This is a genomic window from Pedobacter glucosidilyticus DSM 23534, from assembly GCF_000425145.1.
GTDB classification, from domain to species: Bacteria; Bacteroidota; Bacteroidia; order Sphingobacteriales; family Sphingobacteriaceae; genus Pseudopedobacter; species Pseudopedobacter glucosidilyticus.
In genome coordinates, this window is record NZ_KE384315.1 from 21466 (window position 1) to 79136 (window position 57671).

A 57671-nucleotide genomic window follows, 5' to 3' on the forward strand; every position below is an offset into this window, starting at 1 on the left:
GGAGCAAAAGGTGACAAGGGCGATAAAGGCGACCAAGGTGAAGCAGGCCCGAAAGGAGATACTGGAGCCCAAGGTCCAATAGGTTTAACAGGAGCGACCGGTCCACAAGGTGAAGCAGGTCCAATCGGTTTAACTGGTTCAAAGGGCGATAAAGGCGACCAAGGTGAAGCGGGTCCGAAAGGAGATACTGGAGCCCAAGGTCCAATAGGACTCACTGGAGCAACTGGTCCACAAGGTATTCAAGGAGCAAAAGGCGAGAAGGGAGATAAAGGCGAAGCAGGAGCACAAGGTATAGCTGGTTTAAAGGGCGATAAAGGCGATCAAGGCGAAGCAGGTCCACAAGGTCCGCAAGGATTAACCGGAGCAAAAGGTGACAAGGGCGATAAAGGTGACCAAGGAGAAAAGGGAGACAAAGGAGAAACAGGAGCTCAAGGTCCGATAGGTTTAACCGGATTAAAAGGAGATAAAGGTGACAAAGGAGAAACAGGAGCTCAAGGTCCAATAGGATTAACCGGAGCAACCGGACCACAAGGCTTAAAGGGAGACAAAGGCGATATCGGTCTTACCGGAGCAAAGGGAGATGTAGGCGCAACCGGTCCTCAAGGTCCGATAGGTTTAACCGGATTAAAAGGAGATAAAGGTGACAAGGGTGAAACAGGGGCTCAAGGTCCAATCGGTTTAACCGGAGCAACGGGTCCACAAGGTCCAATTGGTTTAGCTGGTGCAAAAGGAGATAAAGGTGACAAGGGCGATATCGGTCTTACCGGAGCAAAAGGAGATGCAGGTGTAGCCGGTCCTCAAGGTCCGATAGGTTTAACCGGATTAAAAGGAGATAAAGGTGACAAGGGTGAAACAGGGGCTCAAGGTCCAATCGGTTTAACCGGCACAACTGGTCCACAAGGTCCAATCGGTTTAACTGGAGCAACTGGTCCAAGAGGCTTAAAAGGAGACAAGGGTGATACAGGTGCAACTGGGGCACAAGGTCCAATCGGTTTAACTGGAGCAACCGGACCACAAGGATTAAAAGGAGACAAAGGTGATATAGGTCTTACCGGAGCAAAAGGAGATAAAGGCGACAAAGGTGATACTGGAGCTGTAGGACCACAAGGTCCAGCAGGGGCAGGTGCCAATTATACAGCAGGTAATATGATTTCAATATCTTCTAATGCTATTGCGGTTGATATTTATGCAAATATAGGTGCCGGAGGTGGAGATATTCAGGGTTCTTTAAACCAGATGCAGATAAAAAGTGGTACAGTTCAAGGGTATCAGGTGGCTGATGGGGCTATACAAACAGCTAAGCTTTCAAATGCTGCTGTTACAGCCGATAAAATTCAGGATGGGGTAATTTCTGCATCTAAATTAGCAAGTGCTTCTGTTACAGATAATGCTATTGGCTATGCAACCATAAATCCTAATAAATTAGCTCAAGCTGGGGCAAGTTTAAATCAAGTCTTAAGTTGGAATGGTGGTGGATGGGTACCGGCAACACCAAGTACTTCTGGAGCTGATGCAAGTACAACAACAAAAGGAATTATTCAGTTAGCTGGTGATTTAGCAGGAACCGCAGCTGCGCCAAGTATAGCAAATAATGCTATAACATCAGCTAAAATTGTTGATGCTACTATAGCAACTGCAGATCTTGCAAATAATGCCATAACATCAGCTAAAATTGCTGATGGTACTGTAGCTACTGCCGATTTAGCCGATGGTGCTATTACATCTGCAAAACTTAACACCATGTCAGCTACAAATGGCCAGATACTTAAATTTAATGGTACCAATTGGGCTCCTGCAACCGAAGCTGCAACAAGTAATTGGTTGGTAAACGGAAATACAAATGCTACAACAGCAAGTTTCTTAGGTACAACAAATGATGTAGCCATGAGAATCAGATCTAATAATATTCCAATGCTAGAATTTGGAAGAAGACAAACATTAGGTTTAACACAATCTTATGCTGATTATACCAATGATGACCAACCTTTGGTACACTTAAATGGTAATGGAACAACTTCGGCTTTACAATTTGCAGCATCAGCAGCAAACTTTTATAAGCCTATGTTTTTTACTACTGCAGATGGTAATTTCAGATTAAAGGGTAGTGCTGCAGGTACAGATTTCTTTGAGATAGGAAGTTCCGGAACAGGTAATGCCGGTAGGTTAGATTTTATAGTAGGTGATGATGGTGATGAGCCTATTGTTTTTTCTAAGTTTAATTATAATACATCTTCCTCTGTAGAGATGATGAGAATGCAAGGAACTGGTTTAGATAATACCGTTAGAGTAGGTGTAAATACCAACGGTAATATTGCTAATTCCACGATGCAGGTAAATGGTTCTGTTTCTTATGCTATTACTAACGTTAGCTCAAGCATCACACTAAATGATACTCATTATACTGTGATATTAGGAAATGGTAATTTAACCATAACCTTACCTTCTGCGAGTACTTGTACAGGTAGAGTCTATGTTGTTAAAAATCCATCCAATCAAGATAAAAACGTTACCGGTTTCAAAGATTCTGCAGGTGATAATGCTAGTATAATACCTAAGAAAGCAGTTACCATATTGCAATCTGATGGTACAAATTGGCAACAAATAAATTAACATTTAAAAACTTCTAATAATATGAACGCTTACCAAAATCTGGTAAGCGTTTTTTTTGTGTAATATATTTCTCGTTTTTACACTAAATGTAGATTTATATGCTCTTTATTGTGGGTTATGAAATTTATGTTTAAAATCAGTGATTTTTGATTTTGTTTTGAGAGGATAATATGTCTTCTGCTGTTTTTCTGGGGAAAGCAAATATTGTTAATTGGGTAATTATTTCTACTTTTTTATTATTGTGTAGAAATAATTCTATTTATTTTATGTTGAGCGCATTTAAAAACTCATGACTTAAACTTTCCATATTCAAAATCTATACAATTTATAATAACTTAAAATATGGGTTTAAACCTATTTAAATGCATATTTTATCCTAATAATGCTTCATTAAGATCCTAATTAGATGTTTAAACATCTCTATTCTATAAAATTTTTGGTGCATGGCTTCTAAGTTGTATATGTCTTTGCATGAAAAGATTAATATTCGCTTTAGTAATTACTTTAATAAGTTTAACAAACGCTAAAGCTCAGCATGTAGATAGATTTGTTTTTTCTTCAGGAAATGGTTCAGCATCTAATGCTTATGGAGAATCTGTTCAATTTACTATCGGACAGGCATTCTTTACAGAAACACTTTCTAACAATAAGGCTGAAATTATAACTCAAGGTTTTGAGCAACCTACAGTATTTGAAAATTTACTTATCGCTTCTGCGTCTTTTAAAGATTTAAGTTTATTGAAGCTTGATGTTTATCCTAACCCAGCGGTAGATTATACAGAGCTAGAGTTGAATTTAATCGATCATGACGGTGCTAAAGTAATGTTAATTGATACTTGGGGTCAGATTGTTAAAACTGAAGATTTTCAGGTACCAGCAGGTAATCAAAAATTACATTTTAATTTAGGAACTTTAGCTGATGGTGTTTATACCATCAGTGTAAAAGCTAATAAAAGAAACTATGCAAAGAAATTAATCGTTAGCAACACAAGATCAAGAAGTGTAGGTAATTTCTAAGCATATTTCATACATACTTTTTAAGGTTAATTCAAATCATCCTCATGCTTTTAGCTGAGGATTTTTTTATTTATTACTTTTGGAGTTTTATCAGGCATAAAAAAAGCTCGTAGTTATCAACCACGAGCTTTTAAAATCCATAATTTTATTTTAATATTCTCTGTATTTGAAGTTATATACAAATCCAAAGCTAAAGAAATCGGCTTTACCTAAGTTTCTGCCTCCAATGGTTGTTCCGCCTCCAGCATTGATACCGAAGTTACCATCTAAAGGTGCATAAACATTAGCTCCTATTCTAGTATAATTTACTTGGGTTGCAGGGAAAAATCCGTTAAACCCGGGTCTTAAAATATCAACACCACCAGTAGATGTTTGGTTAGCTAGATAAGCATCCGCATAAAAGCGTTTTTTTGCCCATCCTAATTTTAACTGACTTAAAACTGCATCAGGTACTTCTGTGCTTCTTAAGCTATACCCAGCTTGTCCGGTTACGAAAAAGCCACTAGAAAGTTTATAATGGGCCAATGCAACGGCATTAAAAGTTGTAGCTCTGTTACCAATAGCTATGATAGATTGTAAACCTTCATTTACATTATAGTCGCTTACAGGAGTTGTAACGCCTAAAGAACCTTGTAAAGATAAATTACCTTTTTTTGCAAGCTCATATTTCAAGAAAGCAGAAATGTCTTGAGCACCTTCTCTTGAATTTTGAAATCCTAAGTCGTTAAGCACCTCTTGATTTCCTGAACCTACCGTTCTTACAAATGGTAAATTTACAATTAGATCTAATTTATCCGTAAAACCATAAGAACCATAAATATTAAAGCTATTTACAGAAACGCCGTTAAATACAGGTACTCCATCTATTTTTTCGGGTACTAAATAAACTTCACTGTAATTTTCATGATTTAATGAGAAAGATAAGTTTCCACCCTTCTTACCTTGCATAAAACCACTTAATGGTGTTTGGGCACAAACACTAGCGCTTATACCTAATACTGCAAGTAAAGTTAATATTTTTGATTTGTCTAATATTTTCATTTTCAAGTCTTTTAATTGTTAATAAATGAGTTAAATTGCTTATCGGATATTTAAAATGATGAAATTTAATTACACATTTGCATGAAATACGTAAGTTTATAGCGATCTGGATTTTTAATAATTTAAATTATTTTTTCAAATTGTAAATCTATTAAAAACTTTTGCTCGTATGTACGTAAAATGATTGCTTATCGGAAATAAATCAATCGTTAATTAAATTAAAACCCAAAGAAATGAAAATAAATAGATTTATAAATTCAAAGTTAGCTTTCGGACTGATAGCTTTAGCAGCAGCTACAGGCTTTTCTTCTTGCAATAAAGAAAATGATGCTAAACCAACAGTGGCACAAGTTGCTGTATCTATGCCTGGTTTCACGCAATTAGAAGCTGCAGCAATAAGAGGTGGTGTTGCTATTGCTTTATCAAATAAAAATCCTAATGATCCATCAGGAAATTATACCGTATTTGCACCAACTAATGATGCTTTTGCCAGATTAGGTTTAGTAAATCCCCAAGATTTAAATGTTTTACAAAAACCATTTTTAACTAATGTTCTCCTTTATCATGTAAGTAGTGGTTCTTTAAATCAAACCCAAGTGATGTCTGCTGGTAATATTCCATCACTAATCACTGGTGTAACAAAAAAAGTTATCGTTAGAAACAATGAATACTATATCAATGGATCAAAAATTTTAGCAACAGATGTACAAGCAGATAATGGTATCGTACATGTAATAGATAAAGTTTTATTAGCAACAGGTGCAGATATAGTGGGTTCTGCTGTAACATTAAAAAATGCCCAAGGCTTTATCACTCCAGAATTAAGCTTTCTTGTAGAAGCAGTTTTGTATGCAGACCTAGCAGGAGCATTAACTAAAGGTCCCGGTACGCCAAGTTTCACAGTTTTTGCGCCAACAGATCAAGCATTTAAAGATTTAGGTGTAATTCTGGGAGTTCCATTAAATGTACCAGCAGATATAAGAAAACTTCCAAAAGATGTGGTTACCAATGTACTCTTAAACCACGTAATTGCTGATGGTGGTAAATTTACATCAGAATTATTTCAAGGTACATTAAATCCATTATTAACTACTTCATCCCTTACATTAGGAGCTTATAACAATGGTGTATTACCTGTTTCTGGTAGAGGAAATGCACAGCCTGCTAATATGGTAATTCCTGATATCCAAACAACAAACGGAGTAGTACACATTATTGATAGAGTACTTCTTCCATAAGAATTTTTTAGTGTTGATGAAGAGAGTCTGGTAATTTATCAGGCTCTTTTTTTTATTTGAATTTTAAACAATAAAGGATTAGTAAAACTAAAATAAGTGCATTTTATGGTAACCAATAGACTTTTTTTGCGTATTAGCTAATCAGGGATTAAAATGACTAATGTTTTTCATATAGTTATAAAGGGTTATCAACGCAAGTGTATAAATAAAATCTGTGCTTATAAAAGTAAAATCTAACAGAGCCAACCTGATGGGTAAACATCGGAATTTAAAAGGTTTCATTGTAAAATGTTTATCTATTTTATTGTTGTTAGTACTAAGTATTTTTGATGTTTCGTATGCCGAAGGAAGTAAAGATTTAATCACAACCGGTGGAGGTGTTGGGCATAGGGCTTTTTTATTAAGTACTACTACCGTTTCTAATAATAATCCTTTTCCAACTCTAGGTACCGTTAAGGTGTATGTTAGGGCAGGAGAATCTTTATACTTGGGTTCAAGCGCACAACAAATTGGTAATGGTAGAATAAATGTAAGAGCGCCTGGTGGGGCAACCTATAATTCTGCTGCTTTAGCTGCTGGGGTAGGCTTAATTACTAATAAAAATCAAGAAAATGCAGGACCATTACCTAATGCCGGAGGATATACACCTTGGATTTTACCTGTTGGCTTGGGGCAAGAGGGTGTATGGGAAATTGATTTCATATCGCCAGATGTAACAGCCGACCAGCAAGCAGGTATAACTAAAACTAATGCAAATGCAGCATGGACTCAATCCAATAATGGTCCAGGAATATCTGCTTTTGATGTATCTGTAAGAAATAGCGCTAATACAGCATTTATAACAGGTAGGGCTTTCATGAATATTTTTGTTGGCTCGCTAGGTGCGTTTGATGCGAATTTTACCGGAAAATTTAAAATTCTTACCAAAGATGGTTACCAGTATGACGTAGATAATAATGGGCAATCTGGTTATGTATTTAGCTTTTTCGCAAATAATAAAGGATTTAAAGATAACGCAGGCAATCCTATTTATAGAAGTATTAATACTTTATCTGGCACTATACCCGTACAAGACCCAAGAGTTGCGGATACCGGTACAGATATCACACATAAAATATTTTTTAACACACCAGATGCTAGTATGCCAGCTACTACGGCAACACCGGCTGGTACTACTTGGTTGTATACCACACCTACTAGCCCGCAAGCGGCTAATTTTTTATTTGAAGGTGTAGAAGGGACACAAAACCAAGCGGGTACAGCACCTTTAGGGGCTAATTTATCTTTTGAGACCAACCAAATAGGAAGTTATATTATTGATATTGATATCAACAAAAATGGTGTATTTAATGATGCCGTTGATAGGAGACTAACGGGTGTAGCGGGGTCTGGAAGCAATACCATTTACTGGGATGGCTTAAATGGTTTAGGTGCTAAAGTACAGGGTAATTTTACTTTTAGCCCTAGTAATTTAAATCTAAGTTTGGTAGGTGGTGAAGTTCATTTTCCGTTCTTAGATGTAGAAAATAATATTAATGGTATTATCATCAGGCGTGTAAATGGTGTTAACGCTCCTGATGATATTGTGTATTGGAATGATACTGATATTTCCTCAAATACCAACCCTTCTAATCCTAGAGATGCATCTATTAATGGTGTTAGTAGTGCAACAAATGGTCATAAATGGGGTAGTAATTCTTATAGCGGTACTGCCTTCGGTAATGAGGTGGGTTTAGATACTTGGACGTATGTTATCAGTAATACAGTGCTTCCGTTCATGAACGTAACACTTAAAGAGGCAGATTTAGAAGTCATCAGCATTACACCAAGCAAAACGTCTTATTGTGTTGGGGAAGACATAAGTTATGTTGTGAGGGTTAGAAACAATGGACCGGATGCTGTTTCTGGGGCAAAATTTGCCTTTAATTTTCCTACACAATTTGTGATTAGCAGTACTTCATCAACAGTAACTACAGGTACAGCAACTATAACAGGTACCGCAACTACTCCAGGTCAATACGCGGCAACCTTAGATATGTCTAATACGGCCGTTATAGCGTTTACCATTAATGGTACCTTAAATAACTACCCAGGCGGAACTTTAAATACCAGTGCATCTATTTTAAGACCTATTGATGTTACAGACCCAGACGCTACCAATGAAGACGCTTTACCACCAACGAATCCTTTAATAGAATGTGATGCGGGTACTGTGGGCTGTAATAATATCAAAGAAAATGCATCGGTTAGTATTAATGTTAGAACTGTAAGTGTAGCTAGTGCAACCGTTGCAGAGGGTACAGGGGGCACTAGAAATCTTAGCTTTCCGGTTAGTTTATCTGCGGTTTCTGCTTGTGACATTTCTGTAGATTACTCCATCGTAAACGGTACTACACAAGCATCTGATTTTGCAGGACTAACGAATGGTACCATAACTATTCCTGCCGGAAGTACAACGGCAAATATTCTTATCCCCATAGCAACAGATAATATTATTGAGGCTAATGAAACTTTTACTTTAACATTAGCTAACCCAACCGGAGGCAATACCATTTTTATGGGAACCGCAACGGGAACAATTAATAATGATGATAATGCACAAATTACCATTACTAAAATAGATGGAAATGAAGAAAATGCCATCCAAGCGAGGTTTATTTTTAGTTTTCCTCCGGGAGTTTTCGCCGATGCTGATACCGAAGTTAAATACGAACTTAGTGGAACCTCAACAGGTAATGGACCAGATTATCCAGAAGCTTTAACCGGTTCTATCATCATCCCGGCAGGGCAACAAAGCGCAACTTTAACATTAAATACCATTAATGATGATATGGTAGAAGGTACCGAAACTGTTGTGATAGATATTGTAGAGATAAATAGCCCCTATAGTTTACCTTTAGGAACAAATATTATGCTTAATCCAACTGTACCTACATTAAGTATTTTTGATAACGATGTTGCAACCCTAACCCTAAGTAACCCTGTTATTTTAGCAGAAGGTAATAGCAGTACAACTGCTTTTAACTATACGGTAACTTTAAATAAGGCCACCAGTAGCAGCTTTACGGTAAATTATAACACTTCAAATAATACTGCTACCATAGCAGATAATGATTATGCAACTAGTAGCGGAACTTTAAATTTTAATGGTGTTTTAAATGAGGTGCAAAATATTACAGTTTTAGTAAATGGCGACCAAAAACTAGAAGCAAATGAAAGTTTTAACTTATCGCTAACCACGTTAAACAATAATTTTAGTGGTCGTTTAACTATTCCAAGTCCTAATACAAGCGGAACCATTGTAAATGATGATGTAGCTAATATTACCATTACTAAAGCAGATGGTGCAGAGGGGGGGCAGAATGCAAGGTTTATTTTTACTTTAGATAATGGTAAAACGGCTGACCAAAATTTAGTTATCCCTTATGCACTTACCGGTACTGCTTTACCTAATGTAGATTTTAATGGTGCAGCCGTTGGAAATATTGTTTTATCAGCAGGGCAAAATTCTGTATCATTAATTCTTAATGTTATCGATGATAATTTGGTTGAGGGTAACGAAGATTTAACCCTAACAACAGGGGCTATTGCTAACCCTTACGGCATTACTGTTAATAACTCGCCACAAACAATAACTATTACTGATAACGATAATGCCAACATTTCTATTTCTAATGTAACAGAAACAGAAGGGGATAGTGGTGACAAGACTTTCAGCTTTAACGTAACACTTAACAATGCGGTTAAAGAATCTTTTTCGGTAAATTATTTTACCACAAATGGTACCGCCTTAGCAGGTGAAGATTATCAGGCTGTAACCAATGAAACTTTAGATTTTTCTGGTACAGCTGGCGAGGTAAGAACCGCTACCATAACAGTTACTGGTGATACTAAAATAGAGGCGAACGAACTATTTGCAGTTACGCTTCAAAACCTATCTAAAAATTTTAATAACCATTTAACCATAGGCAATGCAAGTGCAACAGGTACTATTATAAATGATGATGCTTCTACCATTCAAATCACTTCTACTAACGGAAATGAGACTGGGCAAATTCCGGGTACTTTTACTTTTGGTTTTGCTACAGGTGTTACGGTTGATAGTCCAACAGAAATTAGCTATACCTTAGCAGGCTCGGCAACAGCTACACCTGATTATAGTGGAGTAACCTCTGGCACCATCATCATCCCGGCAGGGCAAAATAATGTTACGCTTACCTTACCTGTAATTGATGATAATACCATAGAAGGAATAGAAACCATCATTTTAAGCAGTAGTTTAGTTAATAGTCCTTATGCTATCAGCGTAAGCAACTCGCCACAAACTTTAAATATTTTAGATAATGATGCTGGAACTTTAACCTTAATTGGTCCCGCAGATGTAACAGAAGGAGCAGATGGTACCAGCAAAACCGTACAATTTCAAATTCAATTAAATAGGGCAACTGAACGCCCCTTTGCTATAGATTATGATACTAATAATATAACTGCTTTATCTGGAGAAGATTATATCACAGAGAATAGTAGCTTAAGTTTTTCTGGGACTTTAGATGAGATTAGAACAGTAAGTGTAACCATCAACGGAGATGCTAAAATAGAAGCCGATGAATTATTTAGTTTAGTGTTAAGCAATTTAAGCGAAAATTTTGGAGGCCTTTTAACGCTTGCAAATACATCGGCAACAGCCAAAATATTAAATGATGATAGTGGAAATATTACCATTACCAGCACAAACGGGGCGGAAGGTGGTGCAGCAGCCGTTTTTACTTTTAGTTTACCAGCAGGTGTTGTTGCAGACCAGCCTATAACTTTCAACTATACTTTAGGTGGTTCTGCTATAGGAAATGACTCAGACTATACAGGCGCACTTACCGGAACCATCACCATACCAGCAGGCAGTAATAGTGCGAGCTTAAATTTACCTGTTATAGATGATGCTATTGTAGAAGGTACAGAGACCATCTCTATCACTACGGGAGCGGTAACTAGTCCTTATAATATCCTAATTGCTAATTCGCCACAAACTTTAAACATTACCGATAACGATTTTGCTACCCTCAGTATTGCTGATGCCAGCATAACAGAAGGAGATAATGGTACCAAGATTTTAAGTTTTGATGTTACCCTAAATCAACCAACAAAAGAGAGCTTTAATGTAACTTATTCAACAGCAAACGGTACGGCTACAGCCGGAGAAGACTATCTGGCAGCAGTAAATAACACTGTAACTTTTAATGGTACAGCAGGTGAGTTAAGAACCATCAACATCACCCTTAACAGCGATACAAAAATTGAAGCCGATGAAACTTTTACCCTAAATTTGAGTGCTATCAGTAATAATTTTGGTGGTCATTTAGCTTTCGCTGATGCCCTTGCAACAGGAACTATTTTAAATGATGACCAAGCCCAGTTAAGTATCACGGCTAGCAACGGGAATGAACAAGGTTTAGTTCCTGCAACTTTCACCTTTGCCTTACCAACAGGAATAACGGTAGACAAAAACACCAGTATTACTTATACTATAAGTGGTTCTGCAAGTAACGGAACGGATTATACCGGAGCTATCACCAACACCGTTGTTTTATTTGCCAACACAGGGAGTATTACGGTAACGCTGCCTGTAATTGATGATAATTTGGTAGAAAATACCGAAACACTTATCCTTACCATTAACAATCTCGTTAGCGATTATAACCTAACGGCTGTAAGTTCAACAGCTAATGCCAATATTTTAGATAATGATGCTGCAATACTACAATTAACAGGGCCGCCAAGTATTACAGAGGGTGCTAGTGCAACTACACAAAATGTTGCCTTTACGGTAGTTTTAAGTAAAGCTACGCAAAGACCTTTTACTGTTAATTATACCACAGTAAACGGTACGGCTAGCGCTACCGACCAAGACTTTGTTCTGCAGAGTAGCCAATTAAGTTTTACCGGGGCTACTGCCGGAGAAACCATAACAGTTAATATTGTTGTAAACGGAGATGCTAAAATAGAAGCTGATGAGCTTTTTAACTTTACCATAAGTGGCTTAAGTGATGATTTTGGAGGCTTGTTAACCATCCCACAAAGTACTGCATCGGCTACTATTTTAAATGATGATGCCGGTGATATAACCATTACCGCAGCAGATGGTGCTGAGGGTGGTGCCAATGGTTATTTTAGGTTTAGCTTTCCAACCAATGTAACTTCAGACCAAGCAACAGTTATCAATTATGTTTTATCTGGAACTGCTACTAATACAGATTATTTGGCGGATCCATCACCAGTAACTATCACCATTCCTGCAGGGCAAAATAGTGCTCAGCTAAATATCAATGTAGTTGATGATGCCATTGTAGAAGGACAAGAAACACTAGAATTAAATGTAGTGGCTGTAAATAGTGCTTATGGTATAAATTTAACTAATAGTACTGCATCACTAAACATACAGGATAACGATGTTGCAGAAATGTTAGTTACTGCCCCACCTGCTGCACCAGAAGGAAATGTAGGCACCAGTACACAAACTTTTACCTTTAGGTTAACTGCTGCAACAGCACAGCCGTTTTCTATACCTTACCAAACTGTTAATGGAAGCGCTATAGCAGGAGAAGATTTTGTATTGAAAACGGGTAATTTAAACTTTAATGGGCAAGCAAACGAGCAGCAGACGGTAGAAATAGTAATTAATGGCGATACCAAAGTAGAACCCAATGAGGTATTGAATCTTTTATTGGGTAACCTTTCTAACAATTTCCAAAACAGGTTAAGTATTCCTGTACTTTCTAGTGCTGCAACCATCCAAAATGATGATTCTGGTGTTATCAGAATGGTGGTAAGCAACGGTTCTGAGGATGGTGTTAATGGAAAAATAAGATTCGAATTTTTAAACGGAGCAACCGCCGCACAGCCTATTGTTTTAAGTTATAGCTTGGCGGGTTCAGCCCTATCATCAGGTTTAGATGCAGATTATACTGCTGATTTTCCATCAAGCATAACCATCCCGGCGGGTGCTTCTTTTGCAGAAATCACACTCAACGTTATTAATGATGCCCGTATAGAAGATATAGAAACAGTAGAAGTTATAGGTTTGGCGCTTGATGTTGCCTACCCTGGCATTAGCTTAGATCCAGCCAGACCAATTTTAAACATTAGCGATAATGACCAAGCAGAACTGGTTTTGGCTGGTCCGCCAAGTGTTTTAGAAGGAAATACTGGTTTTACAACTTTAAGCTATACCGTAAAGCTAACCAAAGCAACCGGAGCAGGTTTTAATATCAATTACAGTACACAAGATCAAACCGCTACAACTGGCAATTCAGATTATGTGGCATCATCAGGGACTTTAAATTTTACTGGTTTAGCCAATGAAACCAAAACCATTAACGTTTTAGTAAATGGGGATATTGATATTGAACCAAATGAAACCTTTACCCTACAACTTTCTGGTTTAGATAATAATTTCAATAACAGACTGGTGGTGCAAGGTTCGCCTTTGGCGGTTAATATTTTAAATGATGATAACGATAATATCAACATTACTAAACTAAATGGTGAGGAAGGAGCAAATAACGGAAGCTTTACTTTTAGCCTACCGGTGGGCGTAGTAGCTAGCGAGAATTTAACCATAGATTATGTGATAGATGGTACAGCTTTATCAGGAACAGACCATGCCGCAACATCAGGTACTTTGGTATTAGCAGCGGGTAGTAATGCTATAAATTTACCAATTATTATTAACGATGATTTAATTGTAGAAGGTACAGAAACGGTAAGGATAACAGCTTTGGTTAGAACAAATAGCTTAAATATCGGTATCAATAATCCGCAAGAAACCATTACCATTACCGATAATGATGAGGCTACTTTAACCATTGCAGCAGTTAACCAGCCCGAGCTTAATTCCAGTGTCAGCAATATGTTGTTTACAGTTACTTTAGACAAGCAAACCGCTTTACCTTTTTCTTTGGCTTACGCTTCCGCTGATGTTACTGCAACCGCTGGCGAAGATTATCAAGCTGTGCCAGCAGCAGCTTTATTAAGTTTTAATGGTGCAGCTAACGAAACAGAAACCATTAGTATTGCTATTACTGGCGATACCAAAATAGAAGCTAACGAGGTGTTTAATATCATCCTTGGCACTTTATCTAATAATTTTGAAGGCCGTTTAATCATCCCGGCAAACACGGTAAATGGCACTATAGAAAATGACGATGCTGCGGTTATTACCATTACCAAAGAAGATGCTGCCGAGAGTGGAAACAATGGACAATTTATTTTTAGTTTCCCTACGGGCTTCACATCAGATAAAGAAACCCTAATTAACTTTAGTTTAGGTGGCACCGCAAACGGAGCTGGGGTAGATTATACGGCAGATCCATTGGCAACAACTATTACTATTCCCGCAAATGCACCATCAGCAACTTTAACTTTAAATATCAATGATGATGACTTGGTAGAATTTACCGAAAATGTAAGTCTTACTGCGGTTACAATAAATAGCGTTTATAGTGGCATCACCCTTAACCCGGTTTTGCCTGTGGTAAATATCACAGATAATGATGTTGCTCAGCTTACTTTAACAGGTATTACAGCCGTAAATGAAGGCAACAGCGGCTCAACAGAAGTTACCTATACCGTAACATTAAACAATGCAACAGTTTCACCCTTCAGGGTAGATTATGCTGCAACAGGTATCACGGCCAGTACAGCAGATCAAGATTATTTAGATTTAGCAGGTTTTATAGATTTTTTCGGTCAAGCCGGAGAAAGCAAAACTTTTAAATTATTTATCCGTGGCGATCAAAAAATTGAAGCTGATGAAACTTTAGCTATCAATTTAAGTGCGCCAAGCATCAATTTTGATAACCGCTTAACGGTACAAGGCTCGCCGCTACAACTTAGCATCTTAAATGATGATACAGGTACCATCACCATCAATAGCGAAAATGGCGAAGAAGGTATTAAAGATGGTTTATTTAGGTTTAGCTTGCCAGCAGGTATAACGGCAGACCAAGACATCAACATCAATTACTTGCTATCAGGTTCTGCAACTACAGGGTTAGATTTTACTAATTTACCGGGTAGTATCACCATCAATGCCGGAGCAAATAGTGTGGTTTTACCAGTTCAAATTAATGATGATGCTTTGGTAGAAGGTACAGAAACACTAAGCCTAAGTGCTACTTTACCTTTAAGTGTTTACGGTATTACTTTAGCAAACACAGCTCAAAGTTTAGATATTTTGGATAATGATAGGGCTAAAATTGCTATCAACAATGTTAGTGTTCAAGAAGGCAATAGCAGCACACAAACCTTAAACTTTACCGTAAGTTTAGATAAAGCTACAAAGTTACCTTTCAACCTCATTTACAGCACTCAAAATGTTACGGCTACTGCCGGAGAAGATTATGTAGCTCGTATCAATAATGTGCTAAACTTTAATGGCGATGCCAATGAAACACAGAATATTGCCATTACCTATAACGGAGATTTAAAAATAGAGCAAGACGAGGTCTTTAACCTGCTTTTAGGCGCCATTTCTAATACTTTTGAAAACAGATTGGCTTTAGATAACGCAGCCTCAGTTGGTAAAGCAACCTTACTAAATGATGATGCAGGAACCATCCGAGTAACAGCATTAAACGGAACCGAAGATGGTGCAAAAGGAATTTTTAGATTTAGTTTTATTAACGGAGCAACATCTGATGCGCCAACTGTAATTAATTATACTTTAGGAGGTATAGCATTAGCTCCGGAAGATTATACTTCTCTAAATTTAAATAGCATTACCATCCCGGCGGGTACTTCTTCTATAGATGCCGAGTTAAATATTATTGATGATGCCATTGTGGAAGGCAATGAAATTGTAAGTATTTCTGGCGTAAATGTAAGCGCTCCTTATCCGCTAACGATTGAAAACACTTTGCCAACCCTTCAAATTATAGATAATGATCTAGCTCAAATCAGTCTGAATGCACCATTTTCTATTACAGAAGGTAATTTAGGCGATGTTTCTTTTGCAGATTTCGTCATTACCCTAAACAATAAAACCGCCACACCATTTAATATAGATTTTGCTAGCGCAGATGATCAAGCTAAAGCAAGCGACCAAGATTATATTCCGCTTGCAGGCATTTTAAATTTCAACGGTACTGCTGGCGAAGCTAAAACAGTAAGAATTTCTATCAACGGAGATAAAAAAATAGAAGCCAACGAGGCTTTTAATTTCTTGATTAGTAATCTCAGCACCAACTTTAGTAATAGATTAAGCTTTGCACAAACGCAAACATCAGCCACGATTTTAAATGATGATAACAGCAATATCACCATCACCAAAGAAGATGGTGAAGAAAGAGCCGATGGTACAAAACCAGCTATCTTCAAATTTAATTTTGATACCGATGTTACTGTAGACCAAAATATCATCATACCTTATACTTTAAGCGGAACGGCAATTGGCCAAGGGACAGATTATAATGGCGATATCAATGGGAATATTACCATTCCGGCCAATAGTAATGAGTTTATTTTAAACCTTCCAGTGAGAGACGACCAAGAAGTAGAACTTACAGAAAATGTAATTATAACAACAGGCTTAGTGGCAAGTTCTTATCCAATTTTGGTTAATAACTCGGGCATTTCTTTAGCTATTTTAGATAATGACGATGCTACCTTAACCTTAACTGGTCCGGCTCCTATGAATGAGGGTAATGTAGGTACATCGCCTTTTACCTTTACAGTAAGTTTAAATAAAAAAGTTTCAGCTCCGTTTACTGTAAAATATAAAACCATTGATGGTACAGCTACAACTTCCGATCAAGATTATACCCCAACCAGTGGAAATTTAAGCTTTAATGGTAATGCAGGTGAAACCATCAATTTTACTGTTGATGTTAAAGGCGACCGTAAAATAGAAGCCAACGAGGTTTTCAGTATGTTGTTAGATTCGCTATCAGAAAACTTTAATAACCGTTTAACGCTTGTTAGTCCTATTGTAAATGCAACCATTGGTAACGATGATTTAGGAGATATCACGATATCATCCCTAAACGGTAAAGAAACCGGAGCGCAAAAAGGACAATTTATTTTTAGTTTACCAGCAGGTATCACGGTAGATAAACCTATACAAATCAATTATGTATTATCAGGTACTGCTTCTGCAGGGTTAGATTATAACAACCCAGCATCTGGCAGCATCACCATACCAGCCAATAGAAACAGCGCTATTTTAGACATTAATGTTATAGATGATACGCTGCTTGAGGAAACAGAAACAGTTGTACTAAGCGTAAATAATGTCATAAGCGATTATAATGTTCAGATGCGAAGCAGTATAGATACTTTAAGTATAGAAGATAATGATATTTCTATCTTAAGTATTAATGGTCCTTTAAGTATTACTGAGGGAAATACCGGTACCCAAACCCTAACTTTTGAAGTTAAGTTAGACAAAGCTGTAGCTTCTAATTTCAAGGTTTACTATCGTACACAAGATGCAACGGCTACTTCTACCACTAACGATTACCAGAGTACCAACGGAACTTTAGCTTTTGCAGGGTTAGCCAATGAAACTAAAACTATTACCGTTACCATAAATGGCGATACCAGAGTAGAGGGAACCGAGTTTTTTGAGCTATTGCTAGAAAACCTAAGTCTTTCTTACGACGGTAGATTAAGAATTTCTGGCTCGCCTAGCCGAGGAATTATTTTAGATGATGATAATAATCCACTTAATAAATCTTTAACCATTACTAAAATTGATGGGGAGGAAGGTGCAAATAATGCTTCTTTTAGCATAGCTTTTCTAAGCGGAGTAACTTTAGATACCGATACTGAAATATTCTACACTTTGGGCGGTACGGCAGCTATCAATCAAGATTTTCAAACAGCAACCACAGGTAGTTTAACCATCCCGGCAGGGCAAAATAGTGTCACTTTAAATCTTATCGTTACAGATGATGCCATTGTGGAAGATACCGAAACCGTTTCTCTGATAACAGGTAATATCAATAACAGCAATTATCAAGATATAGTAGTTTTAAACTCGCCATTAACGCTTCAAATTGCCGATAATGATGTGGCCAGTTTAAGCATACAAGCTTCCCAAATACAAGAAGGTGATAATGGAGTGTCTCAAATGAGTTTTGAATTGCTTTTAGATAAACAAACCTCCACTGGTTTTGATGTGAGTTTCCGTACCGCTGATGCTACAGCTACGGTTGTAGACCAAGATTATATTGCCAAAGCAGAAACTATTACCTTTACAGGTGATGCTAACGAGCGAAAAACCATCACCATCACCATCAATGGAGATATTAATATAGAGCGAGATGAGCAATTTAATCTTATTCTAGAGCCTCTGGCAGATAATTTTAATAACCGTTTAAGCATTCCGATCAATACAGTTACAGGCACTATTCTAAACGACGATGATGCACAGATAACCATCACCAAAACTGATGGCGCAGAAGGCGGCGTCCCAGCAAGTTTTATTTTTAGCTTACCGCCAAATGTGCTTACAGATGAACCTATCCAAATAGATTATCAACTTGCAGGTACTGCTTTAGCTGCTAGCGTAGATTATGTTGGCGCAAATACAGGTAGTATTACCATAGCACCTTACCAAAACAGTGCTACACTTTCTTTACCTGTTGTAGATGATAGCTTGATAGAAGAAGATGAAACCATAAGCATTAATATAAGCGCTTTAAACACGCTTTATACAGGAGCTATTATTCTAAATCCACTTATTCCAACGGCTATTATCAGAGATAATGACGAAGCTGCATTACGCATAAGTGGCCCTATCAGCGTAAGCGAAGGAAATACAGGTACAACAGCTTTAACTTTTACAGTTAGTTTAGACAAAAATACAGGTAGAAGTTTTAGTATTAATTATGCCACTGCTGATGGTAGTGCTACCGTTGCCGGAAACGATTATATTCCACGTAATGGGACTTTGAATTTTGCCGGTAATGCATCAGAAAGTTACCCTATTACCATATTGGTAAACGGGGATAGAAATATAGAGCAAACAGAAGACTTCTTCGTAAATTTATTAGGCTTAACCGATACCTTTAATAACAGACTCAGTGTAATTGGCGCACCAGCCCGCGGTATCATATTAGATGATGATAATATTGCAGCTAATAAAAACATCATGATTACTGCTTTAAACGGTTCAGAAGATGGTACAGATGTTAGGTTTAGATTTAGTTTCCCACCACAGGTAGTTAGTGATGTTGCTACAAGTATCCCTTATGCTTTAACAGGTACGGCAACCAATAATGACTATACAGGCGCTTTAACGGGTACAGTAACTATCCCGGCAGGGCAAAATAATGTGGTGTTAAGCTTACCTGTGGTTAATGATGAAATTATTGAGGGCAAAGAAACTTTAATATTAACTACAGGGGCGGTTATAAACAACAGTTTTAATGGTATTACGGTAGTAAACTCGCCAGCCCAAGCAGAAATTGAAGATAACGATAGCGGTGTTTTAAGTATTCAAAATATAGAAGTTAACGAAGGAAATTTGGGTATAAGCGAAGCCGTATTTACGATTAATTTAAACAAACAAACCAGCTTACCCTTTACCCTAAGCTATGCTACTGCAGATGCTACGGCTACCCTAGCAGACGCTGATTATATAGATGCAAACTCGCAAATAAGTTTTACTGGTAACGCAAATGAAAATAGAATAGTCAAAATTGTCATCAACGGAGATAGAAAACTAGAAGCTGATGAGACGTTAAGATTACTTTTAGGAACGCTATCTCGTACTTTTGAAGGAAGATTAACGGTTCAAAATTCATCTGCAGCAGCTACCATAAAAAATGATGACAATGCTGTAATTACCGTAACTGGCCTTAATGGTGCAGAGGCAGGCGGGCAAGCAGCCAGATTTATTTTTAGTTTTCCTACAGGTATTGTGGCTGATATTCCTACGGTTATCAATTATACTTTAGGGGGTACGGCTACAGCCGGAGATACAGATTATAGAGGTGCTGTAAATGGCATTATCGCTATCCCAGCCGGCCAAGAGCGTGTAATATTAGAATTACCAGTTATAGATGATGAAATCGTAGAGGATGATGAAACCATCAGCATCACGATAAATTCTATCAATAGCAATTATATCAATGCTATCAGTCTAAATCCAATACTTCCTGTGGTTAAAATTATTGATAATGATGTTACTACATTACGTATAAGTGATGCCATCAGGATAAATGAAGGCAATAATGGCACTACTCAATTTAATTTCTCTGTTACACTTGAAAAAGCAACTGGTGATAACTTTACTATAAATTATACAACACAGGATGGTACTACAACCATAATTGATAATGACTATAATGAAACATCAGGAGTTTTAAGTTTTGCTGGAACTGCCGGAGAAACCCGTACCGTTACCGTTTTTGTAAACGGCGATTTAAAACTTGAAGGAAATGAAGATTTTAATTTTATCATTTCTGGTTTAAGCAACAATTTTAATAACCGTTTAACAATACCTATAAATACCAGTAGGGGTACTATTTTAAATGATGACGATGGTATTGTTACCATTTCTAAAATAGATGGAACAGAAGGTTTACAAAATGCCCAGTTTATTTTTAGTTTGCCTCCTGGTGTAACATCAGATCAACCTATCAATATCTCTTATCGTTTAGCAGGTACTGCGGGCGGTAGTGATTATGTTGCAAATCCGGCTACTGGTATCCTTACCATCCCTGTAGGACAAAATAATGTAGCTCTTTCCATAAACGTTACAGATGATTTAGTCCTAGAAGAAACCGAAACGGTAGCTATCAACAGCATACAAATATCAAATGTATACAATAATGTAAGTTTAGCACAGCCAGTACCTGTTATCAATATTTTTGATAATGATGTTGCTAACCTCACTATAGCTGGTCCAACACCAGATTTAGAAGGAAATATAGGGCAGAAAACCTTTAATTTTAGCATTACATTAGATAAAGCTACGGATCGCTCTTTCACCTTAGACTATAATACGTATGATATTTCTGCAACAACTGCCAACAGAGATTACGAAAGTCGAACAGGAAGACTGTCATTTGCTGGTTTTGCTGGCGAAACTAAAACCATTGCCGTACCTGTAATTGGCGATATCGAATTAGAAAATAATGAAACCTTTGGTTTCCGGATTTTTGGTTTATCAACCAATTTTGCAGGAAAAATGATTTTAGGTAACGATGCCAATGCAACCATCTTAAATGATGATATTGGTCCTGTAGCTAATGATGATAGGGTGAGCACTTTAGAAGATACTCCTCTAACTTTCTCTGTTACGAATAATGATTTCCATGCTGATGGCATCAATACAAGTAGTGTAAATGTGGTTACCAATCCACAAAAGGGAAGGGTGCAAATGATGCAAAACGGCAATGCGATTTATACGCCAAGCTTAAATGAATTTGGTTTTGATAGTTTTACATATACCGTAAAAGATGCTTTAGGTAGATTGTCTAACATAGCTACCGTAAATATTACAATTGTTGCAGTTAACGATGCGCCTATAGCTGTGGATGATGAATTTTATGTAAAAAAAGATAGTACCATAAGAGCAAATGTTGCTTTAAATGATAGCGACCCAGACCAAGACCCTCTACGCTTTAGAGTAATAGAAAGTACTACCAAAGGTAGTTTAGCTCAGTTTGATGAATCCGATGGCTCGTTTATTTACATCCCTAACCGTAATTTTAAAGGTATGGATAGTTTTAAATATATCATTACTGATCCTTCTGGTTTGAGAGATACTGCATTGGTAACCCTGTTTACACAACCAGTAGTTACAGTGAGTCTTACACCAGCGGCCTCTATATTACTAGAGGGAGATACCTTAACCGTTACTGCAAAACTTAGTGAATCTTTGTTTCAGGATGTGAATTTTGTTTTAAATTTTACAGGGACGGCACAACAAAATATAGATTATACATTAAGTGGTAATTTTGATACGATGATGATTCCTGCAGGAGACACTATCACCGTACAAAAATTTAGCTTACATGCTTTAAAGGATTTTTTAAGAGAAGGACAAGAAACGGTAGAAATAGCAATTACAGCACCAGACCCTGCCGCTTTCGTGAATATTGGAACAGGTACCAGTGTGGTTATAACCGATTTTTATCCAGAAGATAAACCCATTGGACCGGAAGAAAATGGCGAAATAAACCCAGATCCTTACATGTCTCCTAACGGTGATGGATTAGGAAATGAGAAATTTATCATCTATAATATAGAACGTTTTCCAGATAACGAGGTTATTATTTACAACCGTTGGGGTAATGAAGTATATAAAACAAAAGGTTACAATAATAAAGACAACGCTTTTTCTGGATTTTCTAATGTAGGTATTTTAGCAAATAGCCAAACTCCAGTTATAGATGGTGTTTACTTCTTTCTGATTTATACCAAAACAGCAAATCAGGAACAAAAAATGAATAAAGGCTACGTGATAATAAGAAGATAATTTGATTAGAAGTAAAATAATTATTAAGGGTAACACCACCAAGGTTTTTGCCGTAAAAAACCACTTAGAGGGCATTTATTTGATTTAAAATTTCAAATGTTTGATGGTTCCTCTCTTGCTTTGGTATGAGGGTATTACTGCTTATTGTATTTTTTATTTTACTGATAATGGGCGTACAAGCACAGCAACAGGCTATGTATACCCAATATATGTTTAATACACTAGCCATCAATCCGGCTTATCCTACCTTAGACGAATCTTTATCAGTAACAGCTTTATCAAGACATCAGTGGGTGGGCTTTAAAGGGGCACCCAATACACAAACAATCTCTATACACTCGCCCATTGGTACTAGTGAGACTTTTATTGGTGGCTTACTGATTAATGACCAGATAGGGGAAGTAATTAAAGAAACAGGCGGTTATATTACTTTAGCACAAAGAGTGCAAGTTGGCTATGAATCTTATTTATCTGTTGGGGTTAATGGAGGATTAAGCAGCTTTAGAGGTAATTTCTCTGAAAATTACCCTTTTAGTCCAGAGTCTTTTAATGATCCTGTTTTTCAAAATGTAAGTAATCTTAGAGGGAATTTTGGAATAGGAGTGATGTTATTTTCTAGTAAATACTATGTAGGTTTATCATCTCCTCATTTTTATAACAGAGATTTGTCAGACTTAGGGCAACCCAATATTGCAGGACGTTACAAACCTCATTATCTGTTGCAAGCAGGTTATCTTATCAATTTAAACGATATTTTAAAGTTAAAGCCCAATATTTTAGCTAAATATGTCCACGGTTCTCCTTTACAATTTGATATTAATGCCAATATGTTGGTTAGCGACCGTCTTTGGTTAGGTGTTTCGTACCGTACTTTAGACTCTTTTGATGCCATGGCATCTTTCTTCGTTAATCCGGATTTTCAAGTTGGCTATTCTTATGATTTTACCAACACAGCTTTAGCTACCGTACAAAAAGGTTCCCACGAAATTATGGTAAAGTTTAGGATGCCTGTTTTTGGTAGAGACCATACGGCTTGTTATTTTTAGCAATCAAAATTATATTTGTCACATTGAGCGGAGTCGAAATGTTCTCTGATATGCTCAGAAAGGCTTCGACTCCGCTCAGCCTGACACAAAATTGTGATTTGAAACTGCCTTTATTGAGTTTCTAAAGAAGTGTTATTTTAAAAAATTGCTTCTGCAATTTCCTTGGTTTGTTCTGGCCTGCCCATGGTATAGAAATGTAAAACCGGAGCACCAAAATCCATCAATTCTTTACACTGTTTAATCATAAACTCGGTACCAACCTGCTTTACATCTTTAGGGTTTTTACAGCTTTGTACAGCTTCGCATAAATCTTCTGGTAAATCTATATGGAAAATTTTTGGCAAGTTAACCAGCTGACTTAAGGCACTTATAGGTTTTAAACCCGGTATAATAGGTACGTTAATGTCGTTTTCGCGGCATTTCTTTACAAAATCAAAATACTTTTGATTATCAAAAAACATTTGGGTAACGATGAAATCAGCACCCATTTCTACTTTCTTTTTCAAATATTTAAAATCTGTAGCTAGGTTTGGCGCTTCAAAATGTTTCTCGGGATAACCCGCTACACCAATACAAAAATCACTTTTATATTCGCTCTCCACATCCTCATGTAAAAACTTACCTGCATTATGGTTTTTAACTTGGGCTAACAAATCTGTAGCATAAGCATGTCCGCCTGGGGTAGGTATAAAAGAAGCATCTGCTTTGCGGGCATCGCCTCTTAAAACCAAAACATTATCAATACCTAAAAACTGTAAATCTAATAAGGCATTTTCTGTTTCTTCTTTGGTAAAACCTCCGCATATTAAGTGAGGTACGGCATCAATCTTATATTTGTTTAGGATAGCGGCACAAATAGCAATGGTACCTGGCCTTCTTCTGTAAGATAATTTTTCTAACAGACCGTTTTCTTTTTGTTTGTAGATATAATCTTCACGTAAAGAAGTTACATCAATAAAAGGAGGCTTAAACTCTAGAAGAGGTTCTATGGCATCGTAAATCCACTGAATACTTTGCCCTTTAACAGGAGGTAAAAGCTCAAAAGAGAAAAGTGTTTTACCTTTTGCGTTTTTTATATGATCTGTAATTTTCATGTTTGCTGCTCAAAATTATCTATTTGTTTCAGGATTTACCTGTTCAATTTCTTTTTTTTGATGACTGGTTAAAAATACACCAATAATAACCAAAATAGAACCTAAAAACTCCTGCAAAGTAAAGGCTTCATTTAAGATTAACCAACCTAAAAATATAGTTGATACGGGCCCCACTGTTGCTACTATAGCGCCTTTATTTGCTCCAAGAATTCTTATCCCTTCCATCACTAAAAATGTAGGTATTACAGTACTAATGATAGCTAGTGCAAATCCGTAAGCATAAATGGTCCAAGAGTAGCTTAATAAAGAACCATTTCCTAAGATTAAATAATGTGCTATAACGTATAAGCAAGAAATCATCATGGCAAGGCTATTAAAATTTACCGAACCATATTTTTGGATATACTTACTCCCAAAAACTAAATATAGCGCATAAGTGATAGCGCTGATAAAAATATAAATAGCACCTTTTATACTATTTGCTGTACTAAAAATATCGTTATTATACACAATAACCAATAATCCTAAATAGGTGATGATAAGCGCTTGCGCAATCTGTAAAGTGATTTTTTTCCTAAGAAACAGATAAGAAAAAATAACCACAAAAGTAGGGTAGCTGAAAAGTATAATACGCTCTAATCCGGCAGTTACGTAAGCTAGCCCCATAAAATCAAATAAACTAGCGATGTAATAACCTAAAAGTGCTAGGCCACAAATAATAGCAATATCTTTCGCAGATATTTGTTTAATGCTATTGTTTGGATTTTTACGATGATTTAAAAAAGCAATCAACATAAAAAAGGGTAAAGAAATAGCGAAACGTAAGGTTAATAAAGTTAAAGCATCAACCGGAGCCTCTTGATAAGCCAGCTTAATCATAATCGCTTTCGCCGAAAAGCATATCGCCCCTACAGCAATCAAGAGAATACCTTTTGTTGAATTAATTTGATTTGGCATTTTAGGGTTTTTAAGTAGAAAGTACAAAGTATCAAGTAGAAAGACTTCTTAAAAAGCCGGTTAACATTCTTTGGATTTCCTTGATTTGTGTTTCTAAAATTTCATATTGTTCTTCATTTATTAAGTCAACCTCTCTGGCTATAACTATTTGCGTTTCTAATTCAAAAGCGGATCCTATACTGATACTTATAAATTGTTTTAATTCATTATCTGATTTTCGTCCACAACCTTCAGCTATATTTGATGGAATAGAGACCGCAGATCGAAACATTTGATTAGCAATTCCAAATTTATGTTCAGTTGGAAAAGCCTTAATAGTTGTAAAAATAAGTTTAGAGAACTGAATACTTATTTTCCAAACCTTCAATTCTCTAAAATTATGCATAACGAGTTTTAATATGTTTCACTAAGTGCTTTTTAACCTCTATTTTTCTCTAGTATAGGTCTTTCTACTTTCTACTCACTACTTTTTACTTCATTAATACCCCAAATTCGGGCTCAGCCACTTCTCAGCAGTTTCTAGGTCTAAAGCTTTTCTTTTAGCATAGTCCTCTACTTGGTCTTTACCTATCTTGCCTAAACCAAAGTATCTGGATTGAGGGTGTGCAAAATAAAATCCACTTACCGCCGCTGTAGGGTACATAGCTAAACTTTCTGTTAGCTTAATGCCGGTTGTTTGTGTAGCATCCAAAAGATTAAATAAAGTGGCTTTCTCTGTATGATCTGGACAGGCAGGGTAACCCGGTGCTGGCCTAATACCCTGATATTTTTCTTTTATCAGTTCTTCATGGTCCAATTTTTCTGTTTTAGCATAAGCCCAATAGTCTTTACGAACCATTTCATGCAGCTTTTCTGCAAAAGCTTCTGCCAATCTATCGGCCAAAGCCTTGGTCATGATGCTGTTATAGTCATCAAAATCGGCTTCAAATTTTGCTACCAGCTCATCGCAACCTAAACCTGTTGTAACTGCAAAACCTCCAAAATAATCTTGCAAACCTGTTTCTTTAGGTGCTATAAAATCTGCCAAAGCATAATAAGGTTCGCCTTTTGGTTTCTCTGCTTGCTGACGTAAAGTGTGTATTTTAATGATTTTCTGGGCTGTTTGATTTTGCTCTTTTAATACACAGCCTTCTTCCGTAAGCTGATATTGTAAATTTGGTAATTGCTGATTTTCAATGGTTAATTCAATATCATCATCGCCAACAGTAGCTGCAGGCCAGAAACCAAATACAGCTTTTGCTTTTAGTAATTTCTCATCTACTATACGTTTTAAAAGAACTTGGGCATCATCAAATAACTTTTTAGCCTCTACACCTACATATTTATCATCAAAAATTTTAGGATAAGAACCTCTTAGCTCCCAGGTATGGAAAAAAGGAGACCAATCTATATAAGGAACAAGCTCTTCTAGCGGGTAATCCTCTATTACTTTAGTTCCTGTAAAAGTAGGTGCACTGGCAATAGGCTGAGACCAATCTATCTTAAATTTCTCTTTACGAGCTTGTTCAATAGAAACTAAACTTTTATCAACCTTCTTTTTGTTGTAATTATCGCGGGTTGTTTGGTAGTCTTCTTTAAGTTTTTGTTTGTACGATGCCTTTGTTTCAGGGTTTAATAAATCGCTACAAACGGTTACACTTCTAGAAGCATCTAAAACATGTACAGTAGCACCTTTATAATGTGGGTCTACTTTTACAGCAGTATGTATTCTTGATGTAGTTGCACCACCAATTAATAAAGGAATATCAAAACCTTCGCGTTCCATTTCTTTAGCAAAATGAACCATTTCATCTAAAGAAGGAGTGATGAGGCCGCTTAAGCCAATAATATCTACTTGATGTTTTTTAGCTTCTTCGATGATTTTAGCGGCAGGAACCATCACCCCTAAATCAATAATTTCGAAGTTGTTACAAGCCAATACAACACCCACGATATTTTTTCCAATATCATGAACATCGCCTTTTACGGTTGCTAATAATACTTTTCCGGCAGAACTGCTTTCGCCTTCAACTTTTCCTGCTTCTATGTAAGGCATGAGTATGGCAACAGCTTTTTTCATTACCCTGGCAGATTTTACTACCTGCGGTAAGAACATTTTTCCTTCGCCAAATAAATCACCTACAATGCCCATTCCGTCCATTAAAGGGCCTTCAATAACATCTAAAGGTTTGGCATATTTTAAACGAGCTTCTTCAACATCTGTATCTAAATAATCTATAATACCTTTTATTAAAGAATGAGATAGCCTTTCTTCTACAGTTCCTTTACGCCATTCTTCATCTTTAACCAGTACTTTGCCTTTGTTTTTAACGGTTTCTGCGTATTCTACAAGAATTTCGGTAGCATCTGGTCGGCGGTTTAAGAGAACATCCTCAACTTTTATTAAAAGTTCTGGTTCAATTTCTTCATATACTTCCAGCATCCCAGCGTTAACAATACCCATATCTAAACCCGCTTTAATAGCATGGTATAAAAATGCCGAGTGCATAGCCTCACGTACCGGGTTATTTCCGCGGAAAGAGAAAGATATGTTTGACACACCACCGCTTACTTTAGCGTGAGGAAGGTTTTGTTTAATCCAACGGGTAGCCTCAATAAAATCAACAGCATAATTATTATGCTCCTCTAAACCTGTAGCTACGGTTAAAATATTAGGGTCGAAAATGATGTCTTGCGGAGGAAAATTTACCTCGTTAACCAAAATATCATAAGAACGTTTACAAATCTCTTTTCTACGTTCCAGATTATCGGCTTGACCATTTTCATCAAAAGCCATGACTACGGCGGCAGCACCATATTGCTTTATTTTATGCGCATATTCTTTAAACTTTTCTTCACCTTCTTTAAGAGAGATAGAGTTTACGATGCCTTTTCCTTGTAAACATTTTAAGCCGGCTTCTATAACCGTCCATTTAGAAGAGTCTACCATGATAGGTAGCTTACTGATATCGGGCTCGGCACCAATAAGGTTTAAAAACTTGGTCATGGCAGCTTCAGAATCAAGCATACCTTCATCCATGTTTACATCTATGACTTGCGCACCACCTTCTACCTGCTGACGAGCAACGGATAATGCACCTTCAAAATCTCCGCTTAAAATAAGCTTAGCAAATTTTGGTGAACCTGTTACGTTGGTACGCTCTCCAACGTTTACAAAATTGGTTTGAGCGGTAATATTAAAAGCTTCTAAACCTGATAATCTTAAATAAGGAGCTTGTTGCTGAGGGACTCTTGCTGGATGTTGTGCAGCAAAATTTGCCATTTTCTGAATATGGTCTGGCGTAGTACCACAACAGCCACCAATAATATTGATAAAGCCTGAGGCTAAGAAATCATTCACTAATGCAGCAGTTTCATCAGGTGTTTCGTCATAAGCCCCAAACTCGTTAGGTAAGCCAGCGTTTGGATAAGCAGAAACAAAAACATCAGCAATTTCTGAAAGCTCTTGTACGTAAGGACGCATTTCTTTAGCGCCCAAAGCACAGTTTAAGCCTATAGATAAAATATCAGCATGCCGAACAGAATTCCAGAATGCTTCTACGGTTTGACCAGATAATGTTCTTCCGGAAGCATCTGTAATGGTCCCAGAAATCATGATTTCGAGCTTTATTTGTGGAGCATTAGCACTAGGGTTTTCTGCTTTTATTTTTTCGTTTAATTCTTTCTCATATCGTTTGATAGCGAAAATTGCAGCTTTAGCATTTAAAGTATCAAAAATAGTTTCTATCAATAATACATCTGCGCCACCATCAACTAAACCTCTTACCTGCTCGTAATAGCATTCTTCTAGATAATCAAAAGTGATGGCTCTAAAGCCAGGGTCGTTAACATCCGGAGAGATAGATAAAGTTCGGTTTGTTGGGCCAATAGCACCAGCCACAAAACGGGGGCGGGCAGGGTTTTTGGCAGTAAACTCTGTTGCTGCTTCTTTAGCTATTCTGGCACCTTCATAACTTAGCTCATAAGAAAGATCTTCCATCTGATAATCAGCCATAGAAATACGCTGAGTGCTAAAAGTATTGGTTTCAATAATATCAGCTCCAGCTTCTAAATAAGCCGCATGAATAGCTTTGATAACATCAGGACGGGTAATATTAAGCAAATCGTTATTTCCCTTAACATCACAAGGATGGTTTTTAAATCTTTCGCTTCTAAAATCTTCCTCTGTTAGGTTATAACGCTGAATCATGGTACCCATAGCACCATCTATCACTAAAATTCTCTTTTTTAATTCTTCTCTGATATTCATTTTATCGTATTGCGTAGAGCGTATTGTGAAGGGCGAATACACGTAATTGAATGGTACTCAATACGCAATACTCACATCTCAATACTCATTAGCTTATTTAGAAAAGTCAGGATTTTTGGCGTTTAGACTTTTACTTATCTTTCCTAGAGCTTGTACTCTAAGTAGAATTTAGCACCTTGTAAGCACAGGTTGCTAAGACTTCGCAGGGTCTAATCCCTCCGTCTTTCTCTATAAGCGCTGCAAAAATGATGATATTTTTGCTCAAAAGCAAATATTATACTTAAGGTAAATGCTTAAAAGACATTAGAAAGATAATTGCATTTATAATGATAAAAAGGAGTTATCTCTTTGAGGGCAAGTACATAAGTTAAGCTATCAATACAGCCTTTTTGTCAATTGTTCCTCAACACGTTTAAAAAACTGTAGAGGTTTTAATTGTCGCCAGCTTAAATCGTCTAACTCGCCACCAAAGTTGATATAATAATCAATGTTATTGGTTTTAAATTCATCAATCACATGGGGTCTAAAATTAATGCCTGCAATCCATCCGTCTTCTACATCCTGAAACCATTCTTCATAATAACAATCATCAGAAGAATGGAAATTTAAAACGTTTTCTCCTACCAGAATAAACTTGTTAATACCTTCATCCATAATGCTTTCTAGAATTTCTCTCTTTAAAAGCATGATGTCATTATTGATGGCATCATTCCACTCGCCAATAAATTCTATAATGGCGTATTGGCGGTCATAATCAACAAATAAAACTTTTAGATACAGGGTGTTAGACCCAAAAGTATCCCACTGCGGGTGAAGTAAATAATTATAGATTTGTTTATCGTAATAAAACTCGTTGTATTGGGTTTCATAAAAGGGAGACCTTTCATCCTCTGCTGCTATATAATCATCCCTCCACTTAAAATAAGGCTCTATTTCATGCATAACTATTGTAAAGATGTTAAAAAAGCTTCGACAGCTTTTCTAACGTTTCCATATTTTTTTAATAAGTAAGCTGCTTCCTGTTCGTTTAAACTAGTTTCTTCCATCACCATGCGTGTACCTCTATCAACAAGTTTATTATTGGTTAACTGCATATCAACCATTTTGTTGCCTTTTACTTTACCTAATTTTATCATCAATGAAGTACTCAGCATATTTAAAACCAGTTTTTGTGCAGTACCTGCTTTCATACGGGTAGAGCCTGTTAAAAACTCTGGTCCAACAATTACTTCAATAGGGTATTGGGCTTCTTTAGCAATACTGCTGTTATTGTTGCAAACAATACAACCAGTTAAAATGCCATGTTGGTTTGCTGCTTTTAATCCACCTAGTACATAGGGGGTTTCTCCAGAAGCGGCAATTCCTACCAAGGTATCTAATGCGTTAATTTTATAGTCTTTTAAGTCTTCCCAAGCTTGCTCGGTATGGTCTTCGGCAAATTCAACAGCTTTTCTGATAGCGCTATCGCCACCTGCAATAATACCGATAACGGTTTCGAAATCTACCCCAAAGGTTGGCGGGCATTCAGAAGCATCAACAACACCTAATCTGCCACTGGTGCCGGCTCCAATGTAAAATAAGCGACCACCTTTTTTCATCTTATCTAACGCAGCGTTAACCAAATTTTCTATTTGGGGTAATGCTTTTTTAACTGCAAAAGGAACTGTTTGGTCTTCTTTATTGATGTTTTGTAGAATGTCTTTAACAGACATCTGATCTAAATCATGATATAAAGAGGTTGATTCGGTGGTTTTACTCATAACGCATTAAGGTGGGCGTAAATGTCGGTAAATAATCAGTTTTATCGAAAAAAATGTTTGCTTTTATAGATAAATGGTTAACAGGAGGTTGTGGTAGTTGAGGATAGTCTCTTGAAATGTTAAAATTAAGATGCTATTGAATTAATTATCCGAGTTTATAAATCGAAGAGTGAATTTTTGGATGGTCTGTAAAATGGGGGAACTTAGAAAATTGGGAACAGTATTTTTTCTATTATAGGATATTATTTAAGTCTTGTCTACCAACAATTGCCATTATTTCAACCATATCATTACTTATCCTAAAGTAAATGCTATCTGATCCGCAAACACATCGCCTGTAACCTGTCTTAATGTAATCAACCGTTTCAAAAGAAAATGGTCTTTGGGCAATTATTTCAAAGTATTCAAAAAATATATTAAAATATTTGTCAGCTTGAGAAAGTCCGAATTTTTCAACACCATAATGATGAATACGAATCAAATCTTCTTTAGCTTCAATACTTAATCTATACTTGACCATTAAGTAAAGATTTTGATTGACTTAAAATCTCTTCTTTTGTATCTTCGGTGAAACCACTTTTCTCTGATTGATTAAGTTTCGCTCTAATCCAATCAATTTGCACTTGTTGTTTTCTGGCTTGTCTAATTAAATCATTGATGAGCTCACTTTTACTAGAATATTCCTGATTTTCTAATTGAGTTTTCAACCACTCATCATTTGGTTTTGTAAAAGATATGCTTTGCCTCGCCATATTTTTTTATTTTGATGTAAATTTACATCAAATATGAATCAGACACAAATTTTTTAACTATTGGCGTTGAGTGTTGGGGATGGCATTGCTTAAGATGTTGTATCTGGAAAGTTCCGAAGCATTATCTTAACAACAACTATTAATTTAAAACTACTAGTAAAAAGAGGTTATGTATCTATGCTTTTTAATTTGCCACAGACTGCGTGTTGTGCTCAGTTATTTATATTTAATCTCCCTAGTATTTATTTTATGTTTCCAAATCCAAGTTACGGAATAACTTTTTGTCCAATTACCTTGCTTATCATATTTATAATCAATTCGGTATATATCATGTTTATCTGATGACCATGTTCTAACACCACCTAAGAAAGTCTCCGGATTATTATAATCAATTATTTTACTAATCAGATTCCCCTTTTTATTATACTTTAAAATAATAGTCTCAGAACTGATATTCCTGTTGTCATTTTTTTTAATTAAAACCTGATTGTTATCATTAGTATATTCGAGCATATATGTTTCTATTACTGTTGTATCCCTCTGGTTTAATAGTATCCTGTCATATTTGATGATTTGGTTATTATTATAAGTGATATTAGTTTCAATTATCATTGGGTATATTGAATCTTTAGATGAATACAACTCAAACTTTTTAAGCCGTTTATTTGAATCGTAATATGATTTATGAATAAATTTATTTCCGTTTATGGCCTCTTTTGCAATAAAAATTGAATCCAAATCAAGATAAGTCCATTTTACTATTTCCAATAAATTATTATCACGATAGCTTTTCTTTTCACTTAACCTAAAAGATTGATCGAAAAAAAAGTCTCGCCAATCATTTTTGTATGCATTTGACTTCTCTCTAACACTTTCAATTTTGCCCTTAAAATCAGGATCTCCAAGATTTAAAATCTGGCTATTGGCTGATAAATTAATCAGAAAAATAAATATTACTAACCAATATCTCATTATGTTCGTTCTTCTTAACGTTTGGTAGGTTTAAGAATTTTTGATTTTTCTTAAAGAATCTCTGTCAGTTTGCATAAACTTAATTAATTTGTAGAAAGTTACTTTAAGCAGTTCAGCCATCTTTGTACAAACTTGTGGGTATGTGTTTGTGTACTTTTTTATGAATGTTGCTTTTTACGTTTATTAGCCTTTTTTTTCGATTCTGTTTGCTTTTTATTGGCCTTATAATCTGCTATAAACTGGCTGATTTCTTTTTTTTCTTTTTCAGTTAAAGGTTCACTTTGTATGATAAAGTCAATGCCTTTTGGTTCTCTAATAAATCCCATAATCTTAAGTTTTAAAATATTTTTCAACTAATATTTTTGCAGATTCTGTTGGTAAAATCATTCTGTGCCCGCCAAAATGATAAGCACCTAAAGATTCTTCATAATGGTGTATTGACTTCGTTTTTGCGGTAAAAGCAACAAACCCGTCAAAACCATATTGAAAGGAGAGAGCTTACAAGCAAATGCAACTAAATTTCCAGCTACACCTTCATAGAGTTTATTTCGTCCGATATTGAAGGGTGCATTTTCTAGAAGGTTCATAAAAACATAATCTGTTTCTTTAGTTATGCTCAATAAACCCTGAACAATGTCCGAATTATTGATAATCGTTAGTTTGTAAACTTCTTTAGCATAATCTTTTAGTTCGGCTTTCCAGTTGAAATTCCAACCATTTTTAACTGTAATATGTTTACTGTCTTTCAGCGTGAACCTTGCAACTTCAGTTTGAAAACTGTCGCCAGAAATAGTGTTTTGGATAGAATTGGTCAGCTTATCAACCACAAAATCCAAATGTATTTCTTGCTTTTTTTTCATTCTGTTAATTTACGAAAATATTTTAGATGAAAGATGTATCTGTGTACAACAACATACGATATCAGCTTTAAATAACGCAAATTTGTTTCATAAAATCCTTGCTTAAGAGCTATTTGGAGGGTTGTGCAACAGTTACCGATGTTGGCGGTAGTTTTTCTATTCTTCAAGTCTAAAGTGTTATATTTTTTACCAGCAAAAACAATTAAAAATTAGCATTGCTCATATCAGCTTTAAATGACTCAATTTATCTGAGGAAAACTTACTGGAAAGGTATTTAGAGGCTAGTGCATCAGTTATGCGTGTTATGTGTCGCTAGGTTAATCATTTAATCTGCTTTCAATGTCCATTTGCTGATGCAGAATTCTGATTATTTCTATTTCGTTTTCTTTCAAATTTATTCGATAGAAAATAAAATGTGATTTTACTTTTGTGTGGTAATACCCTTTTCTGATATGATTAAAATCTTTCCCACTAGTTGGATGTTGAGTTAAATACTCGATTTCATTAAGGATTAAGTTGAAATATCTGTCTGCTTGTTCAAGAGACCAAGTTTCGAAAGTGTAAAGCCAAATGTTTTCAATGTCGATTTGAGCTTCATTACTGATTTTATAAGTCATTATTTTGATGAAGATTATCTAAAAATGTATCTCTGCTAAAGTTTTTTACAAATCCAGATTTTTCACCTTTTACAAGTTCTTTAATAAGCGCAGTTTTTTTTGTTTCCTCGTGTTCAAACATTCTTAAAGCTGCTCGTACAACCTCACTTGCAGAAGAAAATTTTCCAGTCTGAACTTGTTCGTTAATGAACTTTTCGAAATAGTCGCCGAGTAGTATTGATGTGTTTTTTGCCATAATGTTAAACTTTACTATAAAGGTACCAATAATTGGTATAAGGAACAATTTTTCTAATCTTAATGTTGTAGAATGTTTATGGGGTTCGGTTAAATATAATAGCAGTCTGTCTAAAAACCTTAAATAGGTTAAAGTCGAGCTTATCAGTATTATATTTTTTACCAGCAAAAACAATTAAAAATTAGCATCGCTTGTATCAGCTTTAAATGACTCAGCTTATTTAATTAACTCTATATTATCTTGGGGTTTGTGCAACAGTTACCCTTGTTAGTTGTCAGACATTCTTCAATGCATTTTGTATTCTATCAATTTGTTTTAAATGTCTAATAATATGATTTATTAAAAATTGAAAAGTGTCGCCCAATTTTAACTTGATTAAACTCGAAATTGAAGTCTGAATTTTAACTTTGTTTAAACTCACATTTCTTGATTGATTTAGCAAGTCTAAAAGTTTGATTTGTTGGTTTATAAATTTGTTGATTACCGTTTTGTCAAGATTTGCATTTAATGGATTTTTATCTTTAAATGTTTCCATTTTATTCAACTTTTCTTTTGGCAACATACTTTTTGCAAAGTAATTTCCTAAAATTCCACTTTTAAATACAATATCAGCTTTAGTGGTTGAATTTTCTATTTTACTTTCTATTTGCGGTAAATAAAAGTCGCCATATAAGTTCAAATGTTCCAAACACTCTAAAATACTCCAAGAAGTTTTATTTTCTTTCCACGTTAATTTATTCAAATCATAGAGTTTTAATTTTTCTGCTTGGTTTATAATTTGTCTTGTTTGTTCCAAAAGTGTTTGTGTTAGTTTTTCTGATTGCATAACTTTAAATTTTATGCAAAGTTCTAAAAAGTGTTTTCCATAAATCTTGATTAAAGTCAAGACTTTTTTAGTCTTGATAAAGTTTCGGCACTCATTCTCAAATAATTTGCAATATGTCTGTTTGGAATTTCCTGAAAAAGTTGTGGACTACGTTTTAAAACTCTTTCATATCGTTCTTTTGGCGAATTTGTCAAAATGTCAATTTCTCGTTCCATTTGTTGAATAACCAAATTTTCTAAAATTTTTGTCCATAGATTTTGATTCTTTTCTTTTTCCAAAAAGATATCAATTTGTTTTTTGGTTACGACTTTTACGACAGTCTTTTTAATTGCTTGAATATATAAGTCGGAAGGTTTTCCCGTTAAAAAAGAGTCCAACGAAACAATTAAATTTTCTTTGTAGCCAAACCGAATAGTTTGTTCTTCATAATTGTCTAACACAAAAATTCTCAAACTTCCGCTTTCTACATAATACAAATTAGTGTCAATGCTACCTTTTACTTTCAGAAACTCATTTCTTTCGATTGTAATTTCTTTGTCCGAAAGCTCAACTATTTCTTTCATTTTATGTTTAGTCCAAGTTAGTCAAAAACCTAAATAGGTTAAATTCGAGCCTATCAGGAGCTAAATATAAGCGATTACAGTTTTATTTGGCTATCGGAAGGTAAAATTCAAAACGAAGAACCTGATAGTGGGGCTGCTACAAAATTCAAAAAGATTGAGGATGGTATTGACGAACCCTATTACGACCGTATGCACCAAAAACTGAAAGCTAATTAGGGGTAGATGCCGACCATGCTTATGCATGGAGCAGGACAAGAAAAGGAGGATGGCGAATAGCCCAAAGCCCAATCCTTAATACGACCATAACTATTAAACGGTTAAAGCAAAAAGGCTACATACCCATGCTAGAGATTTACACAAAGCTCAACCCATCAGTTTACGAACCGCCGTATAAGAGAACTGTACAGCCTGTCCCGATTTTTCATCGGGATACGGTGGTGTGAGAGGCGCACTCTGTCAGGCTTCTGGCAGAGCCGTCTACTCGATTACCTGCTGGCCTTCTGTCCACCGTGTCGCTGTATGCCTTGTCAATATTGAGTTTTCGTGTCATTATCTGCTGTGTATGTCGGGCTGTGTGGTGGTGTATTTTTATTTTTTTTGAAGCGTTTGGAAATTTTTTAAAAACAATTTTGTCTGCGTTGGCAAAGCAAGCTCTTTTGCAATTTTTGGTCTGTGCGTTGGCTTGTGCGAATTGCAAATGTGCTTGCTTTTAGGGCTGGCTTATTTTTCATTTATTCTCATTTGTAATTGCAAAAGTCGTTTTATTAAATTGTCAAACTTTAAAGGGGCTCCGTAAATCATAAATTTTGTCATTTCTACATAATCTTTTTCGTAATCTTTTACTACTCCTGCCGGTGGAATGATGTTGATTTTACTTGGAATATGGTTAGCATAGTCAAGTCCTCGTAATGGATTAAATTTTTCTCTATGAGCAACAATGTTGTTGTATAGATCTATGTTTTTCAAAGCCTCAATTCCGTGTTCGGTGTCCATCAATTTTTCCAAGTCATACAAGTGTCTTGAAAGTCTGTCAATACGGATTTTTTCAGTTTCCTGTGAAAACTCTTCGTGAAGCAAAAACACTTTTTCTAAAAACGTTCTTTGTGGAAGCACAGTCGGTATTGCAAATGGAACGGTTACAAAACTTTGTTGCGGAAAACTTTCGCTTAAAATTGAGTTGATTTTTCTTTCTTCAATTGGCTCCATTAATGAACGTGAACTAACTTCTATCAAAACTCTTTGAGGTAAGTATTCTGATGTGTCAATTACTGAATTATAATGAATTTCAATTACTTGTGGGTCTTTGTCTGAATCCTTTACTGGTTGTGCAATTAATTTACATTCATCTGTTGCTTTCCATTCGGTCAATATTTTGGTTAAGTCGTCAAGGAAAGTGGTTGATATGAATTCACAAGATTGTTTCCTAAGATTTTTAATTTGCGTTTTACTGATGTCGCCATCAAAACCAAAAAACTTTCTGTCAATTGCCAAATCAATATCTTCTGAAAATCTTTCTATCAAGTTCCATCCCTTGCTCAAAGATGTTCCGCCTTTGAAAACAATATTTTTACTGTATGGTAATGAAAAAGATGCGTTCAACGCCAATGTTACCCACCAATCTTTTTCAATTGCTACCGATGGTAAGCCAGTTAATTCTGTCGCCTGATTAAGAATTTCAATTCTTCTTTCCTTTGATAATGCTAGCCAGTTGGTATTCATCGAATGGATTTTATTAATATTTTGTTTATCCAAGCTGGTGCAAGTTTGGCATCATTCAATCTATTCTCTATTTTTTCCTTTTGGAGAAGTGTTTGAATTTTTAAAAGTGTTTCATCATCTACTTTTAATTGACCAATAGTTTTTAGTGCTTGAATTACTAAACTGCTTATTTCGCCTTGTGCTAATAAATTTTTTGGACTTGTATTTTTAAAAGTAATTGTACGCTTTCCAACTTTAATACTTCTTGCTGCCCCATCGGTTAGATAAACTACTTTCATAGGAACTTGGGTTGATAACCCCAATTTATTTAATGCCTGAACTCCTGTTGGGACAATTCTTGCTTTGTCTCGCCTTGCAATTGCTTTGGCTATATCTTCGGTTGATGGAAATAGAACCCCAAGTTCATTGTCAATTTTGGGATATAAGTAAATGCCGTGAGCTAAGCGAACAAGTATTTCCTTTTCTTTCAATCGCAACAAGGCTTTCTTAACGCTTTCGGGGTTACCATAGTCTAAGAAGTCGTCCACAAAAAGAACACTTCCTTTTAGATGTGATTTCAGCACTTCGGCAATCTTATTTTCTACTATTGGTCGTTCCATTACGATTTATTTCGTCCCAAATTTAGCAAATATTTGGGACAATATTACTAGCTGTCAGATAAATTATAAATACTTTTCTTTCCTGATTTTAGGAATTCAAAAAAGTTTACTTCTTGATACTTGCAGGTTTGGAGTATTGAAAGTAAAATTAAGTGATGTTCTATGTTTTTCTTTGTGAGGCTTTTACTTATTTTTTTTCTCCATTTAGCAAATGGCTTTATGGAGTGCTCCGCATTGTTGTTGTTCCAAGGAATACCATCGTGATTTAAAAAGAGAAATAACTTTCCTTTGTATTTGACAAATCGTTTTTGATAAGAAATCGCCAATTCCGATTCAAAATTTTGAAGAATGGTTTTATTGTAAAATTGCTCAACTTCTTTTTTGTGTTTGTTCAAATGAAATTGCTTTAATCCGTATTTATCAATAGTAGTAATTATTTTTCGTAACAAATACCCAAACTCTGTTATTATCTCTTTAAACTCGTTGTCTAATTGATGTTTCATAAAATCTTCATTTAAATCTCGAATCAAGTGAACTAAGCATTTTTGCTGCTCACATTCCATAGAATCATATCCTGTATAAAAATCAGATACAAGAACACCATTAAAATGTTTCAACAGCTCTTTCAAAAATTCGGGCTCTCTAGTTTCTCTGAACTGATAATAAACGCTGTCATGATTTGCAAAAACCCAAACGTATCCGTCAATTCCGTTAATTCTTGCGATGGTTTCATCAATGTGAATGAGTTTTGATTGGCTCATTTTTTTAATTATTTCATTGTACGTTTCTTCATAGTTCTTTGCAATTATTTCTTTGAAACGTGTCATTTGAGTGGCAGAAACACTAATATTAAATGAATCTTTCAATAAGTTGATGATACTTTCGGTACTTAATTTATATTGTATTTTTTGATTTACTGACCATAACATTAAATTATGACCATACTGTGGTAATGTTCTCATATTTTCCACCATAATATTCTTCTTGCATTCTTTACAAAAATAAGCTCCTCCCTCAAATTCAGTAACTTGCTTTTTTATTCCCGCCTTCATAAAAACCAAATCAATCTGTACTTTTTTCCGATTTCTAATAATTTTGATATTTCTGTTACCACACGTTTCGCACTCATTAGGAAAAAGGTTTATTTTGCGGTCAATACGATTGAATTGATTAACTGATTTTTGTCTTTTAGAAATTGCTTTGTGTACTTTACGTTCAGTTCTCAGAAAAATATGTTGACGTTGATAATCAAAATAAGCCTTAGCATTTATTTCATTAAAATTTTCAAGCGCAAAGACAGTAACTCCCCATTTGAAAATATTTTGCTGTTTAATACTATTGGCTAAAACCGTTTTGTCATTATTTTCAGAAAGTGATAGGAGCCAATTCTGCACCTGCATTAAGGCTCTGCAATCTTCAATATTGTATCGTATTAATTGCTCTTTTATTATTGTGTCAGAATTTATCGCCCAATTGTATCGCCAAACGATACTTTGCAATCCTGATGCTTTTTCATCTGACCATTTGAAACCCAAATGACCAGCAACATCTTTTAGTCCATTGGTATAAGCGGGAATGTATATATCGTTTGAAATTAGAGTTAGAATATTGAATGAGTTGTCAATAACGTGTTTGATTTTGTTCTGATACGGCAGTGGAAGTTTTTTAGATATTCGTTTTAAAACCTGAACTTCATATGAACCGTAATGATAAGCAACAAAATCATTTTGTATATTGAGTAGGTCGATAAAACGTATAAAAATATCTTGTTCTTCCTTAACATCGTTTGCCCAAAAAGAATACTCTGTTTGAGAAGTTTCGGTCTTGACTATTACTCCAATTAAGTAATAAAAATCTTTGTCAGGAATACTCTCAATATCAAAAAATATTTCAACTTCTTTTTTCTCCAACTCTGGAATTTTTTGAATAAAAACCTTTTCTTCACGTATAGCTAAAGCCTTTAATTCGGGTAGAAATTTTCGTCTTCTGTATGGATTTTTTTTAGGTCTAAATGTGTATGATAGTTGTTTTACTGAAAATATTCCCCTGTTATTTTGTTGTTCAATTTCTTTTGGTTTGAAATTTCCTAAAAGGCTCAAGTCATCTCTTTCTTTTAATTTATCAAGGCAAGATTCAGCGAATTCACATATTTGACAATGAGCATTTTTATGAAATATGGGGGGTGTTTGGTTTTCTAAAGTTTTATTTAAAAGTGAAATCGTTTTCTTTATTTCTTTTGAAAAAGTAGCCAGTTTCACTTTTGTTATCTTTTGTTGTTCTCCAAATACAACTATAGCCGAATCAATTTTTAGGTTGAATTCTTTTTCAATAAAATGAGACTGTAGGCCAATAATTAACTTATCTGCTTTTGTGGTTTTCTCAAACGGACTAATAAGAATAGGAAAAAGCTTGTTTTCATTAAAATAACATCCATCTAATGCAATGTATATGTTGTCGTTTTTGAATAATGTGTGTATGTAAATTTTGCCTGATTGGAAATTGTTTTTTAAAACATAAGGTTGATTCGCAAATTCTTTAGTTATCGAATTCTTTGATTTATATTTCTGCTTTTGTATTTCTTTAAGTTTGTGTGTAATGATTTCAAATTCCGATTTTGAGCATTGAAGATTTTGACCTTTTAAATAGGCTTTATAGTCACAGTAAATAAATGCAGTAATTATATCATTATTGATAACCATTGGCAATAGTTGTTGTCAGAAAAAGATGGCTCTTTTGGTTTTGAGAAGGGTCGACTTGAGTATCGGGCAAAACCAAATGTGCCATTTGTGCGGCTGGCTAAAATTGTTTTTAAAAAATGTGCGATGGAAAAAAATAAAAATTCACAAGCGTTGGCTTTTGGGTCGGCTGTCTGATGGTTCGTTTGTCCCGTTACGTTTTGATGTCTTGTCATATCGTTCATTTTATGCACTGTCGTCTTTTAGGCTTGCTTGTAACTAGTAAATATCCCCTATCCTATAGCGCATATTTTTCGATTAAGTTACAATTTAGTATTACATCTTAAATATTCAAATTATCCAAAGGACTTTTTATTTGGTTAATATGCTTTATAATCATCTATATTTTGGTTCTTATATGGCTACTACCTATCGCGTATGACAATTTTCAATACTTGTCCTAAAAATTTAAACAATAATAAGGATTAAGACAATTATTATTCGGATATACACGGGTATACACGGATAATTTTAATTAAACCACCTAGAAATAAGGATTCGCTCTCTGGTAACACCAAACTAACATCTGCACAAAACTATAAGTTAAGCTTGTTAGTCATCATATTTTTGGTTAATAGTTTTAAAAAAAGATTTATGGGTTTACTAATCATTAGTATGACTTAATACATCTTCTTATAAGCCCATTAAGGCTAAATTCATCTATACGCCTTAGCTTCCTATTAAATCATTATGTATTAACTCGTAAATCACAGGTTATTTATAGGGTTAATGATATAGTTTGTACCCTGTTATGACCCTGTTAGCACCCTGTTAGTACCCTGTTAGCGTTGATTTAAACATGATTTTATTATCGCTAAAAATTCTGGATACAGTTGATGCCAATTTACCATCTATAAAAAATTAAAGGTTTAAAAAATTAAGGATACAGAACAGTAATAGATGCTAGAAGGTGGTGCTTTAATGTGATGAGCTATTGTTTAATTAATTTCTACAAAAAAATGATGGTTTTTTACAGATAAAAAGATAAAATTTCTGTTTTCTAATGGTTTAGTCGTTACATTTGTTCTAATAATTCCATGAAATCTTTAACGAAAAACTTTTTATTCTTTTTTTCTGTTCTGCTGATTTTATTTCTTGGTTTTTTCCTAGGGACACAGTTCTCTATTGATAAAAATGGCAATGGTGTAATTGCTTTTGATTTTAGCAAAAGCAATAAAGTAAATCGCATTTTAAACCTTATCAGGAAAAACTATGTAGACTCTGTTAACATAGATTCTATGGAGAATTTAGCCATTCATGAAATTCTCAAAAATTTAGATCCACACTCTTTATACCTGCCACCTGTGCAAGCAAAAGCACAAACAGAAAATTTAGAAGGTAATTTTGAAGGGATAGGGATTGAATACTACTTACTGTCTGATACTTTGTTTGTAACACAAATAAGGCCGCAAGGGCCAGCAGAAAAAGCTGGTTTGCAAAAAGGAGATAAAATTATTGCTGTTAACGGCGAGTATGTAACCGGAAAGGGTTTATTGGCCGAAAATGTTATCAGTAAACTGAGGGGGAAAAAGGGTAGCAGGGTTAAGGTAACGGTTATTAGAAACGGTAAGGGCAATATCCAGGAGTTAGAAATTGTTAGAGACCGTATTATCGTAAGCAGTATTGATGTTGCTTATTTGATGAATAAGCAAACGGGCTTTATCAAAATTAGTAAGTTCGGAGCCAATACCGATGAAGATTTTATTGCCGAGTTAGAAAAACTCACCAAAAAAGGAATGAAAAATCTGATTTTGGATTTAAGAGGAAACGGTGGTGGTTATCTAACATCGGCTACAGCCTTGGCAGACCAATTTTTACCCGATGGGAAATTGATTGTTTATACCAAAGGTTTACACGAGCCCCGTACAGATTACTTAGCTACTACTGATGGTTTATTTGAGAAAGGTCAGTTGGTAGTTTTAATAGATGAAGGAACGGCATCTGCCAGTGAAGTTGTGGCTGGGGCAATACAAGATTTAGACAGAGGTTACATCATCGGAAGAAGATCTTTTGGTAAAGGTTTGGTACAAGAACAGTTTTCTTTTGAGGATGGTTCTGCCATGAACCTTACCGTAGCCCGATACTTTACACCATCTGGAAGATCTATCCAAAAATCTTATGATAAGGGTGTGGCTGATTATAAGGAAGAACTTAAAAAACGTTTTGAGCGTGGCGAGTATGTATCTATTGATAGCGCATTAAAAGATTCGGCTTTTGTGAAATCTAATAAACCTTATAAAACGGAAAAAGGTAGGTTGGTATATGGTGGTGGCGGTATCATGCCAGATTATTTTGTGCCTTTAGATACTTCTTATTATAATGATTTTTATAAGCAGGTCTCAGAAGCTTCTATACTTCAGGAGTTTGTCTACAGAAATCTTATCTATCAAGATATTTTACCTTATAAAAACGCTTTCGAGTTTACCCAAAACTACAAGCTTAGTGATAATCACATCAAAAGCTTAATCAAGTTTATTAAGAATAGAAATATCAAAGCAAAGCAAGAAGATATTGTTAAAGCGATGCCTAAGTTTAAGAAAGATATCAAAGCGATATTAGCTCGTTATTACTTCCAGGAAGAAGGTTTTTACCAGGTTGTTAATAATCAAGAACCTTATGTAAATAAGGCTTTAGAATTACTGAATAAGTAAACCTATTTATTTTACGATACTATCTGCGGTAGCAACAGAATCTGTAGCTACGTTATCTTGTGCTAAAGAGTCTTTTAAAGCATCTTGTAATAAAGAATCGGCTTTAGCCTGATTTAAGGAGTCTATTTGTTCATCTGTTTTAACTTCCTGATGACAAGCAGCACCTGCAAATCCAATAACTAAAGTAAGTACCCAAAATAACTTTTTCATCTGTTTTATATTTTTAAAGCCTTTTTGGTAGAAAACCTTTTAGGTTTAGCATCATGAAAAACATGATGCTAAACAGGCAGGCTTTATGTTTATTATTTTTGTCTAAAGAATATTTGAATAGGAACACCAGAAAAATCAAAATGTTCTCTCAATTTATTCTCCACAAATCTTTTGTAAGGTTCTTTAATGTATTGTGGTAAATTACAGAAAAAGGCAAACATGGGTGATGAAGCATTAATCTGTGTGATGTATTTAATCTTGATGTGTTTACCCTTTATAGCCGGTGGAGGTGTATTCTCTATAATAGGCAATAAAATATCATTCAGTTTAGAAGTAGGTATTTTCTTGGTTTTATTTTCAAATACCTTAACTGCGGCTTCTACTGTTTTAAATATTCTTTGTTTTTCTGTAACAGAAGTAAAGATGATAGGAATATCTGTAAAAGGAGCTATTTTCTCATGAATTTTAGCTTCAAAAGCTTTCGCTGTTTTATGGTCTTTTTCTATCACATCCCATTTATTAATCACCAATACCAAGCCTTTTTTGTTCTTCTCGGCCAAATGGAAAATATTAATATCCTGAGATTCTATACCTTCAGCAGCATCAATCATTAAAATCACCACATCGGCTTCTTCTAAAGCTTTAATGGTTCTCATTACCGAGTAAAACTCGATATTTTCTCTAACCTTAGTTTTTTTACGCAATCCGGCGGTGTCTATCAACATAAACTCATGTCCAAACTGGTTATAATGGATGTGTATAGAGTCTCTGGTTGTACCCGCAATATTGGTCACAATGTTTCTATCTTTACCAATTAAAGCATTAATCATAGATGATTTACCTACGTTTGGTCTGCCTACAATGGCAAATTTTGGTAAGCTATCGCTTTCTTCAACATCGTCTTCTAGGTGTTTGGCAACTTCGTCTAACAAATCTCCGGTACCAGAACCAGACATAGAAGAAATACAATAAATTTCGCCCAAACCAAAGCTATAAAACTCGGTAGCGTCTGATTGTAGTTGGTAATTATCAACCTTATTTACAGCAACTAAAACAGGTTTATTGCTTTTACGTAAAACGCTGGCAATTTCATCATCTAAATCTGTAATGCCTGTGGTCACATCAACCATAAAAATAATAACGGTTGCTTCCTCAATAGCAATTAAAACCTGCTCGCGTATGGCAGCTTCAAATACATCCTCAGAGTTTGCTACATAACCTCCGGTATCTATAACAGTAAAGTTTTTATTGGTCCACTCGGCAAGGCCGTAATGGCGGTCTCTGGTTACGCCGCTCATATCATCAACTATGGCTTTGCGGGTTTCTGTTAGCCTATTGTATAAAGTTGATTTTCCCACGTTCGGTCTCCCGACGATCGCTACTATATTACTCATATCTGATTGTTTTTCCCAGCCTTATCTTGCCGGCATAATTTTTTAACGGGGCAAAGGTAGCTAAAAAATCCCGAACGCCGCTGAAGCACCTTGCTTAGACCCTTGGTTTTAAGTCTTATCTTAATTATTAAAGCCTACCATAGTAACAATTTTGCTGTATGGTGTAATTTTAAGCGAGATTAATAGTTTAAATAAAAATTTAAAAACATATTCATTATTTTTCCAAAATCTAAAAATTAAAATCATATATGAGAACTATAAAAAGGCAGGTGATGAAGACGATAGGATTACTGGCGCTGTTAGTAATGCCGGCCTTTCTTCAAGCACAAAAGACAGAAAAAACAGACTGGTACAACAAAGATTTACAAAAAGATGGCTCTTTTGGGATAAGTGCAGACAAAGCTTATCAGGAAATTTTGAAAGGTAAAAAATCTACCCCGGTAATTGTAGCTGTTTTAGACGGTGGAGTAGATACTACCCATGAAGATTTAAAGTCTGTTTTATGGCAAAATAAATTAGAGATAGCAGGTAATGGTATAGATGATGACAAAAATGGCTATGCGGATGATTTGCGTGGGTGGAATTTTATGGGTTCTGCTAAAGGAAATGTAGAGTTTGATAACATAGAATTGGTGAGAGTTTTATTAAGAGATATGGAGAAGTTTGATGGAAAAGACTCTAACCAAGTACGTAAAGCAGAATTACCAGCCCTAAGAGCTTACCAAAAAAACCTAAGAATTTACAATCAAAAAAAGCGTAAAGCAGAGCAAGAGTATTTTATGTTATACTCTGTAAAGAAAACCGTTGATTCTCTAATAGCCTTTACAGGTAAAGAAAAGCCAACTTTAGAAGATTTTAAAGCTGTCAATCCTACTTCTAAACAGCAAGAACAAATCAAAAAACTCATCTTGGTTAATATGAAAGCTAGTAAAAGTGATGACTTTCAGGATTTTTACGAACAAGAGTTAGCTAGAGGTGTGAAATACTATTACGAGCAATTGTATTATCACCTCAATATGGCTTATAATTCTAGAACCATTGTAGGTGATAATTATCAAAATAGCTACGAAAAAAGCTATGGTAATTTAGATGTGATGGGTCCCGATGCTGAGCATGGAAGCCATGTAGCCGGTATTATTGCTGCCGATAGAACTAATAATAAAGGCATTAGAGGCGTTGCAGATCATGTAAGTATTTTAGCTGTGAGAACAGTACCTAACGGAGATGAAAGGGATAAAGATGTGGCCAATAGCATTATTTATGCTGTAGACAATGGCGCAAAAGTTATCAATATGAGTTTTGGTAAAAGCCATAGCTGGGATAAAGAAGCGGTAGATAAAGCGGTACAATATGCCATGAAAAAAGATGTTTTATTGGTGCATGCTGCGGGTAATGATAACAAAAACCTCGATTTAGAACGTGTATACCCTAACAGGTATTTTGGTAATGGTAAAACTGCCCAAGCATGGATAGAAGTTGGTGCTTCTGATGCTAAAAACGATAAAACCCTAAAAGCAAGTTTCTCTAATTATGGAAAAACTACGGTTGATGTTTTTGCACCTGGTGTTGATATCAATTCTACCGTACCGGGTTCTTTATACAAAGCAAATAGTGGTACCAGCATGGCAGCACCCGTAGTAAGTGGTTTAGCGGCTTTAATAAGATCTTATTATCCTTCCCTAACAGCTGTACAGGTTAAAGATATCATTATGAAATCTGTAGTAAAAGTTAATCAGGATGTAGAATTTTTAGTTGAAGGGAAAAAAGTAAAAATGCCTTTTGCTGATTTAAGTATTTCTGGTGGTATTGTTAATGCTTATCAAGCATTAAAGTTGGCCGAGACTTATAAATAAGAATTAAAGATTTCCAAGTTATTATAAACCCAAGAATAGAGAGGATTTAACATAATCCTTTTGATTCTTGAGTTTTGTATTGATAAATTGATGTTATTTTATGATTATATGAAAAGGAGAATTTTAATATCTTCATCTGCCTTAAGATTTTCTTGCTTACGTATAGCGCTTTTAAGGGGCAATAGATAAGTGTTTTGTTTTTTATCAAACCAAATAGCTGTTGCCCATTGACTTAATCCTATTTGAGCATGTGCTTTCATACGGCCCCAGCCTTCTTCTTGCCATTTTAAATTCTGTCTTATTTCTAAAGCTATAGCAATAGGTAGAGATACAAAATACCAGCCATTGGGTCCTGTATATTGCCAAATTTTTGCGGAGAATTCGTATTTGATTTTTCCTTGCATTACTTAAATAGAAATTTTAAATCGTTGACTTGATTAACGGTTTGATTTCCTTATTTTATCAGAAAATAGCAAGTATTCTGGAAGTGCCGTCGAACCATACTATGCAAAGATTTTATAATCTAATAAACCATTTTGTGTGTTAAAGATAAGAAAATTATAACTGAAATGAGGTTTCGCTAGCATTAAAGGCAATTGTTCTTTTTTGTATTCAGCTAGGGTTTAATAAAAGTTAGTATTTGTTACTTACAAAACTTAATGTCTAGAACAAGGTTTGAGGGAGGTGCTACAATATCCTATTTCATGTAATCCCTTTAATTAATCAGTATATCGAAGTTTTATGATTTCTATTTTTTTTAGCTTAAAACCTTACTTTTACTATTCATAAGTACAAGAAGATAGATGTTAAGAAGAGTATGGTTTTTATTACTGCTTACTGTCCAATTACAGGCACAGGAAAAACCTTATCAACTTAAATTATCAGGATTTCCTGAGAAACATCAATCCCGTTTAGCAGATGCTTATGCAGACTCTTTAAGTACCATTAAGGCTGTAAATACGGTTGTCAATCAATTACAGTTTAAAGGTTATTTTAACGCATCAGTTTTAAAATATTATTGGGATAATAAAGTGTTGCATGTTACCCTAGAAGCAGGTAAGCCCTATCAAATGGCAAACCTAAGTAATGGTAATATACAACCGCAAGTTTTAGCAGAGATTAAATTTAGAGAAAAATTTTATCAGGACGAACTTTGGGATATTGGTCAGATAAATTCGGTTAAGGATGATATACTAAATTGGTACGAAAATCATGGTTACCCTTTTGCACAGGTTTGGTTAGATAGTATCAGCATCCAAAAGGAAAAAATAAGTGCAAAACTTTTTAGCATTCCAGGTACGAAAATTACCATTGACACCTTAAGGTTAGTAGGTTCTGCAAAAATTAATCCTAAGTATTTACATGCTTATCTGGGGTTTAAAGAAGGCGATTCTTATGATGAAACAAAAGTTATCAATATAGATAAGCGCTTACAAGATTTATCTTTTGCCAAACAAGTTAAAGCTACAGAAGTTGTTTTTTCTGACGAATACGCTAAAATCAATATATTCTTAGATAAAGAGAATGCCAATCAATTTGATGGCGTTATTGGTTTCTTACCTAACAATACAACTGGTAAATTGCAATTGACAGGAGATTTTAAGCTTAAATTACAGAATGCTTTTAAGCGTGGGGAGTTGCTAAATTTTAATTATCGCGGTTTACCGGCTCAATCTCAAGAACTTAATTTAAGCTTTGATTATCCCTACCTCTTAAATACTCAAATCGGTATATTTTCTAATATATCTTTTTTTAAGAGAGACAGCAGTTTTCTAAATCTTAATGCTCGTTTAGGTTTTGCTTATCAATATCAACTTGATAAAAGCGTTGGTTTTTTTGTAGAAAGTTTTACAGGCAATCAAGTTGCTAATGTGCTTAATCAAACTACCAATACAGCAGGAAACATCCGTACCATTTATTATGGTTTAGAAACAAATATCCAAAGCTTAAATAACAATATCATACCAACTAAAGGGTATAAAGTTTATTTAAACTTTGGTGCTGGTAAAAGAAATTTATCATCAGATACAATTCCTGTTAATGGGCGTAGTCAGTTTAAAATTCAGGCTGATTTAAATTATTATATTTATTTAAGTAAACGGTCAAATATTTACCTGCATAACCAAAGTGCGTTTATAAGTGGTGATAATTTATTTGAGAATGAGCTTTTTAGAATAGGTGGCATTAAAACTTTTAGAGGTTTTGATGAGCAATCATTATTAGCAAGTACTTATAGCATTCAAACTATAGAGTATAGATTTTTTTTAGAGCAGCGCTCTTTCTTGAATCTGTTTTATGAACAAGCTTATCTTCAATCAAATATCAATGCAAATCAGCTAAAAGATTACCCATTTAGTTTTGGTGCAGGTTTTACTTTTCAAACTAAAGCGGGTATTGTATCTTTAAATTACGCTTTAGGGAAACAACAAAATAATCTTTTAAATTTGCAGAGAGGTAAAATCCATTTCGGTATTGTAAGTTATTTTTAATGTTGAAGTTTAGCTGTGTTTTTGTATGGTGTTTATGTTTAGCGTTTACGGTTCAGGGTAAGTTATCACAAGATAGTTTATCAAAAAAAACAGATAGCCTTAAAATAGCACAGTTTCAAAACTGGCGTCTTCAAGAAGCTCTGCTTAAAGCGCAACAAGCTAAAATAAGAGATTCTATTACGTGGTATTATTTAAATCCAAACCCCAAACGCGAAAATCTTTTTGTGCAGCAAATGCTCAAGAAATATGTGATAGCAGATTTGTATACCCATATTTTTGATGCAAAAAAATCAAAGAACGCAATATACGGCGTGGGTAAAACTATAACCAAGCTACATTACTGGGTTCTTTTTGTGATGCTAGGCTTATTGCTCTTATTTGCACTTTTAAAAAGAGTCTTTAGTAAAGAAACCGAGATGGTTTTCTCTGCTTTTTATGATAATAGAATATTGGCGCAAATAAATAAAGAAGAAAATATCTTTACTTCTTGGTTTTTCTTATTCTCTTACTTACTCTATTCGTTAATTACAGGGTTATTTTTATATCTATTTATCGCTACACAGGGTACAGGCGTTTCTTTAACAGGCTTTTCGTTATTTTTAAGTGTCTCTTTTTATTTAGGTCTTTTTCTTGGTGTTAAAATATTGCTACTCAGGTTTATTGGGTTTGTTTTTGAGTTGGGTAAATTAGTGAGAGAATATGTTCATATCATTTACATCACTTTTTTTAATGTGGCCATACTATTTATTCCGCTCACGATCATTCTTATTTTAACGGTATATAAAGACAGTAATTGGATATTAGGTATTGCCGCAATGCTATTAAGCATCATTTTAATCGCTCAATTTTCAAGATTAGCAGTTCAAATCTTATCTAATTACAAACTTTCAAAGTTTTATTTAATTCTTTATCTTTGCGCCTTTGAAATTTGTCCAGTTTTAATCGTCATTAAGGCACTCAATATATAAAAGGAAGTTTATGCAATCTCAATTGGAAGACAGAAAGAAGAAGGTAAAAAGCATATTAGTTACTTTACCCGAGCCAGAGAGCAAAAAATCACCGTATTTTGATTTAGCAACTACTTTGAATTTAAAGATTGATTTTAGATCTTTTATCCATGTTGAAGGTGTTCCGGCAAAAGAAGTTAGAAAAGATAAAGTAAACCTTCCGGATTTTTCTGCTGTTATTCTTACCAGTAAAAATGCAGCTGATCATTTTTTTAGAGTTTGCGAAGAAATGAGGTATGAAGTACCTGCAGATTTAAAATATTTTTGTATATCAGAATCTATAGCGCTTTATCTTCAAAAATATATACAATACAGAAAGCGAAAAATCTTTTTTGGTAAGCAAACACCAAAAGATTTGGCTGATGTACTTAAAAAACATAGTGGAGAAAAATTCTTGTACCCTTGTTCTGATGTTGCTGCAGAAGCAACTGAAGTTTTTTTAAGGTCTCAGGGGATAGATTTTACACCTGCCGTTTTATTTAAAACTGTGGTGTCAGATTTATCAGATTTAGCTGAGGTATATTACGATATTCTTGTTTTCTTTAGTCCTTCTAGTGTGCAATCATTGTTTACAAATTTCCCCAATTTTCAGCAAAACAATACCCGTATTGCCGCATTTGGTGCTACTACGCAAAAAGCAATATTAGATGCTGGTTTAATACTAGATATTGCCGCTCCAACACCACAGGCCCCATCTATGACCATGGCTATTGAACAATACATCAAGTCTTTAAAGTAGGATGGACTAAATTTTGATACCTACCCAAACAATAAAAGTGGTTGCTTTTTTTTGAAACTTTATACTAATAGCGCCGTAATACGGTACTAAAAGCATTCAAAGCTAGGCAGAAAATAGGTTAAGAATACTTAAGAAAGTCTTTTTTGACTTTATGTATAGCGTTATTTATTTGACAATAAAATGTTTTAAATAATTTTTTATTTTCAAATGGCTAATTTCTGTATATTAGAAACGTTTTTTGTAGCATTAAAAAAGAAAATAGAAGAAAACACGTATGAAGAGAGTATACTTATCATCCTTGATAGTATTATATATGGCTTTGGCAGGATGTAGTAGTGGGGGGCAAGGAGAGCTCATAGGCATCAAGGGAAAACCTTACAAGCAAGAGTTGCCATTTGGCATGGTTTACATACCCGCTGGTACATTTGTGATGGGGCAAGTAGATCAAGATGTTACTATTTCTCAGTTCCCTCAAAACAAGCAAGTTACCATTTCTGCTTTCTATATGGATGAAACAGAAATTTCTAACAGCGAATATAAACAGTTTGTAAACTGGGTTCGAGACTCTATAGCTATAAATAGGCTAGGCACCAAAGCAGAAAAATATATGCTTAAACCTAAAGGTAAAAATGCCAACAATACCGATAAATATATAGATTGGAAAAAAGTTGGAACCGGAAAAAAAGGTTTATGGTCTGATAAAACGCTAGTTGAAGATCTTGAAAAAAACATGTTCTATCAAGGTAATGAGAAATTTTTCAACAAGAGAGAACTTAATGTAGAGCAGTTAAAATATAGTTATGCTTGGATAGATTACAGAAAAGCAGCAGATAGCCGTGGTGCCAGAGACCCCAATTTAAATAAAAATGGTATTTCTATAACAAGAGATAATTTTATTATAAAAGAAGAAGTTTATATCTATCCTGATACATTGGTATGGATTTCAGACTTTTCTTATGCACAAAATGATCCTATGGTAAAGGGATATTTCTCTCATCCGGCTTTTCTAAATTATCCTGTTGTTGGCGTAAGCTGGAAACAAGCTAAAGCATTTTCTGTTTGGCGCTCCAGATATAATGAAGCCTACAAGGCATCTAGAGGATTACCTTCCAGACTAGATTATGATTTACCAACCGAAGCTCAATTTGAATATGCTGCCAGAGGCGGTAGAGTGGGAACCAGCTACCCTTGGGGAGGTCCTTATATTAGAAATGCTAAAGGCTGCTTATTGGCGAACTTTAAACCCGGAAGAGGTAATTATATAGATGATGGTGGCGCAACAACTGTTGCTGTTAGGTCTTATTTCCCTAATGATTACGGACTTTATAATATGGCAGGTAATGTTGCAGAATGGACGAGTTCTATTTATAATGATGTGGCTACGGCTTATGTTAATACTTTAAATCCTTCTTTTGATAGGGCTGTAAAAGAAGGAGATCCAGACTATAACAAAAGAAGAGTAATCAAAGGAGGGTCTTGGAAAGATATTGGGTATTTCTTACAAAACTCTGCCAGAGCTTACGAATATCCTGATTCTGTAAGATCTTCTATAGGTTTTAGATGCGTAACACCTTTTACAGGTAGAGACATTGCAGACAAACCGAACAAAAACAAACCTTACTAATTATCAAAACACACTAAATCTAAAAAATCCAAAACGTATTTAAAATGGCTCAAAAGAAGAAATTCAAAATCACACTTGATGCAATTATATCATGGGGTGCTACCGTTGTAATTATTGGTGCGATGTTTAAAATTTTGCACTTACCAGGTGGTGCTATCATTATTGGTATTGGTTTAGGTACAGAAGCCTTACTTTTCTTTATCATGGGTTTTGTTCCTCCTCATAAAGACCCAAAATGGGAGAAAGTTTATCCACAGCTTTCAGAAGATTATGTTGGTGATTTACCAGACATGAATAAACCTGTTAAATTAAATGAGTTAGAAATAAAGGGTGGTGCAGCAGGCGGTGGAAGTTTCTTGCCAGACCTTAAAATAGGTGATGATATTACTGCTAAAATAAAAGAAGGTTTAGAAAACTTTAGTAATAAGGTAGCAGCCATCTCTAATGCGGCTGATGCATCTGTTACCACTAATGAATTTGCAGGTAAGTTAAAAGAAGCTTCTGCGAAAGCTGGGAATTTAAGTTTAGCTTTTGACCAAGCTGCAAGTGGTGTTAGCGAAATTGCTCAAGCTGCCCAACCATCAAAAGAATATCACCATCAAATTAACAATTTGGGTAAAAATATTTCTGCACTTAATGCGGTATATGAATTAGAGTTGCAAGATTCTAGTGCTCATTTAAAATCAATGAATAAATTCTATCAGAACCTTTCACAAACCATGCAAAACTTTAATGAGTCTTTAGAGGATTCTAAACAGTTTAAAGAAGAGGTTGGTAAGCTATCTAAAAATTTATCTAGCTTAAATGCGGTTTATGGTAATATGCTTTCTGCTATGAATCAGCCTAGAGCTTAATACGAGTACATCATACAATTTATTCATCTGATCACTTAAAATAAAAACAGCATGGCAGGCGGTAAAGAAACCCCGAGGCAGAAGATGATTGGTATCATGTACCTTGTATTAATGGCTATGCTAGCCATTAACGTATCTGATACCATTTTGAATGCTTTTTCTACAATAAATAATAGTTTAAAAACATCAACAGCCAATGTTAACGCAAGTTTAACACAATCTGTTTCTGCTTTTGAACAAACAAAGCTTAAGGAAAACCCTGAAAGAGCAAAACCTATCCTAGATAAAATAAAGCAAGTACAAGCAGTTGCTGCCGAACTAAACACTTACATAGATGCCGTTAGAAAAGAATTAGTAGAAGCTGGCGGTGGCATTGTTCCGGAAACTGGTGAAATAAAAAACAGAGATGATTTAGATGTTTCTCCAAGAATTATGTGGGCAGAAGGCAAGAAAGATAAAGGAAAGGGATATTTACTACAAACAAAAGTTAACGAGACGAGAGATAAGTTATTAAGTCTTCTTGACCCTCGTGACAGGGCATCAGTATCATTTTCTTTAGAAGCTAAAGACCCAGAGAAAAGAACAACATCGGGTACTAAAGCAGACTGGGTACAATCTAATTTTGGTGAAGGTACACCAGTTACAGCATCTGTAACCATACTTTCTAAAATAGAAGCTGATGCAAAAAATGCTGAAAATGTTATCGTAAGAAAGCTTTTGTCTAAAATGGATGAAGCTTTAGTAAATTTAGATGCTTTTGCAGCAGTTGCGGTGGCACCTACGTCTTATGTAATACAGGGGCAGCCTTATACCGCAGAAGTTTTCTTAACGGCTTATGATTCAAAACAAAATCCTGATATTGTGGTGAATGGCTCTAGGTTAACCACTAAAGATGGTAGAGGTGTTTATAGCGTAAATACCAATAGTGAAGGGGAGTTTAAATGGAAAGGTACTATAAGAGTAAAACAAACTGATGGTACAGAGAAGATTTATGAAACTCCGGAGCAAACTTACCGTGTAGCAAGACCATCAGCTGTTGTGTCTCCAGATAAAATGAATGTATTTTATATTGGTCCGGATAACCCAGTTTCAGTTTCTGCTCCGGGTATAGCTAAAGAGAAGTTAAAAGTTAGTATGACAGGTGGTAGCCTTTCGGGCGGAAATGGTAAATATGTAGCCAGAGTTAGCGGTGGTTCACAAGCAACAATTACCGTATCAGCAGAAGTTGCACCGGGTAAAACTCAGGTTTTAGGAACTACCAACTTCAGAATTAAAGAAGTACCTCCTCCAATTGCAACGTTTGCAGGTAAGGCATCTGGTACTATCAGTGCTTCTGCTGCAAGAAGTACAGGGAAGTTAGAGGCAGAATTAAGAAATTTTGATTTCGACTTTAAATATAAAATAAGCAAGTTTACGCTTTACGTTCAAAAGCCAAGACAAGATGCTATTATCCTACAATCAAGTGACGATAATTTCTCTGGTCAAATTAAACAAGTTATTGGAGGTTTAAACCCTGGTGATGTTGTTTATTTCTTAAACATATCGGCAGTTGGCGAAACAGGTAAGACGGTTGCTTTAGAAACACCAGTTAGTATACAAGTTGGTAGATAATACTACCTTAAATAATTTTGGTATGAAAAAAATAATTTTTTCTTTTTTGGTTGCTTTAGTTAGCACTTCTGTAGCCTTAGGGCAAACACCCGGTGCTGCACAAACTACTACTCCGGCAGTTGCACAGAAGAAAAAGAAGGCCATTGTTAGATCTATTCATGATTTTACAGATTCTGTGAAATACGATAAAAATATATCTAAAGATAGTATTAAGTGTGCGCCAGAGATGCCAAAAGTTAAGGCAGATGATGTAACCTATAGCAAAAGAGTTTGGAGAGATATCTTCTTTGTAGAAAATGCAAACAAGTTTCTTTCGGCGGCAGAGCCTAAAAAGAATATCATCAGGATTATTTTAGATGAAGTACGCTCTCAAAAAATGGAGGGTTACAATAATGATAAATTTGAACTTGATGTAGATAGCGCAACCATAGACGGTACATTAAATACGCTAGGTATTATCAGTGATGAGGAATTTAGCGATTACGAAAAGAACATCAAGTTTGGTTTAAGAATCATGGAAGACTGGTATTTTGACAAGAACAGATCGGAATTTAAACCATTTATTATTGGGATAGCCGTTATTGTTCCTAATACCGTAAACTTAAATACCGGTCCTGCTTTACCTGGGGCAGGTGGTGGCGCTGCTCCTGGCGGTGTTAGCAATTTAGGTGAGCTTTTAAACAATATGCAGCCTGTAGTTTGGATTAATTATCCTTCTGTAAGAGAGCGATTATGCAAATACATTGTTGCGCATCCAAATGATAAAATCAAATATAGTTTTGATGATATCTTCCAATTAAGATTTTTTAGCAGTGTTATTACCAAAGAATCTACTCCGGAAGACATCAGAATTAAAGACCGTAAAGATTTAGCTACTGGTATTGATAAGTTATTAGAGGCAGAAAGAATAAAACGCTCTTTAACGCAATATGAGCAAGATTTATGGGAGTATTAATCTCTTTAAGCTTGAAGAGGTTGTATCAATAAATCACTATTATTTTTAGATGAGGAGGAGTCGAAGTATTTTTTGAGCATTTCAGGAAATATTTCGACTCCTTAACTATTTCGGCTATTGGGCTTTAAAATAAGGTCTTTCTGGACAAAGCTTTCCAACCCTCATAGGCGGTCATGAAAGTTGTTTTAAAAGGATTTATTTGCCTACAATCCAAATCTTCATAGGTCTTCCTCGTTTTTCAAAAAGATAAGTTTTATGTTTAAGGCAGTTCTGTAAATATCTACTTTAGGAAACTGGCAACTCCGCACATTCTTTCCGACCTCATAGGCGGCCAAGCCTATGCACTTTTTTTTTGAAAAAAGTCTTCAAAAAACGAGGGATGAATTTGTGAATACCTTAGAAAACAATGAATTTATACTGAGGATTTAACTTAAATTATCCGTGTATACCCGTGTATATCCGGATAAATCCGGATAATAGTTGTCTTAATTCTTATAATTGTTTAAATTTTTAGAACAAGTATTGAAAATTGTCATACACGATAGGTAGTAGCCATATAAAAAACTAAAATATAGATGATTACAAAGCATATTAGTCAAATAAAAAAGCTCCTTCAGATAATTTGAATATTTAAAATCTAATACTAAATTGTAACTTAATCGAAAAATATGCGCTATAGGATAGCGGATATTTACTAGTTAGCACCAATTTTAAGACAAGAAAACAATGGACATTTCTGTAATAATATTTTTCTTTATCATTTTAATTTATGTTGCTTCGTTGGTGACAGCAATACGTAAAAAGAAATTTGAAGGGATATTAAAAAAGGTTTTTAAGATTGTTAACTTGACAGCATTTTTCTTGACTTTAGTTTTAATAATTCTTTGGACATTCAATAGACACCTTAGTAA

The 57671-nt window shown here is 35.1% G+C and carries 37 protein-coding genes, 1 pseudogene and 1 riboswitch (1 of these 39 running past the window's edge); of the genes and pseudogenes, 15 read left to right on the forward strand and 23 right to left on the reverse strand.

Going from position 1 to position 57671, the window contains the following annotated elements; all coding sequences use genetic code 11:
• Together H510_RS19755 and H510_RS0117130 are read left to right on the forward strand one after the other, a co-directional pair.
• A pseudogene (locus tag H510_RS19755) lies at positions 1 to 2610 on the forward strand (hypothetical protein); the annotation flags it as partial.
• Between the two features lie 471 nt (positions 2611 to 3081).
• Positions 3082 to 3627 carry a T9SS type A sorting domain-containing protein gene (locus H510_RS0117130; RefSeq protein ID WP_026905433.1) on the forward strand — a complete coding sequence of 182 codons (546 nt, stop codon included), beginning with the start codon at positions 3082 to 3084 and terminating at the stop codon, positions 3625 to 3627.
• 150 nt (positions 3628 to 3777) lie between these two features.
• Here H510_RS0117130 and H510_RS0117135 read toward each other — a convergent pair whose 3' ends face one another.
• Positions 3778 to 4668 (reverse strand): hypothetical protein, encoded by an 891-nt coding sequence (locus H510_RS0117135; protein ID WP_026905434.1) that lies wholly within the window; start codon positions 4666 to 4668, stop codon positions 3778 to 3780.
• A gap of 233 nt (positions 4669 to 4901) precedes the next feature.
• On the opposite strand from H510_RS0117135, the gene H510_RS0117140 reads away from it, so the two are divergent.
• The 3 genes from H510_RS0117140 to H510_RS0117150 all read left to right on the forward strand — a co-directional run bounded on the left by H510_RS0117140 (position 4902) and on the right by H510_RS0117150 (position 23435).
• Positions 4902 to 5906, forward strand: coding sequence for a fasciclin domain-containing protein (locus tag H510_RS0117140; RefSeq protein ID WP_051291374.1), 1005 nt, complete (start codon positions 4902 to 4904; stop codon positions 5904 to 5906).
• Positions 5907 to 6120: 214 nt separating this feature from the next.
• Entirely contained in the window at positions 6121 to 22389 is a 16269-nt protein-coding gene (locus tag H510_RS20200; protein WP_155978033.1) for a Calx-beta domain-containing protein, read from the forward strand.
• A gap of 125 nt (positions 22390 to 22514) precedes the next feature.
• Entirely contained in the window at positions 22515 to 23435 is a 921-nt protein-coding gene (locus H510_RS0117150) for a PorP/SprF family type IX secretion system membrane protein (RefSeq protein ID WP_026905437.1), read from the forward strand.
• 137 nt (positions 23436 to 23572) lie between these two features.
• Here H510_RS0117150 and metF read toward each other — a convergent pair whose 3' ends face one another.
• The 19 genes from metF to H510_RS20275 form a co-directional block, all read right to left on the reverse strand.
• On the reverse strand, positions 23573 to 24529 hold the full coding sequence (gene metF, locus H510_RS0117155) for a methylenetetrahydrofolate reductase [NAD(P)H] (protein WP_026905438.1): 957 nt from the start codon (positions 24527 to 24529) through the stop codon (positions 23573 to 23575).
• Between the two features lie 15 nt (positions 24530 to 24544).
• Entirely contained in the window at positions 24545 to 25486 is a 942-nt protein-coding gene (locus H510_RS0117160) for a DMT family transporter (RefSeq protein ID WP_026905439.1), read from the reverse strand.
• Between the two features lie 31 nt (positions 25487 to 25517).
• Positions 25518 to 25871 carry a four helix bundle protein gene (locus H510_RS0117165; RefSeq protein WP_026905440.1) on the reverse strand — a complete coding sequence of 118 codons (354 nt, stop codon included), beginning with the start codon at positions 25869 to 25871 and terminating at the stop codon, positions 25518 to 25520.
• A 93-nt stretch (positions 25872 to 25964) separates the two neighbouring features.
• Positions 25965 to 29735 (reverse strand): methionine synthase, encoded by a 3771-nt coding sequence (gene metH / locus H510_RS0117170; RefSeq protein ID WP_026905441.1) that lies wholly within the window; start codon positions 29733 to 29735, stop codon positions 25965 to 25967.
• Positions 29736 to 29866: 131 nt separating this feature from the next.
• Positions 29867 to 29972: riboswitch (SAM riboswitch) on the reverse strand.
• A 138-nt stretch (positions 29973 to 30110) separates the two neighbouring features.
• Positions 30111 to 30677 (reverse strand): hypothetical protein, encoded by a 567-nt coding sequence (locus H510_RS0117175; protein WP_026905442.1) that lies wholly within the window; start codon positions 30675 to 30677, stop codon positions 30111 to 30113.
• Between the two features lie 2 nt (positions 30678 to 30679).
• Entirely contained in the window at positions 30680 to 31495 is an 816-nt protein-coding gene (gene murQ, locus H510_RS0117180; RefSeq protein ID WP_026905443.1) for an N-acetylmuramic acid 6-phosphate etherase, read from the reverse strand.
• 232 nt (positions 31496 to 31727) lie between these two features.
• On the reverse strand, positions 31728 to 32015 hold the full coding sequence (locus H510_RS0117185) for a type II toxin-antitoxin system RelE/ParE family toxin (protein ID WP_026905444.1): 288 nt from the start codon (positions 32013 to 32015) through the stop codon (positions 31728 to 31730).
• Positions 32002 to 32247 (reverse strand): ribbon-helix-helix domain-containing protein, encoded by a 246-nt coding sequence (locus tag H510_RS0117190; RefSeq protein WP_026905445.1) that lies wholly within the window; start codon positions 32245 to 32247, stop codon positions 32002 to 32004. Before H510_RS0117190 ends, H510_RS0117185 begins: the two co-directional genes overlap by 14 nt.
• A 216-nt stretch (positions 32248 to 32463) precedes the next feature.
• Positions 32464 to 33219 carry a hypothetical protein gene (locus H510_RS0117195; protein WP_026905446.1) on the reverse strand — a complete coding sequence of 252 codons (756 nt, stop codon included), beginning with the start codon at positions 33217 to 33219 and terminating at the stop codon, positions 32464 to 32466.
• A gap of 158 nt (positions 33220 to 33377) precedes the next feature.
• The gene (locus H510_RS20330; RefSeq protein WP_036693371.1) at positions 33378 to 33572 is read right to left on the reverse strand and encodes a hypothetical protein; all 195 of its coding nucleotides are present in this window, start codon (positions 33570 to 33572) and stop codon (positions 33378 to 33380) included.
• Positions 33573 to 33632: 60 nt separating this feature from the next.
• Positions 33633 to 34079 carry a hypothetical protein gene (locus H510_RS19325; RefSeq protein ID WP_211226601.1) on the reverse strand — a complete coding sequence of 149 codons (447 nt, stop codon included), beginning with the start codon at positions 34077 to 34079 and terminating at the stop codon, positions 33633 to 33635.
• A gap of 317 nt (positions 34080 to 34396) precedes the next feature.
• Positions 34397 to 34696 carry a type II toxin-antitoxin system RelE/ParE family toxin gene (locus H510_RS0117210; protein ID WP_026905447.1) on the reverse strand — a complete coding sequence of 100 codons (300 nt, stop codon included), beginning with the start codon at positions 34694 to 34696 and terminating at the stop codon, positions 34397 to 34399.
• Positions 34686 to 34931: a type II toxin-antitoxin system ParD family antitoxin gene (locus tag H510_RS0117215; protein WP_026905448.1), complete on the reverse strand. Its 246-nt coding sequence runs from the start codon at positions 34929 to 34931 to the stop codon at positions 34686 to 34688. Before H510_RS0117215 ends, H510_RS0117210 begins: the two co-directional genes overlap by 11 nt.
• A 274-nt stretch (positions 34932 to 35205) precedes the next feature.
• Positions 35206 to 35757: a DinB family protein gene (locus tag H510_RS0117220; RefSeq protein WP_026905449.1), complete on the reverse strand. Its 552-nt coding sequence runs from the start codon at positions 35755 to 35757 to the stop codon at positions 35206 to 35208.
• A gap of 56 nt (positions 35758 to 35813) precedes the next feature.
• Positions 35814 to 36320, reverse strand: a complete 507-nt coding sequence (locus tag H510_RS0117225) for a Crp/Fnr family transcriptional regulator (RefSeq protein WP_026905450.1) — start codon at positions 36318 to 36320, stop codon at positions 35814 to 35816.
• 720 nt (positions 36321 to 37040) lie between these two features.
• Positions 37041 to 38072 carry a nucleotidyl transferase AbiEii/AbiGii toxin family protein gene (locus tag H510_RS0117230; protein WP_211226602.1) on the reverse strand — a complete coding sequence of 344 codons (1032 nt, stop codon included), beginning with the start codon at positions 38070 to 38072 and terminating at the stop codon, positions 37041 to 37043.
• Positions 38036 to 38638, reverse strand: a complete 603-nt coding sequence (locus H510_RS0117235) for a DUF6088 family protein (protein ID WP_026905452.1) — start codon at positions 38636 to 38638, stop codon at positions 38036 to 38038. The genes H510_RS0117230 and H510_RS0117235 overlap by 37 nt, the downstream gene beginning before the upstream one ends.
• A gap of 47 nt (positions 38639 to 38685) precedes the next feature.
• Positions 38686 to 41337, reverse strand: coding sequence for an IS66 family transposase (gene tnpC, locus H510_RS0117240; RefSeq protein WP_026905453.1), 2652 nt, complete (start codon positions 41335 to 41337; stop codon positions 38686 to 38688).
• Entirely contained in the window at positions 41316 to 41549 is a 234-nt protein-coding gene (locus H510_RS20275) for a hypothetical protein (RefSeq protein WP_162143091.1), read from the reverse strand. Before H510_RS20275 ends, tnpC begins: the two co-directional genes overlap by 22 nt.
• Positions 41550 to 42410: 861 nt before the next feature.
• Here H510_RS20275 and H510_RS0117250 point away from each other — a divergent pair.
• Complete coding sequence (locus H510_RS0117250) at positions 42411 to 44024, forward strand: S41 family peptidase (RefSeq protein ID WP_026905454.1); 1614 nt, start codon at positions 42411 to 42413, stop codon at positions 44022 to 44024.
• Positions 44025 to 44030: 6 nt separating this feature from the next.
• On the opposite strand, the gene H510_RS0117255 is transcribed toward H510_RS0117250, so the two are convergent.
• Positions 44031 to 44234 carry a hypothetical protein gene (locus H510_RS0117255; RefSeq protein WP_026905455.1) on the reverse strand — a complete coding sequence of 68 codons (204 nt, stop codon included), beginning with the start codon at positions 44232 to 44234 and terminating at the stop codon, positions 44031 to 44033.
• A gap of 92 nt (positions 44235 to 44326) precedes the next feature.
• Positions 44327 to 45628, reverse strand: a complete 1302-nt coding sequence (gene der / locus H510_RS0117260) for a ribosome biogenesis GTPase Der (protein ID WP_026905456.1) — start codon at positions 45626 to 45628, stop codon at positions 44327 to 44329.
• A 248-nt stretch (positions 45629 to 45876) separates the two neighbouring features.
• Between der and H510_RS0117270 the strand changes: the two genes are divergently transcribed.
• On the forward strand, positions 45877 to 47481 hold the full coding sequence (locus H510_RS0117270) for a S8 family peptidase (RefSeq protein ID WP_026905457.1): 1605 nt from the start codon (positions 45877 to 45879) through the stop codon (positions 47479 to 47481).
• Positions 47482 to 47585: 104 nt separating this feature from the next.
• Here the strand turns inward: H510_RS0117270 and H510_RS0117275 are convergent, their stop codons facing one another.
• On the reverse strand, positions 47586 to 47885 hold the full coding sequence (locus H510_RS0117275; protein ID WP_036693373.1) for a DUF1905 domain-containing protein: 300 nt from the start codon (positions 47883 to 47885) through the stop codon (positions 47586 to 47588).
• Between the two features lie 399 nt (positions 47886 to 48284).
• Between H510_RS0117275 and H510_RS0117280 the strand changes: the two genes are divergently transcribed.
• From H510_RS0117280 to H510_RS0117320, 8 genes are all read left to right on the forward strand, one after another.
• Positions 48285 to 49970: a ShlB/FhaC/HecB family hemolysin secretion/activation protein gene (locus tag H510_RS0117280; RefSeq protein WP_026905459.1), complete on the forward strand. Its 1686-nt coding sequence runs from the start codon at positions 48285 to 48287 to the stop codon at positions 49968 to 49970.
• A complete protein-coding gene (locus H510_RS0117285; RefSeq protein WP_026905460.1) occupies positions 49970 to 50938 on the forward strand; it encodes a DUF4271 domain-containing protein in 969 nt (322 codons plus the stop codon). Before H510_RS0117280 ends, H510_RS0117285 begins: the two co-directional genes overlap by 1 nt.
• A 10-nt stretch (positions 50939 to 50948) precedes the next feature.
• A complete protein-coding gene (locus tag H510_RS0117290) occupies positions 50949 to 51716 on the forward strand; it encodes a uroporphyrinogen-III synthase (RefSeq protein WP_026905461.1) in 768 nt (255 codons plus the stop codon).
• Positions 51717 to 51990: 274 nt separating this feature from the next.
• The gene (porK, locus tag H510_RS0117300; RefSeq protein WP_026905462.1) at positions 51991 to 53340 is read left to right on the forward strand and encodes a T9SS ring complex lipoprotein PorK/GldK; all 1350 of its coding nucleotides are present in this window, start codon (positions 51991 to 51993) and stop codon (positions 53338 to 53340) included.
• Positions 53341 to 53384: 44 nt separating this feature from the next.
• Entirely contained in the window at positions 53385 to 54194 is an 810-nt protein-coding gene (porL, locus tag H510_RS0117305; RefSeq protein WP_026905463.1) for a type IX secretion system motor protein PorL/GldL, read from the forward strand.
• A gap of 51 nt (positions 54195 to 54245) precedes the next feature.
• On the forward strand, positions 54246 to 55805 hold the full coding sequence (porM, locus tag H510_RS0117310) for a type IX secretion system motor protein PorM/GldM (RefSeq protein WP_026905464.1): 1560 nt from the start codon (positions 54246 to 54248) through the stop codon (positions 55803 to 55805).
• Positions 55806 to 55827: 22 nt separating this feature from the next.
• Positions 55828 to 56760, forward strand: coding sequence for a type IX secretion system ring subunit PorN/GldN (gene porN, locus H510_RS19760; RefSeq protein WP_155978034.1), 933 nt, complete (start codon positions 55828 to 55830; stop codon positions 56758 to 56760).
• A 726-nt stretch (positions 56761 to 57486) separates the two neighbouring features.
• Positions 57487 to 57671, forward strand: partial view of a hypothetical protein gene (locus H510_RS0117320; protein WP_026905466.1) — the 5' portion only. Its footprint extends 457 nt past the window's final position; the window shows 185 of its 642 coding nt (coding positions 1–185); its start codon is at positions 57487 to 57489; the stop codon falls past the right edge of the window.

Bases quoted from the DNA above. Each gene is read 5' to 3' on its own strand.
- H510_RS0117160 (WP_026905439.1), bottom strand. From the start codon at position 25,486: ATGCCAAATCAAATTAATTCAACAAAAGGTATTCTCTTGATTGCTGTA.
- H510_RS0117215 (WP_026905448.1), bottom strand. From the start codon at position 34,931: ATGGCAAAAAACACATCAATACTACTCGGCGACTATTTCGAAAAGTTC.
- H510_RS0117210 (WP_026905447.1), bottom strand. From the start codon at position 34,696: ATGACTTATAAAATCAGTAATGAAGCTCAAATCGACATTGAAAACATT.
- H510_RS0117185 (WP_026905444.1), bottom strand. From the start codon at position 32,015: ATGGTCAAGTATAGATTAAGTATTGAAGCTAAAGAAGATTTGATTCGT.
- H510_RS19325 (WP_211226601.1), bottom strand. From the start codon at position 34,079: ATGAAAAAAAAGCAAGAAATACATTTGGATTTTGTGGTTGATAAGCTG.
- H510_RS0117285 (WP_026905460.1), top strand. From the start codon at position 49,970: ATGTTGAAGTTTAGCTGTGTTTTTGTATGGTGTTTATGTTTAGCGTTT.
- H510_RS0117140 (WP_051291374.1), top strand. From the start codon at position 4,902: ATGAAAATAAATAGATTTATAAATTCAAAGTTAGCTTTCGGACTGATA.
- porN (WP_155978034.1), top strand. From the start codon at position 55,828: ATGAAAAAAATAATTTTTTCTTTTTTGGTTGCTTTAGTTAGCACTTCT.
- H510_RS0117250 (WP_026905454.1), top strand. From the start codon at position 42,411: ATGAAATCTTTAACGAAAAACTTTTTATTCTTTTTTTCTGTTCTGCTG.
- H510_RS0117130 (WP_026905433.1), top strand. From the start codon at position 3,082: ATGAAAAGATTAATATTCGCTTTAGTAATTACTTTAATAAGTTTAACA.
- H510_RS20275 (WP_162143091.1), bottom strand. From the start codon at position 41,549: ATGACAAGACATCAAAACGTAACGGGACAAACGAACCATCAGACAGCC.
- porM (WP_026905464.1), top strand. From the start codon at position 54,246: ATGGCAGGCGGTAAAGAAACCCCGAGGCAGAAGATGATTGGTATCATG.
- H510_RS0117135 (WP_026905434.1), bottom strand. From the start codon at position 4,668: ATGAAAATATTAGACAAATCAAAAATATTAACTTTACTTGCAGTATTA.
- porL (WP_026905463.1), top strand. From the start codon at position 53,385: ATGGCTCAAAAGAAGAAATTCAAAATCACACTTGATGCAATTATATCA.
- H510_RS0117280 (WP_026905459.1), top strand. From the start codon at position 48,285: ATGTTAAGAAGAGTATGGTTTTTATTACTGCTTACTGTCCAATTACAG.
- H510_RS0117290 (WP_026905461.1), top strand. From the start codon at position 50,949: ATGCAATCTCAATTGGAAGACAGAAAGAAGAAGGTAAAAAGCATATTA.
- der (WP_026905456.1), bottom strand. From the start codon at position 45,628: ATGAGTAATATAGTAGCGATCGTCGGGAGACCGAACGTGGGAAAATCA.
- H510_RS0117275 (WP_036693373.1), bottom strand. From the start codon at position 47,885: ATGCAAGGAAAAATCAAATACGAATTCTCCGCAAAAATTTGGCAATAT.
- H510_RS0117270 (WP_026905457.1), top strand. From the start codon at position 45,877: ATGAGAACTATAAAAAGGCAGGTGATGAAGACGATAGGATTACTGGCG.
- H510_RS0117225 (WP_026905450.1), bottom strand. From the start codon at position 36,320: ATGAAAGAAATAGTTGAGCTTTCGGACAAAGAAATTACAATCGAAAGA.
- H510_RS0117195 (WP_026905446.1), bottom strand. From the start codon at position 33,219: ATGAGATATTGGTTAGTAATATTTATTTTTCTGATTAATTTATCAGCC.
- metF (WP_026905438.1), bottom strand. From the start codon at position 24,529: ATGAAAATTACAGATCATATAAAAAACGCAAAAGGTAAAACACTTTTC.
- H510_RS0117150 (WP_026905437.1), top strand. From the start codon at position 22,515: ATGAGGGTATTACTGCTTATTGTATTTTTTATTTTACTGATAATGGGC.
- H510_RS0117235 (WP_026905452.1), bottom strand. From the start codon at position 38,638: ATGGAACGACCAATAGTAGAAAATAAGATTGCCGAAGTGCTGAAATCA.
- metH (WP_026905441.1), bottom strand. From the start codon at position 29,735: ATGAATATCAGAGAAGAATTAAAAAAGAGAATTTTAGTGATAGATGGT.
- tnpC (WP_026905453.1), bottom strand. From the start codon at position 41,337: ATGGTTATCAATAATGATATAATTACTGCATTTATTTACTGTGACTAT.
- porK (WP_026905462.1), top strand. From the start codon at position 51,991: ATGAAGAGAGTATACTTATCATCCTTGATAGTATTATATATGGCTTTG.
- H510_RS0117220 (WP_026905449.1), bottom strand. From the start codon at position 35,757: ATGCAATCAGAAAAACTAACACAAACACTTTTGGAACAAACAAGACAA.
- H510_RS0117255 (WP_026905455.1), bottom strand. From the start codon at position 44,234: ATGAAAAAGTTATTTTGGGTACTTACTTTAGTTATTGGATTTGCAGGT.
- H510_RS0117165 (WP_026905440.1), bottom strand. From the start codon at position 25,871: ATGCATAATTTTAGAGAATTGAAGGTTTGGAAAATAAGTATTCAGTTC.
- murQ (WP_026905443.1), bottom strand. From the start codon at position 31,495: ATGAGTAAAACCACCGAATCAACCTCTTTATATCATGATTTAGATCAG.
- H510_RS0117175 (WP_026905442.1), bottom strand. From the start codon at position 30,677: ATGCATGAAATAGAGCCTTATTTTAAGTGGAGGGATGATTATATAGCA.
- H510_RS0117190 (WP_026905445.1), bottom strand. From the start codon at position 32,247: ATGGCGAGGCAAAGCATATCTTTTACAAAACCAAATGATGAGTGGTTG.